52 protein-coding genes and 1 pseudogene (2 of these 53 running past the window's edge) are annotated in these 55,690 nt (G+C 67.1%); 21 read left to right on the top strand and 32 right to left on the bottom strand.

What is annotated here, in order from left to right:
• The 4 genes from rfbD to WDC82_RS22585 all read right to left on the bottom strand — a co-directional run.
• Nucleotides 1–869 carry the 5' portion of a dTDP-4-dehydrorhamnose reductase gene (rfbD, locus tag WDC82_RS22600; protein ID WP_340119683.1) on the bottom strand. 16 nt of this gene lie to the left of the window's left edge, so 869 of the gene's 885 nt are visible here — the first part of the coding sequence; its start codon is at nucleotides 867–869; its stop codon lies beyond the left edge, outside the window.
• Nucleotides 870–1,940 carry a dTDP-glucose 4,6-dehydratase gene (rfbB, locus tag WDC82_RS22595; protein ID WP_340119682.1) on the bottom strand — a complete coding sequence of 357 codons (1,071 nt, stop codon included), beginning with the start codon at nucleotides 1,938–1,940 and terminating at the stop codon, nucleotides 870–872.
• 30 nt (nucleotides 1,941–1,970) lie between these two features.
• A complete protein-coding gene (gene rfbC, locus WDC82_RS22590) occupies nucleotides 1,971–2,537 on the bottom strand; it encodes a dTDP-4-dehydrorhamnose 3,5-epimerase (protein ID WP_340119681.1) in 567 nt (188 codons plus the stop codon).
• Nucleotides 2,538–2,615: 78 nt separating this feature from the next.
• Nucleotides 2,616–2,912 carry a hypothetical protein gene (locus WDC82_RS22585; RefSeq protein WP_340119680.1) on the bottom strand — a complete coding sequence of 99 codons (297 nt, stop codon included), beginning with the start codon at nucleotides 2,910–2,912 and terminating at the stop codon, nucleotides 2,616–2,618.
• A gap of 286 nt (nucleotides 2,913–3,198) precedes the next feature.
• Here WDC82_RS22585 and ggt point away from each other — a divergent pair, with 286 nt between their 5' ends.
• A complete protein-coding gene (gene ggt, locus WDC82_RS22580) occupies nucleotides 3,199–4,806 on the top strand; it encodes a gamma-glutamyltransferase (protein WP_340119679.1) in 1,608 nt (535 codons plus the stop codon).
• A gap of 56 nt (nucleotides 4,807–4,862) precedes the next feature.
• Entirely contained in the window at nucleotides 4,863–5,567 is a 705-nt protein-coding gene (locus WDC82_RS22575; RefSeq protein WP_340119678.1) for a ribonuclease activity regulator RraA, read from the top strand.
• A gap of 13 nt (nucleotides 5,568–5,580) precedes the next feature.
• On the opposite strand, the gene WDC82_RS22570 is transcribed toward WDC82_RS22575, so the two are convergent.
• Nucleotides 5,581–6,945, bottom strand: a complete 1,365-nt coding sequence (locus tag WDC82_RS22570) for a HAMP domain-containing sensor histidine kinase (RefSeq protein ID WP_340119677.1) — start codon at nucleotides 6,943–6,945, stop codon at nucleotides 5,581–5,583.
• A 327-nt stretch (nucleotides 6,946–7,272) separates the two neighbouring features.
• On the opposite strand from WDC82_RS22570, the gene WDC82_RS22565 reads away from it, so the two are divergent.
• On the top strand, nucleotides 7,273–8,586 hold the full coding sequence (locus WDC82_RS22565; protein ID WP_340119676.1) for a cyclopropane-fatty-acyl-phospholipid synthase family protein: 1,314 nt from the start codon (nucleotides 7,273–7,275) through the stop codon (nucleotides 8,584–8,586).
• A 248-nt stretch (nucleotides 8,587–8,834) separates the two neighbouring features.
• A complete protein-coding gene (locus WDC82_RS22560; protein WP_340119675.1) occupies nucleotides 8,835–9,926 on the top strand; it encodes a putative zinc-binding peptidase in 1,092 nt (363 codons plus the stop codon).
• Nucleotides 9,927–9,940: 14 nt separating this feature from the next.
• On the opposite strand, the gene WDC82_RS22555 is transcribed toward WDC82_RS22560, so the two are convergent.
• From WDC82_RS22555 to WDC82_RS22535, 5 genes are all read right to left on the bottom strand, one after another.
• Entirely contained in the window at nucleotides 9,941–10,291 is a 351-nt protein-coding gene (locus WDC82_RS22555; protein WP_340119674.1) for a hypothetical protein, read from the bottom strand.
• Nucleotides 10,292–10,459: 168 nt separating this feature from the next.
• Nucleotides 10,460–10,642, bottom strand: a complete 183-nt coding sequence (locus WDC82_RS22550) for an FYDLN acid domain-containing protein (RefSeq protein ID WP_340119673.1) — start codon at nucleotides 10,640–10,642, stop codon at nucleotides 10,460–10,462.
• 100 nt (nucleotides 10,643–10,742) lie between these two features.
• Nucleotides 10,743–10,955 (bottom strand): hypothetical protein, encoded by a 213-nt coding sequence (locus tag WDC82_RS22545; protein ID WP_340119672.1) that lies wholly within the window; start codon nucleotides 10,953–10,955, stop codon nucleotides 10,743–10,745.
• Entirely contained in the window at nucleotides 10,952–11,260 is a 309-nt protein-coding gene (locus tag WDC82_RS22540; protein ID WP_340119671.1) for a hypothetical protein, read from the bottom strand. The genes WDC82_RS22545 and WDC82_RS22540 overlap by 4 nt, the downstream gene beginning before the upstream one ends.
• A gap of 22 nt (nucleotides 11,261–11,282) precedes the next feature.
• A complete protein-coding gene (locus WDC82_RS22535; protein ID WP_340119670.1) occupies nucleotides 11,283–11,882 on the bottom strand; it encodes a hypothetical protein in 600 nt (199 codons plus the stop codon).
• A 622-nt stretch (nucleotides 11,883–12,504) separates the two neighbouring features.
• Between WDC82_RS22535 and WDC82_RS22530 the strand changes: the two genes are divergently transcribed.
• Both WDC82_RS22530 and WDC82_RS22525 read left to right on the top strand, forming a co-directional pair.
• Nucleotides 12,505–12,714: a cold-shock protein gene (locus tag WDC82_RS22530; RefSeq protein WP_340119669.1), complete on the top strand. Its 210-nt coding sequence runs from the start codon at nucleotides 12,505–12,507 to the stop codon at nucleotides 12,712–12,714.
• Nucleotides 12,715–12,935: 221 nt separating this feature from the next.
• Entirely contained in the window at nucleotides 12,936–13,262 is a 327-nt protein-coding gene (locus tag WDC82_RS22525; RefSeq protein ID WP_340119668.1) for a hypothetical protein, read from the top strand.
• A gap of 12 nt (nucleotides 13,263–13,274) precedes the next feature.
• On the opposite strand, the pseudogene WDC82_RS25215 reads toward WDC82_RS22525, so the two are convergent.
• Nucleotides 13,275–13,427 (bottom strand): annotated as a pseudogene (locus tag WDC82_RS25215) (pentapeptide repeat-containing protein); the annotation flags it as partial.
• Nucleotides 13,428–13,553: 126 nt separating this feature from the next.
• Between WDC82_RS25215 and WDC82_RS22520 the strand changes: the two are divergent.
• Complete coding sequence (locus tag WDC82_RS22520) at nucleotides 13,554–14,099, top strand: GNAT family N-acetyltransferase (protein WP_340119667.1); 546 nt, start codon at nucleotides 13,554–13,556, stop codon at nucleotides 14,097–14,099.
• A gap of 15 nt (nucleotides 14,100–14,114) precedes the next feature.
• On the opposite strand, the gene WDC82_RS22515 is transcribed toward WDC82_RS22520, so the two are convergent.
• Genes WDC82_RS22515 through WDC82_RS22500 form a run of 4 tightly spaced genes read right to left on the bottom strand, consistent with a single transcriptional unit; the run spans nucleotide 14,115 to nucleotide 19,950 of the window.
• The gene (locus WDC82_RS22515; protein WP_340119666.1) at nucleotides 14,115–14,504 is read right to left on the bottom strand and encodes a hypothetical protein; all 390 of its coding nucleotides are present in this window, start codon (nucleotides 14,502–14,504) and stop codon (nucleotides 14,115–14,117) included.
• A 27-nt stretch (nucleotides 14,505–14,531) separates the two neighbouring features.
• Entirely contained in the window at nucleotides 14,532–17,975 is a 3,444-nt protein-coding gene (metH, locus tag WDC82_RS22510) for a methionine synthase (protein ID WP_370661574.1), read from the bottom strand.
• 50 nt (nucleotides 17,976–18,025) lie between these two features.
• Nucleotides 18,026–18,979 carry a methylenetetrahydrofolate reductase [NAD(P)H] gene (metF, locus tag WDC82_RS22505; RefSeq protein ID WP_340119664.1) on the bottom strand — a complete coding sequence of 318 codons (954 nt, stop codon included), beginning with the start codon at nucleotides 18,977–18,979 and terminating at the stop codon, nucleotides 18,026–18,028.
• Nucleotides 18,980–18,996: 17 nt separating this feature from the next.
• Nucleotides 18,997–19,950, bottom strand: coding sequence for a metalloregulator ArsR/SmtB family transcription factor (locus tag WDC82_RS22500; protein WP_340119663.1), 954 nt, complete (start codon nucleotides 19,948–19,950; stop codon nucleotides 18,997–18,999).
• 218 nt (nucleotides 19,951–20,168) lie between these two features.
• Here WDC82_RS22500 and WDC82_RS22495 point away from each other — a divergent pair, with 218 nt between their 5' ends.
• Entirely contained in the window at nucleotides 20,169–21,134 is a 966-nt protein-coding gene (locus WDC82_RS22495; RefSeq protein ID WP_340119662.1) for a patatin-like phospholipase family protein, read from the top strand.
• A 126-nt stretch (nucleotides 21,135–21,260) separates the two neighbouring features.
• Here the strand turns inward: WDC82_RS22495 and WDC82_RS22490 are convergent, their stop codons facing one another.
• Complete coding sequence (locus WDC82_RS22490) at nucleotides 21,261–21,683, bottom strand: hypothetical protein (RefSeq protein WP_340119661.1); 423 nt, start codon at nucleotides 21,681–21,683, stop codon at nucleotides 21,261–21,263.
• Between the two features lie 1,698 nt (nucleotides 21,684–23,381).
• On the opposite strand from WDC82_RS22490, the gene WDC82_RS22485 reads away from it, so the two are divergent.
• Genes WDC82_RS22485 through mdoH form a run of 3 tightly spaced genes read left to right on the top strand, consistent with a single transcriptional unit; the run spans nucleotide 23,382 to nucleotide 27,479 of the window.
• Nucleotides 23,382–24,824, top strand: a complete 1,443-nt coding sequence (locus WDC82_RS22485; RefSeq protein WP_340119660.1) for a glucan biosynthesis protein G — start codon at nucleotides 23,382–23,384, stop codon at nucleotides 24,822–24,824.
• Nucleotides 24,809–25,417 (top strand): hypothetical protein, encoded by a 609-nt coding sequence (locus WDC82_RS22480; protein ID WP_340119659.1) that lies wholly within the window; start codon nucleotides 24,809–24,811, stop codon nucleotides 25,415–25,417. The genes WDC82_RS22485 and WDC82_RS22480 overlap by 16 nt, the downstream gene beginning before the upstream one ends.
• Nucleotides 25,418–25,430: 13 nt before the next feature.
• Complete coding sequence (gene mdoH / locus WDC82_RS22475; protein WP_340119658.1) at nucleotides 25,431–27,479, top strand: glucans biosynthesis glucosyltransferase MdoH; 2,049 nt, start codon at nucleotides 25,431–25,433, stop codon at nucleotides 27,477–27,479.
• A 6-nt stretch (nucleotides 27,480–27,485) separates the two neighbouring features.
• Here the strand turns inward: mdoH and WDC82_RS22470 are convergent, their stop codons facing one another.
• From WDC82_RS22470 to WDC82_RS22425, 10 genes are all read right to left on the bottom strand, one after another.
• Nucleotides 27,486–28,229 (bottom strand): TIGR02186 family protein, encoded by a 744-nt coding sequence (locus WDC82_RS22470; protein ID WP_340119657.1) that lies wholly within the window; start codon nucleotides 28,227–28,229, stop codon nucleotides 27,486–27,488.
• 1 nt (nucleotide 28,230) lies between these two features.
• Nucleotides 28,231–29,151 carry a sulfite exporter TauE/SafE family protein gene (locus tag WDC82_RS22465; protein WP_340119656.1) on the bottom strand — a complete coding sequence of 307 codons (921 nt, stop codon included), beginning with the start codon at nucleotides 29,149–29,151 and terminating at the stop codon, nucleotides 28,231–28,233.
• Between the two features lie 132 nt (nucleotides 29,152–29,283).
• Complete coding sequence (locus tag WDC82_RS22460; protein WP_340119655.1) at nucleotides 29,284–30,285, bottom strand: DmsC/YnfH family molybdoenzyme membrane anchor subunit; 1,002 nt, start codon at nucleotides 30,283–30,285, stop codon at nucleotides 29,284–29,286.
• Between the two features lie 11 nt (nucleotides 30,286–30,296).
• Complete coding sequence (locus WDC82_RS22455; protein ID WP_340119654.1) at nucleotides 30,297–31,040, bottom strand: 4Fe-4S dicluster domain-containing protein; 744 nt, start codon at nucleotides 31,038–31,040, stop codon at nucleotides 30,297–30,299.
• Nucleotides 31,037–34,090, bottom strand: coding sequence for a molybdopterin oxidoreductase family protein (locus tag WDC82_RS22450; protein WP_340119653.1), 3,054 nt, complete (start codon nucleotides 34,088–34,090; stop codon nucleotides 31,037–31,039). Before WDC82_RS22450 ends, WDC82_RS22455 begins: the two co-directional genes overlap by 4 nt.
• Nucleotides 34,091–34,695: 605 nt before the next feature.
• Nucleotides 34,696–35,463: an SDR family oxidoreductase gene (locus tag WDC82_RS22445; protein ID WP_340119652.1), complete on the bottom strand. Its 768-nt coding sequence runs from the start codon at nucleotides 35,461–35,463 to the stop codon at nucleotides 34,696–34,698.
• Nucleotides 35,464–35,533: 70 nt separating this feature from the next.
• Nucleotides 35,534–36,319, bottom strand: coding sequence for an ATP-binding cassette domain-containing protein (locus WDC82_RS22440; RefSeq protein ID WP_340119651.1), 786 nt, complete (start codon nucleotides 36,317–36,319; stop codon nucleotides 35,534–35,536).
• Nucleotides 36,320–36,331: 12 nt separating this feature from the next.
• Nucleotides 36,332–37,606 (bottom strand): sugar ABC transporter permease, encoded by a 1,275-nt coding sequence (locus WDC82_RS22435; RefSeq protein WP_340119650.1) that lies wholly within the window; start codon nucleotides 37,604–37,606, stop codon nucleotides 36,332–36,334.
• A 136-nt stretch (nucleotides 37,607–37,742) separates the two neighbouring features.
• On the bottom strand, nucleotides 37,743–38,792 hold the full coding sequence (xylF, locus tag WDC82_RS22430; RefSeq protein WP_340119649.1) for a D-xylose ABC transporter substrate-binding protein: 1,050 nt from the start codon (nucleotides 38,790–38,792) through the stop codon (nucleotides 37,743–37,745).
• Between the two features lie 169 nt (nucleotides 38,793–38,961).
• Entirely contained in the window at nucleotides 38,962–39,660 is a 699-nt protein-coding gene (locus tag WDC82_RS22425) for a pentapeptide repeat-containing protein (protein WP_340119648.1), read from the bottom strand.
• 359 nt (nucleotides 39,661–40,019) lie between these two features.
• Here WDC82_RS22425 and WDC82_RS22420 point away from each other — a divergent pair, with 359 nt between their 5' ends.
• From WDC82_RS22420 to WDC82_RS22405, 4 genes are all read left to right on the top strand, one after another.
• Entirely contained in the window at nucleotides 40,020–41,147 is a 1,128-nt protein-coding gene (locus WDC82_RS22420) for a sugar ABC transporter substrate-binding protein (protein WP_340119647.1), read from the top strand.
• Nucleotides 41,148–41,256: 109 nt separating this feature from the next.
• The gene (locus WDC82_RS22415) at nucleotides 41,257–42,852 is read left to right on the top strand and encodes a sugar ABC transporter ATP-binding protein (protein ID WP_340119646.1); all 1,596 of its coding nucleotides are present in this window, start codon (nucleotides 41,257–41,259) and stop codon (nucleotides 42,850–42,852) included.
• Entirely contained in the window at nucleotides 42,849–43,850 is a 1,002-nt protein-coding gene (locus tag WDC82_RS22410) for an ABC transporter permease (RefSeq protein ID WP_340119645.1), read from the top strand. Before WDC82_RS22415 ends, WDC82_RS22410 begins: the two co-directional genes overlap by 4 nt.
• A complete protein-coding gene (locus tag WDC82_RS22405; RefSeq protein WP_340119644.1) occupies nucleotides 43,850–44,797 on the top strand; it encodes an ABC transporter permease in 948 nt (315 codons plus the stop codon). The genes WDC82_RS22410 and WDC82_RS22405 overlap by 1 nt, the downstream gene beginning before the upstream one ends.
• Nucleotides 44,798–44,979: 182 nt before the next feature.
• Here WDC82_RS22405 and WDC82_RS22400 read toward each other — a convergent pair whose 3' ends face one another.
• The 3 genes from WDC82_RS22400 to WDC82_RS22390 form a co-directional block, all read right to left on the bottom strand.
• Nucleotides 44,980–45,888 carry an SMP-30/gluconolactonase/LRE family protein gene (locus tag WDC82_RS22400; protein ID WP_340119643.1) on the bottom strand — a complete coding sequence of 303 codons (909 nt, stop codon included), beginning with the start codon at nucleotides 45,886–45,888 and terminating at the stop codon, nucleotides 44,980–44,982.
• Nucleotides 45,889–46,264: 376 nt separating this feature from the next.
• Complete coding sequence (locus WDC82_RS22395) at nucleotides 46,265–47,272, bottom strand: glycosyltransferase family 1 protein (RefSeq protein ID WP_340119642.1); 1,008 nt, start codon at nucleotides 47,270–47,272, stop codon at nucleotides 46,265–46,267.
• A 16-nt stretch (nucleotides 47,273–47,288) separates the two neighbouring features.
• Entirely contained in the window at nucleotides 47,289–48,089 is an 801-nt protein-coding gene (locus WDC82_RS22390) for a UDP-2,3-diacylglucosamine diphosphatase (protein ID WP_340119641.1), read from the bottom strand.
• 338 nt (nucleotides 48,090–48,427) lie between these two features.
• Here WDC82_RS22390 and WDC82_RS22385 point away from each other — a divergent pair, with 338 nt between their 5' ends.
• From WDC82_RS22385 to WDC82_RS22365, 5 genes are all read left to right on the top strand, one after another.
• Nucleotides 48,428–49,195 carry a DUF1045 domain-containing protein gene (locus WDC82_RS22385; protein WP_340119640.1) on the top strand — a complete coding sequence of 256 codons (768 nt, stop codon included), beginning with the start codon at nucleotides 48,428–48,430 and terminating at the stop codon, nucleotides 49,193–49,195.
• Nucleotides 49,192–49,776, top strand: a complete 585-nt coding sequence (locus WDC82_RS22380; RefSeq protein ID WP_340119639.1) for a phosphonate degradation HD-domain oxygenase — start codon at nucleotides 49,192–49,194, stop codon at nucleotides 49,774–49,776. The genes WDC82_RS22385 and WDC82_RS22380 overlap by 4 nt, the downstream gene beginning before the upstream one ends.
• A 14-nt stretch (nucleotides 49,777–49,790) precedes the next feature.
• Nucleotides 49,791–50,366: a phosphonate metabolism protein/1,5-bisphosphokinase (PRPP-forming) PhnN gene (gene phnN / locus WDC82_RS22375; RefSeq protein WP_340119638.1), complete on the top strand. Its 576-nt coding sequence runs from the start codon at nucleotides 49,791–49,793 to the stop codon at nucleotides 50,364–50,366.
• Nucleotides 50,367–50,519: 153 nt separating this feature from the next.
• Nucleotides 50,520–50,822: a hypothetical protein gene (locus WDC82_RS22370; protein WP_340119637.1), complete on the top strand. Its 303-nt coding sequence runs from the start codon at nucleotides 50,520–50,522 to the stop codon at nucleotides 50,820–50,822.
• Between the two features lie 109 nt (nucleotides 50,823–50,931).
• The gene (locus WDC82_RS22365; protein WP_340119636.1) at nucleotides 50,932–51,750 is read left to right on the top strand and encodes a DUF1194 domain-containing protein; all 819 of its coding nucleotides are present in this window, start codon (nucleotides 50,932–50,934) and stop codon (nucleotides 51,748–51,750) included.
• Between the two features lie 96 nt (nucleotides 51,751–51,846).
• Here the strand turns inward: WDC82_RS22365 and WDC82_RS22360 are convergent, their stop codons facing one another.
• Nucleotides 51,847–52,686 (bottom strand): DUF547 domain-containing protein, encoded by an 840-nt coding sequence (locus tag WDC82_RS22360; protein ID WP_340119635.1) that lies wholly within the window; start codon nucleotides 52,684–52,686, stop codon nucleotides 51,847–51,849.
• A gap of 176 nt (nucleotides 52,687–52,862) precedes the next feature.
• Between WDC82_RS22360 and WDC82_RS22355 the strand changes: the two genes are divergently transcribed.
• Entirely contained in the window at nucleotides 52,863–53,975 is a 1,113-nt protein-coding gene (locus tag WDC82_RS22355; protein WP_340119634.1) for a 4-oxalomesaconate tautomerase, read from the top strand.
• A gap of 18 nt (nucleotides 53,976–53,993) precedes the next feature.
• Here WDC82_RS22355 and WDC82_RS22350 read toward each other — a convergent pair whose 3' ends face one another.
• Together WDC82_RS22350 and WDC82_RS22345 are read right to left on the bottom strand one after the other, a co-directional pair.
• Nucleotides 53,994–55,145, bottom strand: coding sequence for a VanZ family protein (locus WDC82_RS22350; RefSeq protein ID WP_340119633.1), 1,152 nt, complete (start codon nucleotides 55,143–55,145; stop codon nucleotides 53,994–53,996).
• Nucleotides 55,146–55,227: 82 nt separating this feature from the next.
• Nucleotides 55,228–55,690, bottom strand: the final stretch of a protein-coding gene (locus WDC82_RS22345) for a D-2-hydroxyacid dehydrogenase family protein (protein WP_340119632.1). 488 nt of this gene lie beyond the right edge of the window; only the last 463 of its 951 coding nucleotides appear in the window; the start codon falls outside the window, past its right edge; the stop codon is at nucleotides 55,228–55,230.

Here is a 55,690-nt window from a genome sequence, read left to right as displayed (position 1 = left end):
TCGTCCGGCAAAGCCGCCAGCGTCTCCAGCACCGCCGTCAGACCCGCGCGCCAGTCGATCGCCGCCTCGCCGAAGGTGGCCTGGAACAGCCCTGAATCCAATGTTGAGTCGGCCGGGCGGCGCGCCGGCGTCGGATAGTCGGCGGTCGCGATCGCCGCCAGCTTGGGCCGCGGCCGCCCGGTGATCTCGCGCTGCGCGGCGAAGATCGCCTGCGCGAAACCGTGCCACGACGTCGGCTCCTCTCCGGCGCAGTGGTAGGTGCCGCGTGCCTCGTCGCCCGCCGCCGCGATGGCGCGGGCGGCCAGGGCCGCGGCCGGCGTCGGGCAGCCGAACTGGTCGGCGACAATGGACAGGCCGTCGCGCTCGCCGCTGAGGCGCAGCATGGTTTTCACGAAGTTGCTGCCCGCAGCGCCGAATACCCAAGCGGTGCGCAGGATGACATGATCCGCACAGGCCGCGCGCACCACCGCCTCGCCGGCCTCCTTGCTGGCGCCGTAGACGTTCAGCGGCCGCACCGCATCGTCCTCTACGTAGGGCGCGCCCTTTGCGCCGTCGAAGACGTAGTCGGTGGAAATATGGATGAGGCGCACCCCGGCGGCGGCACAGGCCTCCGCGACGTGGTTTGCGCCGTCGCGATTCACCGCGAAGGCCGCCGCCGCGTCGCGCTCGGCCTTATCCACGGCGGTATAGGCGGCGGCGTTGATCACGGCGGCGAAGCGGCCGGTGATCGCCGCGCGGACTTCCGATGCGGCGGTGATGTCGAGCTGGCGCCGGTTCAGGGCAACGAGATCCAGCGCGCGCGCCGCGGCCAGCACCCTGACCTCATGGCCGAGCTGACCGTCGGCGCCGAGCAGCAGCAGCGGCCCCATCTAGCCGGCTTTCGTCGATTTCGAGAGCCCGAGGCGTTCGCCCTGGTAGCGCCGCTCCAGGATGCCCTGCCACCAGTCGCGGCGGTCGAGGTACCAGGCGACGGTCTTTTCAAGGCCCGAGGCGAAGGTCTCCTGCGGGCGCCAGTCCAGCTCGCGCGCGATCTTGGCGGCATCGACCGCGTAGCGCAGGTCGTGGCCCGGACGGTCGGTGACGAAGGTGATGAGGTCGCGGCGCGAGCCCTTGCCGCTTCCGCGCGGGCTCAGCGCGTCGACCAGATCGCAGATCATGCCGACGACGTCGATGTTGCGCATCTCGCTGTCGCCGCCGACGTTGTAGGTCTCGCCGACGCGGCCGCGGGTCAGCACGGCGACCAGCGCGCGGGCGTGGTCCTCGACATGCAGCCAGTCGCGCACGTTCTCGCCCTTGCCGTAGACCGGCAGCGGCTTTTCGGTCAGCGCGTTGATGATCATCAGCGGGATCAGCTTCTCGGGAAACTGGTAGAGCCCGTAGTTGTTGGAGCAGTTGCTGGTGACGACAGGAAGCCCATAGGTCTTGTGCCAGGCGCGCACGAAGTGGTCGGAGGCCGCCTTGCTGGCAGAATAGGGCGAGTTGGGGCGGTAGGGCGTCTCCTCGGTAAAAAGGCCCTCGGCGCCCAGCGCGCCGAACACCTCGTCGGTCGAGATGTGGTGGAAGCGGAAGGCGTCCTTCGCCGCGCCCTCCAGCGCGCGCCAGTACGCCGTCGCGACCTCCAGCAGCCGGTAGGTGCCGACCACGTTGGTCTGGATGAAGTCGGCCGCGTCGTCGATCGAGCGGTCTACATGGGACTCCGCGGCCAGGTGCATCACCGCGTCGGGGCGATGCTCGGCAAAGACCGCGCGCACCGCCGGGCCGTCGCAGATGTCGACCTTGGCGAAGGCGTAGCGCGGGCTCTCCGCCGCGTCCTCCAGCGCCTCCGGCGTGGCCGCGTAGGTCAGCTTGTCGAGGTTCACCACCGCATCGCCGGCAGCGATCAGGTGGCGGATGACCGCCGAGCCGATGAAGCCGGCGCCGCCGGTCACCAGGATTTTCATGGGGTTCCCCCTCTACCGCAACAACGCCCTCTAGGCCTCTGGTTCATATTGAAAAACTCTTGATAAATCCCTTAGCACCGGCCAGCCGCGATCGCGCTCCGAGAGCACCGCGCCGGCGCCTTCGGGCCAGTCGATGGCGAGAGTCGGGTCGTTCCACAGCAGGCCCTGCTCGGCTTGCGGGGCGTAGAATTCGTTCACCTTGTAAAGGACTTCGGTGCCCGGTTCGAGGGTGCAGAAGCCGTGCGCAAAGCCGGCGGGAATGAAGATCTGGTTCCACGCCGCGGCGGAGATCACCGCGCTGACGTGCCGCCCATAGGTCGGCGAGCCCCAGCGCAGGTCGACGGCGACGTCGAAGACGGCACCGCGCACCACCCGCAACAGCTTGGCCTGGGCCTTGGGCGGCACCTGGAAGTGCAGCCCGCGGACCGTGCCCGCCTCGCCCGACAGTGAGTGGTTGTCCTGCACAAAGTCGGCGTCGATGCCAGCTTCGGCGAAGACCCGCTTGCTATAGGTCTCGGAGAAGAAGCCGCGGTGATCGCCGTGCTTCGCCGGCTTGAGGATCACCACGTCCGGAATCGCCAGGCGGGTCACGTCCATCGAACAAACTCTTTCATCGCACAACAGAAAGGCCTCGCGCCCGCACGGCCCGAGTCCCGGTGGCGATGATACCGTAATTCAGGTGCGCTGGCTGGCCTGTCTCAGCGGCAGGACGACGGCCCCGGCGGAGATCTCCGCCGGCGCAGGCGGCGCCGGCCGGCTGAGCGACATGATCTCGATGCCCTGCTTGATGAGATAGGCTTCGGCGGCGGCGCGCGCGGCGGCGTGCGAATCCTCGAAGCCCTCGGCGTAGAATTCGCCCTGCAGCTTCCAGTTCACGCGCCAGCGATAGCCCGTGCGGCCGCGCGGGCCGTTCGGACCCGGGTTTCCCGGCCAGGGTTCGACGATGAGGTTATAGTTCTTGAGACCGTGCATCCCGACGCCGACTCGTGAGCGCTTGCGCGTGCAAGGGGTGTCGCGGGGCCAAAGCCCCATCAATTCACTATAATCGAAATGCCGAGCCGAGTTGATGAAAAATTTCGGGCTAGCCCCGGGAAAAGGTGTCGGTCGCCCCGGCCCCGGACCGGCAGCCCAGCGCCGGATCGGGCCAAGAACTCTTCCCAAGCGCGGCCGCGCCCGCTACATCAGGTCACTTGCGGGGATAAAGCGCTGTTCCGCTCAAGAAACCGGCCGCCCCAGTACAAGGAACTAATTGGAAAGCATGCGAAATCTGGATCTGCCCGGCCGTTCGGTCGCCCGCTCGCTGAACGGCATGGCGGCGACCTCCCACGGCCTGGCGACACTCACCGCGCTGGATGTGCTGCGCGACGGCGGCAACGCCATGGATGCGGCGGTGGCCGCCTGCGCCGTGCAGGGCGTGGTGGAACCGCAGTCGACCGGCATCGGCGGCGACTGTTTCGCACTCTACGCGCCCCAGAGAGGAACTGGGGGCAGCAGCGAGATCGTCGCCTTCAACGGTTCCGGCCGCGCGCCGGAGGCGGCGACGCCCGAGTGGTTCGCCGCCCAGGGCATCGACAAGATCGAGCGCCTGACGCCGCATTCGGTCACCGTGCCCGGCGCGGTGGATGCCTGGGCGCAGTTACTGCGCGACCACGGCACCCGCAGCCTGGGCGACATGCTGCAGCCGGCGATCCGCTGCGCGCGCGACGGTTTCGTGGTGACCGAACGGGTCTTTGCCGACTGGGAAGACGAAGTCGAGGTACTGTCACACGACCCCAACACCAGTGCCCTCTACCTGCCCGGCGGCAAGACCCCGGCGCTCGGCAGCGTGCAGCGCCAGCCGCTGCTGGCGGCGAGCCTGGAGCTGATCGCCATGGAAGGCCGCGACGCCTTCTACAAGGGCGGCATCGCCGCCGACCTGGTGGCGCACCTGCGCGGCCTCGGCGGGCTGCACAGCCTGGAAGACTTCGCCGCCGCCGGCGGCCAGTACGTCGATCCGATCAGCAGCCGCTACAAGGGCATCGACATCTACCAATGTCCGCCCAACGGGCAGGGCGTCATCGCGCTGTTGCTGCTGAACATTCTCGCCGGCTTCGACCTGCCATCGCTGGGGGCGATGAGCGCCGGGCGCCTGCACCTGGAGATCGAGGCGACCCGCCTCGCCTATCGGGCGCGCGACGCCCACCTAGCCGATCCGGCCCAGGCGGAGGTGCCGCTGGAGCAGCTGCTGTCGGCCGACTACGCGGCGGAACTGCGCCGGCAGATCCGCACCGACCGCGCCACGGTGGCCCCGGCCCCGGCGCCGGTCGCCGCCCATGCCGACACGGTCTACATCAGCGTCGTGGACAAGGACCGCAACGCGGTCAGCTTCATCAACTCGCTGTTCGGATCCTTCGGCAGCGGCATCACCGGACCGAAGAGCGGCGTCGTGCTGCACAACCGCGGCATGTCCTTCTCCGTCGATCCCGCGCATCCGAACTGCATCGCCCCGGGCAAGCGCCCGATGCACACGATCATTCCCGGCATGGCGGTGAAGGACGGCCGAGCCGTGATGCCGTTCGGCGTCATGGGCGGCCACTACCAGGCCGCCGGCCACGCCCGCTTCATCACCAACCTCATCGACTACGGGCTGGACGTGCAGCAGTCGATGGACCTCGCGCGCCTCTTTCCGCACCCGGCCAAGGACGCGATCGAGGTCGAGAGCGGCGTGCCCGCCGAGGTGCTGGCGGAACTGGAGGCGATGGGTCACCGTTTCCAGGCGGCGGAGGGGCCGATCGGCGGCAGTCAGGCGATCCAGATCGACTGGGAGGCCGGCACGCTCGCCGGCGGCTCCGACCCGCGCAAGGACGGCTGCGCCCTGGGTTATTGATCGGGACCAATAATCCGGAGGCCTGACCCAGATTTCCAACCAGGGAGTTTCTACTCGTGTTCCTCGATTCAGCGCTGCGCGAAGCCTATGAGAGCATCACCACCGCCACCATCACCACCATCCTGCTGAAAAAGGGGCTCCGGAACGTCGCCCTGCGCGGCCCCAAGCCGCTGCGGACCTGGGGGCGCCTGGTCGGCCCGGCCTTCACTCTGCGTTTCGTGCCGGCGCGCGAGGACCTGGCGACGCCGGCCTCCTGGTCCTCGCCGACCTCCACACGCGGCGCCATCGAGGACATGCCCGAAGGCGTCATTGCCGTGGTCGACGCCATGGGCGTGCAGGATGCCGGCATCTTCGGCGACATCCTCTGTGCCCGCATGGCCAAGCGCGGCGTCACCGCCCTGGTGACCGACGGCGCGCTGCGCGATATCGAGGGTGTCGAGGGCACCAACCTGCCGGTGTGGTGCAGCGGCGTGGCCGCGCCGCCTTCGGTTGCCGGGCTGACTTTCGTCGGCTGGCAGCAGCCGGTCGCCTGCGGCGGCGTCGCCGTGTTCCCCGACGACCTGATGATCTGCGACCGCGACGGCGCCGTGGTGGTGCCGCAGGCGCTGATCGAGGAAGTCGCCGAACTGGGCCTGGAGCAGGAGCGCCTGGAAGGCTGGATCATGAAGGAGGTCCAAAACGGCGCCAAGCTGCCCGGCCTCTACCCGATCAACGACGAGAACCGCGCGCGCTACGAGGCGGAGACGAAGAAGGGCGGCTGAGCCGCGGCGGCGGTCACCGGTCGGGAGCGGAAGCGTACAGCGTGAAGCTGCCGGTCATGCCGCCGCCCGGATTTTCGGACAGCCAGACTCTTTGACCGTCATGGCGGCAGAGCTCCCGGCACAGGATGAGCCCCAGGCCGGCCCCCCCCTCGCCAGCCGTTCCCCTGCGGCTGCCCGTGTCGCCGCCGCTCGCCTCCGCACCGGCAGGCACAAGGCCGATGCCTTCGTCGATGACCGAGACGACCACCTGGCCGCTCTGACGGCTTGAGGTGATCGTGATCTGCGAACCCGGCCGGGAGAACTTCAAGGCGTTCGAAATGAGGTTCCGCAGAATCATTTCCGCATGCCGGCGAACGCCGTAGGCCGAGGTGACGGCCAGCGCGTTGCGGATCGTGATGTCCTTCTCGCTCGCCTTGGCGGATTGAGACGCCACCGCTGAATCGACCACGGTCGCCAGGTCGAGAAGCTCCGCGAGCGGCATGCCTTCTTTGATTTCCGCGTGTCCCCACACCAAAAGATCATCCAGGAGAGCCAGCACAACGCGCGCCTCCTCGCTCAGCTTGGCGGCGAGATCCTGAACTTCGTCCTTGCAGTCCTTGGTGAAGGCGACCTGGATGAGATCCGTCAGATTGACCAGGCCGCCGAACGGTGCCCTCAGGTCGTGGGCCAGGATGGAGAACAGGCGCTTCCTGGCGGCAAGCTCCCTTTCCAAGGAACGGTGCAGCCCGGAGATCGTCATGACGGCGAAGCCGATGCCGGATGCAAACGAAAGTGCAACGATATCAATGAACGCGAGCGCGTGGATGCTGGACGCCGCCATGAAATCCCCAATGTCGCGTTCCAAGAGCAGCGTGTAGCCTCCCCTGAAAAAATGGAAGGCCGCATGCGCCGTGAACATCAGCGCCATCAGGCGGTCGATGGGACTGCGGACCTCCTGGTCGCGATGCCACAGCCACCAGCCCGATGCGCCTGCGAACAGCGACAGCGCCAGAGAGATAGCAACAACGCGCAGCGCCGTATCGGGCGCGACAAGGCCGAAGACGACGAAGGCAGTCAGCGACGCCGCAAGCACGACCGCGACGCAGGTGAAGGAATAGGAGCGACCGCAATAACGCTCAATTCCGAGCAGAAACAAGCCGTGCGAGCCGGCAATCGCCACATTCGCCAGGACAATCGTGACCGCGTCGGGCAGCACGTACCGGAAGGCCAGGCACACGAGACCGAGCGCCAGCAGGATTCCGCCGCCGGCCCAGAGCAGCGTTGCGGCGGAGCGCGGTGCCGTCCGCCAAAGAATGGCGAGCAACACCCCCTGCATGACCGCCGACAGCGTCGCGATGAAAGCCAGGGTGCGAATATCGAGGCTGAGATCAGTCGGCATCGCGTTCTCGATGCAGCAATGAGCCCTGCGCTATCCTCGCTTAATTCGCAAGGAAATGAACAGACCATTCAACATTCCCGCTACGGCCAGTTTCAGCCGGATGCCTGGCTCTACTCTGGGGTGCACTGCAGGGGGGTGAACGGCCGGTCCGGGGGTTATGGTGCCCCATCGCCGGATCGACGGGGGAACAAGCGCCCGCCGTGAAGCGGCGAGGAAAAAAGGCGGCAGAGGAGCCATTCGTCCCCGCCGGACAAGCTGTGCTATGGTGGCGGCCGCCATTGAGAAGGAACCCTGAGCGGCCGATATGGTGCCTGGACGGAGATAGCGATGACCGGTCCCGAGACCATCGGCAGGCGCAGCACCGTAGACTTCGGTCTCAGGCTGGGCAGCCCGCTGCGAATGGCCTTGCGAAGCACCTTCAGCCGCTACAAGGACACGCCCCTCACCTATGAGGTCGTGTTCGCCGACGGCGGCATCTACCGGAACCGCCCCGGAGAGCCCGAGCTCTCGATCCGGTTCAAGTCCGTCGGGGCGGAGATCCGCACCGCCTTGTTCACCGACATGGGCCTGCTGGACGGCTACTTCGACCAGACCATCGACATCCACGGCGACATTGCGGCACTGGTGAAGCTGGATGCCCATGCGGCCGAGGACCTGACCACCAAGAACTCCGGCGGGCCGCATGCCAATCCCCTGAACCGGCTGCGGAACTGGTGGCACAAGGTGCGTCACGACGCGCGCACGGCGGCGCAGTCCAAGGCGAATGCCGAAGCGCATTACGACCTGCCGAACGAGTTCTTCGAAATCGTGCTGGGCCCGACCTTCGGCTACACCTGCGCGTATTGGGGCGAGCACACCAGGACCCTGGATCAGGCGCAGCACGACAAGTACGACCACATCTGCAAGAAGCTGGCGCTCGTGCCTGGCTGCAGCCTGGTCGAGGTCGGTTCCGGCTGGGGCTACCTGTCCCTGCTTGCGGCCAGGGCCTACGGCGCCATCGTGGACAACTATGGCCTCGTCAAGGAGCAGAACGACCACATGCAGCGCCAGATCGCCGCGCAGGACCTCGGCGAGCGCGTCCGTATCCTGGAGCGCGAGCACCGCGCGCTGGGCGCCGACGGCCGCCAGTATGACCGCTATGTCTCGGTCGGCGTCTACGAGCATGCCCAGGAGAAGTACCTGGAAGACTGGATCGCGAGCATCGCGCGCGGCCTGAAGGAGGGTGGCATCGGCGTCCTTCACTTCATCGGTCATCAGGAAAAGCGGGAAACCAACTACTTCATCCGGCAGCACGTGTTCCCCGGCTGCTACGTGCCCGAGTTCGATGAAACCGTCCGCCTGATGTCCAAGCACGGCCTGGAGGTGCTTCACGTCGAGAACCTGCGGCGCCACTACGCCCTGACGCTGGATTGCTGGGCGGAGAACTTCCGCGCCAACTGGCAGAAGATCCAGGCGCTCGATCCGAAGCGCTTCGACGAGGGCTTCAGGCGCCGGTGGGACGCCTACTTCAGGCTCTGCGCCGAGGGCTTCCGCACCCCGAACAACCTGCAGCGCCTCTATCAGATAACCTTCAGCAAGGGGAACACGCCGGACTACCCGATGACGAACGCGTTCATCTACCGGCAAGGCGCCGAGGACTGAGACGCCGGCCCGGAACGCTGCCCCCCCGGCGCCCGTTTTTCCGGAGCCTATCGCGATTCGACGGAACCGCTGGCGGTTTCGGCCGTTTCCGTGACTCCGCTCAACAACAAAAAGGCAGAGCAGAATGACACCGGTCACGGTGCGTTGGAGGTCGCCGAAGGCGATATCATCCGACCATTATCTGCTCTAGGCTTCGTCATGCCCTCTCTAAAGCACAGTCCCGCTACCGCTGTCGGCGGAGAAGCCCGGTGAAACTGTTCGAGTGCCAACATTGCGGCCAGCTCGTCTATTTCGAGAACACGCACTGCGAACGCTGCGGCCATCTGCTGGGCTATCTGCCCGAACAGGCCGAGCTCAGCGCCGTCGAAGCGACCGGTCAGGATACCTGGCGGGCCCTGGCGGCGCCCGGCCCCCTCTTCCGCTTCTGCGCCAATTCGAACCACGATGCCTGCAACTGGCTGGTGGCGGACGACAGCGGCGATGCCTTCTGCCGCGCTTGCCGCCTCAACCGGACGATCCCGGACCTGGACAGCGGCAACAATCGGCTGCTGTGGCAGCGCATGGAAGCCGGCAAGCACCGGTTGGTCTACGCGCTGCTGCGCCTCGGCCTACCGGTGGTCAGCAAGCATGACGATGCGAAGGGACTGGCGTTCGATTTCCTGTCGGACGCCGGCTCGGCGTTTCAGGAAGGCCCACAGGTGATGACCGGCCACGCCGAAGGCCTCATCACCATCAACCTCGCCGAGGCCGACGACGTCGAGCGCGAGCGCCACCGCCGCGACATGGCGGAGACCTATCGCACCATCCTCGGCCACTTCCGCCACGAGAGCGGGCATCACTACTGGGAACGCCTGGTGCGCGACGGCGTGTGGCTCGACGCTTACCGCGAGCTGTTCGGCGACGAGCGGCGGGACTATGGCGAAGCCCTGAAGGCACACTACGCCGGTGGGCCGCCGGCCGGCTGGCAGGAGCGCTTCGTCAGCACCTACGCCAGTTCACACCCCTGGGAGGACTTCGCCGAGACCTGGGCCCACTACCTGCATATCGTGGACACCCTGGAGACCGCCGAGGTTTATGGCCTGCGCATCGAGGCCAAAACCGGGCGCACCGCGCCGCTGGCCATGGCCATCGACTACGACCCCTACCGGCAAGACGATTTCGACGCGCTGATGGCGGCCTGGCTGCCGCTCACCCAGGCCGTCAACAGCCTGAACCACAGCATGGGCCAGCCCGATCTCTATCCCTTCGTGCTGGCCCCGGCGGTGGTCGGAAAGCTACGCTTCGTGCACGGGCTGGTTCACCAGCCCGTGCAGCAGTCTTGGAAAAGCATGACGGACTAGAGAGCCCTGCCGCTCTAGAACTGCTCGGCGAGCTTTTCCATGCAGGCGCTCGCAACCGCGCGGTTGGGGTCGCTCGACCCGGGCATGGTGGCCCAGCCGGCTTCCATCAGCATGTCGCTGCGCTTGTAGCGGTTGGCCGCTTCGAGTTGCGCGAGCGTCGAGGTCAAGCGTGGGTCCTGCTTGGACTGTTCGACGCAGATCGGCACCAGGGCCGCGACGACTTCGTTGCGGGCCTGGTCGGAAGCCATCTTGCCGGCGGTGCCGCCGGTCACCCAGCCACCCCACGAGAAACCGACGATGGCCAACGCGACGGCGCCGGCCGCGGCACCAAGCAGAGCGGGTTTCAGCCATTCGGGAGCATTCATTATAAGGTCCTCCACTCAGGGAAAAACCATTTCTCCCCCAGAACCAATCATCATACAGAAAAGCTCAAATATAGCACGGCCCAATATAATAAAATATCTGGCTGCTGATTATAAGAAGCCGATGTATTTGAATCGGATCATTATAATTATCCTGATTTTTATTTTCCGTCAGGGATAGCTGCGAAACGATGGCGTCTTGCCGGTGCGCACTGGCCGGTTCGACCGCAGCAGTTTCGCCGGCGCAGGCTTGGCGCCGCATTTCGGGCAGGCGACGACCGCCTTCAGCATGTCGTAGTACTTGCACTCGCACTCCGGGCAGAGGTGCTTTAGCCCGCGTTCGTTCCGTTCCATCTGTTCACTTTCCTTCGGGTTACGGGGCAGCGTCTCGCCGGGCGATCGCCCGCGAGCCGGCCGCCGCCGGGTTGTCGTCGAAATCGAGGCGAAACGCGCCTTAGCGTCTGCTGCTGGAGGTGGAGGCCCGCACCGGGATGCCGCTGCGCCAGGTGGACGAACCCTTGCAGCGCAGGCAGACCCGCTCACCCGCCCACTGGCTGGGGAAGTCGGTCTGGCAGCGCAGACATTGGCGCACCTGCGGCTCGCCCCTGTGGATCTGGCTGCTCGATTCCTCGGTGTCCAAGCGCCTCTTGATGGCGGTATCGGTCATAGCGTTCCTTTCGCGCTCTCGCATAGTCGGGTCAGATCGTCGAGCGTCCGCGCGATCAGTTCCTTGCGACGGGGATCCTGAGCCTCTGGAGTGGCGGCGAAGAGCTTGATGAGGTACTCGGCCTTGGCCGCTGCCTCGGGCCAGCTGCCCGCCGGCGTCACCAGGATTCTTTCCAGTTCCTCCTGGCGCGCCCGCAGCGCCTCCCGGTCGGCCTGGAACTCGTAAAGGCGCTGACGCCGCATTTCCGTCGCTTTCAGGCTGGCGATGCCGCGGCGGGCATCGAGATCAACGGGCTCATCCGTCATCGCAGGAGTATCCACCACCGGTTCAAGGCAGCACGCAGGCGTCCTGCCGCCTGTTGAACGGCCGGTTGCATTCCCAGTCGTTGCCCGAATAGTCCAGGTGGGCGTTTTCCGGCACCTCCACGCGCACGCAGGCCTCTTCGGTGGCACGGTAGCCGCGTTCGCACTCCCAGCCGGAGCCGTAGCCCGAATCCGACAGGAAGGCGTTCTGCGGCACCCGGATGACGATGCATTCGCCGGACAACTCGCGATAGCCGCGCTCGCACTCCCAGCGCACGCCCGAGGCATTCAGGTAGGCGTTGGCGGGCACGGCGATGACCGTGCAGACTCCGTTCCTCTCCGAAAAGCCGCGGCGGCACTCCCAGCCACGTCCATAGGACGACGCGGTGGCGATGGCGTTCGCAGGTACCGTAACGCCGACGCAGCGGTCGCCGACCTGGCGGTAACCGGTGTCGCACTGCCAGCCGCTGCCGTAACTCTTCGCGCTGGAATTCGCTGGGACCGCGCCGGTGTCGCCAGCGGCCCGCGCGGATCCCATCGGAACTGCCGTCAGCGCTAGGGCCGTCAGCATACACAGCAGCAGCGCGGTGAAGCCGCGCGCCCTGCTCGCTCGCATCCGGTTCATAGGCGATACTCCTGGCTGATCCGGGACGGCGGCTGAATGCCATCGCGCCCTGCGACGGCGGCGATCGCCAGATCGATTAATTTCTGCTGTAACCAGATAATATATAGTATTATTTTGCTTCTTTTCTAGTTCTATTAATACAATATAGAAAATTTTTTGAGCGTCACTGACAAATATATTAATGCCTTATCATTAGAATAATGCCGGCATTTACGAAGCACGATCAAGAAAACATAGCCGCGATTTACTACGCTGCAGGCATCCCAACCGGGCACTGCGGGCGCTGAACGCCGCTTCGACTGTAATTCCTCTTGAAGCGTCGACGCACCATCGCCCGCTCTGGCAGCCAAGGCGTTGTTCCCCCTCATAGTTCCTGGATCGTAGACAGCAAGTCGAAGTCCGCAGCACGAACGGGGGGCGGAGCGGGTCCGCGCTGGCGCATTGACTTCGCCGAAATTCCAGCTACATATGCGATACACGCGACGCATATGTTGGATGCTACCTAATACACCGGTACGCCGACTGCCTTAGTTACCCACTGACATTGTGAGCGTTTCACTCGCCGCGCGTGCGCTAGCCGCGGCGTGCGGCAATTCAGACTCCTGTTAGAGGATATCGAGCTATGGCTACTGGTACCGTTAAATGGTTCAACGCCACCAAGGGTTTCGGCTTCATTGAGCCTTCGGATGGTTCCAAGGACGCGTTCGTCCACATCTCCAGCGTCGAGCGCGCGGGTCTCAGCACCCTGCGCGAAGGCCAGAAGGTCTCCTACGACCTGCAGCCGGGCCAGAACGGCAAGGCTTCGGCGGAAAATCTCTCCGTCATCGACTGACGCCCTTCGACACCGCCTCCAACATCACGTTGGGGGCGGTCGTCGTTTTATCACCGGCGACACGGGCCTCTGACGGTCGCCGGGAGATTTGGGCAGCGGTACGGCCGCCGAGCTTGCACACGACGCAGTTTGCGGAATTACCTGCCTGAACTGCGACAAGAGGTCTCCCCCCAGCTTGCGTCCGGATTGTCCATGTCCGGATGAAACAGAGGAGTACCGCCATGTGGAAGTCGAACAGGTCGCGGGCCGAGCAGCAGTTCGCCTCGGGCCAGAAAAAAGATCAGACGGTCATCAAGCAGAAGGAAAAGACCCAGCGGGAGCGCGATGAGCGCATGGCCCGGCTGAGGGACCTTCGCCTTGCCAAGGAAGCGGCCGACGCCAAGGAAGCCGTTGACGCCGTCGGTGCCAAGGAAGCCGGCGGCAAGGCCGCGGCCGAGCAGCCCGCCGACGCGACGCAGGCCGCCGACACGTCAGAACACGCCGAGGCGCCCGAGAGCGCCGAGGAAATCTCCGCCCGCCTGCCCCGCGTCCACCCGCACCGCTCCTAACTCGGATCACGGTCACACGGAACCGCACGGCGGTTCCGTATGACCGTGCGATTCCGACATTCCTGAAAAGCGCGGCCCTGAAAAGCGCGGCCCTGAAAAGCGCGGCCCTGAAAAGCGCGGCCCTGAAAAGCGCGGCCCTGAAAAGCGCGGCCCTGAAAAGCGCGGCCCTGAAAAGCGCGGCCCTGAAAGGCGTCGGGGCGCCGGCTACGCCGCTGCAAGCCGTAGAGGGTCGCCCGCTCACCGCCCTTCGTCGTTCTTGCCTGCCTAGGCTTTCCTGCCTAGGCTCTTTGCATGTCCTTGGGAAAGCTGCTTCCCCGCTACCGCATCCGCCGCGGCAGGCCTGCCGACGCCGCGGGACTCTCTGCCGTCCATGAGCGCGCCGTGCGGGTGCTGGGGCGCCGCGTCTACAGCGATACGCAGATCGAGAGCTGGGTCCACGGCAACGGCCCCGCGCGCTATGTCGAGGCCATGCGCGACGAGGGCGAGATCTTTGAGGTGGCGGTGGCGCGGCTGCGCGGCATCGTCGGTTTCTGCTCCCTGAAGGGCGAAGAGGTGCGCAGCCTCTACGTCGATCCCGACTGGACGCGCCTGCGCGTCGGCAGTGCGCTGCTGGCGCGCGCCGAGGCGCTGATCGCTGAGCAGGGTCACGGCAAGGTCGTCGTCGGCGCCAGCCTCGCCGGGCTGCCGTTCTACGAGCAGCACGGCTATCGCGTGCTCAAGCACCGCCACTGGCGCAGCCACGGCGGGCTGATGATCCCCGCCGCCGACATGGAAAAGCCCATCGACGAGATGCTGCCGGGCGAGCGGCTGCCGCGCCGCGCCGGCCGGCGCGGCTGACGGCGATGGCATCCCTCACACGGCCTGCAGCGGCGGCTGGCTGAGGCAGAGAGTCTCCTCGATCGCGGTCAGGAAGCCCTGCCCGACCGTCGATTCCGGGTCCATCTCGCGCAGGATCCGGCGCAGCACCGTGCTGCCCTCGGGGAAACGGCGCATCTGAGCGACGGTCTCGCGGGCGAGACGCTCCCCCAGCGGCCAGTCGTCCTGAAACACGCCGCTATCCGCCGGCACGTTCCAATAGCGCCACGATCCGTCGGCTTGCTTGGTGACGGTGGGGAACGTCAGCCACTCACCCTCCCACCAGGCCGAGGCGCGCGCCGCCTCGCGCACGGCCTCGTCGAGCTCGCGGCGGTAGGTCTCGAGATCGGAGACGGACTTGTCGGCGACCATGGCTTTGCTCCCCAAGATATGTGCTCCCGGTAAGGGTGACGCCTAAACGGAAAAGTATTTGGCCTGCGGATGGTGCAGCACGATCGCGGAGGTCGATTGCTCCGGATGCAGCTGATACTCGTCCGACAGCTCAACCCCGATCTCCGAGGCCTTCAAGAGGCGCAGCAGCTGCTCCTGGTCCTCCAGCTTCGGGCAGGCCGGATAGCCGAAGGAGTAGCGCGAGCCACGGTAGCCCTGCTGCAGCATGACGTCGAGGTCGCGCGCGTCCTCGTGGCTGAAGCCAAGCTCGCCCCTGATGCGCTTGTGGACGTACTCGGCCAGCGCCTCGGCCATCTCGACGCCGAGGCCGTGCAGGTAGAGATAGTCCTGGTAGCGGTCGTCCTTGAACCACTCCCGCGCGACGTCGGAGGCGCGCTGGCCCATGGTGACGATCTGCAGGCCGAGCACGTCGCGCTCGCCCGAAGAAACGTCGCGCAGGAAGTCGGCGATGCAAAGGCCGCCGGCGCGCGCCTGGCGCGGCAGGGTGAAACGCCCGACCTCGCGGCCGTGATCCTCGGGATCGAACAGGATGACGTCGTTGCCCTCGGCGTTGGCCGGCCAGTAGCCGTAGACCGCCTGGGGAATGAGAATGTCCTGCTGCTTGCAGACGTCGAGCATGCGCTTCAGGGTCGGACGCAACTCCTTGCGCGCCCAGACCATGTAGTCCCCCAGCGAGCGCCCGGCCTTCCGGAAGCCCCACTGGAACTGGTAGAGCATGCGCTCGTTGAGGAAGGGTACCAGCGCGTCGAGCGGCACCCGTGCCAGCACGCGCGGGCCCCAGAACGGCGGCTCGGGAACCGCAACGCCGGCGGCGAGTTCGTCGCGGCGCAGGCGGGTCTCCTCCATGTCGACCGGCCGCTGGTCGGCGCGGTTCGGCTGGCCCAGCGTCCGATTGGCGGTGTTCGGGCGCGCCTGGCGCTTTTCCTGCTGGGCGCCGACGTGGGCGACGAAGTCGCCGTTCACCACCTTGTCCATCAGCGAGAGGCCGTCGAAAGCGTCACGCGCGTAAGCCACCTGCCCGGTGCCGTAGGCCGCGGCACAGTCGGTCTCCACGTAGTTGCGGGTCAGCGCCGCGCCGCCCAGCATGACCGGTACCGTGATCTTGTCTCTGGTCATGCGCTCCAGGTTCTCGCGCATGACGACGGTCGACTTCACCAGCAGACCCGACATGCCGACGGCATCGGCCTGGTGCTCGATCACCGCAGCGAGGATGTTGTCGATCGGCTGCTTGATGCCGAGGTTGACGACCCGGTAGCCGTTGTTGGTGAGAATGATGTCGACGAGGTTCTTGCCGATGTCGTGCACGTCGCCCTTCACCGTGGCCAGCACGATGGTGCCCTTGTTCTGGCCGGCGATCTTCTCCATGAAGGGCTCGAGGAAGCGCACCGCCGCCTTCATGGTCTCGGCCGACTGCAGCACGAAGGGCAGCTGCATCTTGCCGGCGCCGAACAGCTCACCGACAACCTTCATGCCGGCCAGGAGGTGGATGTTGATGATGTCGAGCGGCGGATGCTTTTCCATCGCCTCCTTGAGGTCGTCTTCCAGGCCCTGCCGGTCGCCATCCACGATGCGGTCCTGGAGGCGCGTCTCGACGTCCTCGGCACGCGCGCGCTTTTCGGTCGTCGCCGCCGTGCGCCCCTCGAACAGCTTCATGAAGGCATGCAGCGGATCGTAGCCCTGCTCACGCCGGTCGAAGATGAGGTCCTCGGCGACCTTCACCTCTTCCTCGGGGATCTTGTGCAGCGGCATGATCTTGCTGACGTGCACGATGGCGCCGGTCAGCCCGCGCTTGATGGCGTGGTCCAGGTAGACCGAGTTCAACACATGGCGCGCCGCCGCATTCAACCCGAAGGAGATGTTGGAGAGACCCAGCAAGATCTGGCATTCCGGCAGCGCCCGCGCGATGCCTTCGATGGCCTCCAGCGTCCACAGGCCGAGCTTGCGGTCGTCCTCATTGCCGGTGCAGATGGTGAAGGTCAGCGGGTCGATCATAAGGTCGCTGGCCGGCAGGCCGTGCTGCACGCAGGCGAAGTCGTGCAGCCGCTTGGCGATCTCGACCTTGCGCTCGGCACTCTTGGCCATGCCCTCCTCATCGATGGTGAGGGCGATGACGGCAGAGCCGAACTTGCGCGCCATTGCCAGGCGCTGGTGGGCCGCCTCCTCACCGTCCTCGAAGTTGATGGAGTTCAGGATCGGCTTGCCGCCGTAGAGCTTCATCGCCGCTTCCAGCACCGGCAGCTCGGTGGAATCGAACACCAGCGGCGCGCTGACCGAGCCCCTCATGCGGGTCACCACCTCGGTCATCTCGGCGATCTCGTCGCGGCCGACGAAAGCGGTGCAGACGTCGATGGCGTGGGAGCCTTCCTTGGTCTGGTCGACCGCCATGGCAACGCAGCCGTCCCAGTCGCCGGTCTCCTGCAACTCGCGGAATTTCTTGGAGCCGTTGGCGTTGCAGCGCTCGCCGATGGAGAGGTAGGCGTTCTCCTGGCGCAGGCTCACCGGGCTGTAGAGCGAGGCAACCGAGGGGACCCAGAAGGACTGGCGCTGCTTGGGCGCCGGGCGCAGGCGGCCCGCCTCCCCGGCGCGCCGGCGCAGCATGGCATCCAGCGCGGCGATATGGTCCGGCGTGGTGCCGCAGCAGCCACCGATGATGTTGAGGCCGTCCTCGGTGAGGAAGCGGTCGAGCCAGCCGGCCAGTTCCTTCGGCTCCAGCGGATAGCGGGTCTGGCCGTCGACCAGCTCCGGCAGGCCGGCGTTGGGCTGCACCGACAGAAAGCCCGGCCAGTTCTCCGCCAGCCACTCCAGGTGCGGCGCCATCTCCTGCGGCCCGGTGGCGCAGTTGAGGCCCATGACGGGGATGTCGAGCGCCTGCAGCACCGTCGCCGCGGCGGCGATATCGGCGCCAACCAGCAGGGTACCGGTGGTCTCCACCGTCACCTGTACCATGATCGGCAGGTCGGATCCGGCGGCGGCACGAGCCAGCTTGGCGCCGTTCACCGCGGCCTTCACCTGCAGCGGGTCCTGGCAAGTCTCGATCAGCACGGCATCGATGCCGCCGGCGATAAGACCGCCGCACTGGGTCGCGAAAGCGGCCTCCAGGGTGTCGTAGTCGATGTGGCCGAGCGACGGCAGCCGGGTGCCCGGGCCGACCGAGCCGACCACGAAGCGTTCGCGCCCGTCGCTGGAGAACAGCTCGGCCGCCTCGCGGGCGATCTCCGCCGCGCGTTGGTTGATCTCCGCCGCGCGCTCGCTCAGGCCGAACTCGCCGAGCGTCACCGGCGAGCCGCCGAAGGTGTTGGTCTCCACCATGTCGGCGCCGGCCTCGAAGTAGCCGCGGTGAATCTCCCGCACGATGTCCGGGCGCGAGAGGTTCAGCACCTCGGTGCAGTTCTCCTGCTGCCAGTAATCGTCGAGGGTCAGGTCCATGGCCTGCACGCGGCTGCCCATGCCGCCGTCGCACAGCAGGACCTCTTCGGAAAGCTTATCCAGGAAACGACTCACGAAAGGCCTCCGGCCAGCAGCTTGGGCTGCGTTGCTTGAACATGCCGGGCCGCCGCATCGTTGCGCAGCAGGCGGCAGAGCGCCGCCGTCATGTCGGCCCGGTTCAGGGTGTAGATGTGGAAGTCCTCGATCCCGCGCGCCGTGAGATAGCGGCACAGCTCGACGGCGACGGAGACCGCGACCGGGAAACGCACCTCGGCGTCCTCTTCCAGGTCGCGGTAGAGATCGATCAGCCAGCGCGGCATGGCCGCCTTGCAGCTCTCGGCCATCTGGCGGGTGCGCTCGAAGTTCACGATCGGCAGGATTCCCGGGATGATCGGCGCCGTGATGCCGGCGGCGTGGGCCCGGTCGACGAAGCGCAGGAAGTCGTCGGGGTCGAAGAAGAACTGGGTGATCGCGCGGCTGGCGCCGGCGTCGATCTTACGCTTCAGATTGTCGAGATCGGCGGCCGCGTCGCGCGCCTCCGGATGCACCTCGGGATAGGCCGAGACGGAGATGTCGAAATCGGCCACCCGCTTCAGCCCGGCAACCAGGTCGGCGGCGTAGGCGTAGCCCTCGGGGTGCGGGACGTATCCCTGGCTGCCCTTGGGCGCGTCGCCGCGCAGCGCCACGATGCGGCGCACGCCGGCATCCCAATACTGCCGGGCAATAGTGTCGATCTCGTCCCGGCTGGCGCCGACACAGGTCAGGTGCGCGGCAGGCTCCAGCTCGGTCTCCCGGCGCACCCAGTCGATCGCCTTGAAGGTGCGCTCCTGGGTCGTGCCGCCGGCACCGTAGGTGACGGAGACGAAGTCGGGCTGCAGGGCTGCGAGCTTCTGCGCCGATTCACGCAAGCGCGCCTCGGCGGCCGGCGTCGCCGGCGGAAAGAACTCGAAGGAAAAACGCGGCACAGCGGAAGCTCCCTTGGACGGGTTGGCGGCAGTGGCGGATTTACGGATGATGTCGGCCATGGGTGGCTCCCCTGTTCTTACGCCGCGACCGAACGGCCGCCGGCCAGGGGCTGGCGCGCCGTCCAGATGCAGATGGTCAGCGCCTTGCCCTTGAGGCAGCGGCAGCCTTGCGGATCGAGGCCCGCGGCGTTCAGCCAGTCGGCCATCTTGTCTTCCTCGAAACCGAGCCAGCGGTGCTCGTGCTCGCTGCGCAGGTAGTCGAGGTCGTGGGCCTGGAAATCGACGATGAACAGGCGGCCGCCGGGGCGCAGCACGCGCGCGGCCTCCTGGATCGCCTTGGCTGGACGCTCGGCGTAGTGCAGCACCTGGTGAATGGTGACCGCGTCGAAACTGGCATCGCCCAGCGGCAGGTGATTCATGTCGCCCTTGCGCACAGCGCAGTTGCGCAGCCGCGCGCGCTCCAGCTTGGAGCGCGCCATCAGCAGCATGTCCGGCGAGAGGTCGACGCCGACGGCGCGGCCGACCTTGTCGGCGAGGATCTCGAGGATGCGCCCGGTGCCGGTGCCGATGTCGAGCAGGTCGCCCACGGCCTCCTCGGCGATCAACGCGGCGAGCTGGCGCTCGACCTCGTCGTCGTGGACGTAAAGCGCGCGCAGCTCGTCCCACTGGTCGGCGACCTTGCGGAAGTAGTCTTCGGCGCGCTGGGCCCGTTCGCCCATCAACTCGTCGAGGCGCTGCAGATCGCGCTGCACCGTCGGATCGTCTTCCGGCAGGGCATCGACCAGGGTCTGCGCCAGCGCCGCGGGGGCGCCCTCGTGCGCCAGGCGGAAGAACACCCAGCTGCCTTCGCGGTTACGCTCCAGCAGGCCGGCCTCGGCCAGGAGCTTCAGGTGGCGCGATAGCCGGGGCTGGCTCTGCCCGAGGATCTGGACCAGGTCGGACACCGTGAGCTCGGCATGGGCGCAGAGCACCAGCAGCCGAAGCCGGGTCGGCTCGGCGGCTGCCTTCATGGCGGACAACAGGGTATCCATGGGCTCCTCCCGGGGGCGCTTCATCGGATCGAGATGCTATAATAAGGATATAAAGATATCGTTATGTCAAGGACGGAGGCAGGCCGAATCCCGGCCCGAGGCCGCCGGCAGACCGGGGCGTTAACGCTGGAGCGCCGCCCGATACCACGGATCCCTCACATCGCCGGGGTGCGCTCTTAATTATGATTCGATTAAGTCAACCGGCGGTATGATTCGGCATGGTCCAGGCCCTCTATCCGCAATCGCGCCCGCGCATCGGTCTCGCTCTCGGCAGCGGCGTCGCCCGCGGCTGGGCGCACCTCGGCGTCATCCGCGCCCTGGCCCGCCACGGCATCGAGCCCGACGTGATCGCCGGCACCTCGATCGGCGCGGTGGTCGGCGGCGTTCACCTGGCCGGCAAGGCCGACGTGCTGGAAGGCTGGGCGCGCTCGCTCACCCGGCTGCGCATGATCTCCTACATGGACTTCCGCGTGCGCAACGGCGGCATGATCGGCGGCCGTCACCTGGTCGAGGCGCTGCGCCAGAACATCGGCGACATTAAGATCGAGCAACTCGGCATCCCCTTCGTCGCGGTGGCGACCGACCTGGTCACCGGCCACGAAGTCTGGTTGCGTGAAGGCGACCTGGTCGACGCCATGCGCACCTCCTTCTCGCTGCCCGGTGTGTTCGAACCGATGCAGCACCATGACCGCTGGCTGGTCGACGGTGCCCTGGTCAACCCGGTGCCGGTCTCGGTGTGCCGGGCGCTCGGCGTGCAGATGGTGATCGCCGTGAACCTCAACGCCGACATCCTGGGCAAGGAACGGCGCGCCGGCGCGACGGTGCCGACGGTTGCCGGCTTCGACCTGCTGAACGAGTTGAAGGAGCACGAGGCGGAGACCAAGAGCACCATGATCGGCACCCTCGCCCGGCGCATCTTCCGACGGGAGCCGACTCATCCCTCCATGTTCGGGGTGATGATCTCTTCCCTCGGCATCGTCCAGGACCGCATCTCGCGCTCGCGTCTGGCCGGCGAACCGCCGGACGTTCACATCACCCCGCGCCTGGGGAGCATCGGCCTGTTCGAATTCGAGCGCGCCGAAGAGATCATCGCCGAAGGCGAAGCCGCCGTCGAAAGGGTGCTGCCGGACCTCCACGACGCCATCTCGATCTTCGCGCGCGAGAATCGCCCGTCGGAAGGCTGAAGCGGTTCGCGTCACCCCATAAGAAAGCGGCGACCCCCGGGTAGGAGGCCGCCGTTCTCAGACTGCGGTGCTGCCGCATTGCGGCAGCCGGAGGCGGCTTTCAGCCGCCTCCAGATGTCACGTCATTCAGGAAGCCGTCGGCGTCGCAGCCGGAGCAGCGGCCTTCTTCGGCGCCCGCTTCTTGGCTACCTTCTTCTTTTTGGCAGCCTTCTTTTTCGCGGGCTTGCGGGCTGCCTTCTTCTTAGCAACCTTCTTTTTCGCGGCCTTCTTTTTCGTGGCCTTCTTCTTCACGGCCTTCTTTTTTGCCGGCTTACGGGCTGCCTTCTTTTTCGCGCCCTTCTTGACGGCCTTCTTCTTGGCTGTCTTCTTCACAGCCTTCTTTTTGGTCGCCTTCTTGGCCGTCTTCCTCACGGCCTTCTTCTTCGCGGTGGACTTGCGCGCCTTCTTGGCCGCGCTCCTCTTCGCAGGCGCCTTCTTCTTGACGGCTGCGCGTTTCTTAGCCGCCGCTTTCTTCTTCGCGGCAGGCTTCTTTCTGGTCGTGGTTGCCAATTGTCTAATCCCCTAACGGTAAGAACGAATCCGGTGATGCCACCCTGCGGCGCGAATTGTGCATCTTTGATGAAGCAGTGACAAGAAAAGAGAGAGCATAGGGAAGCAATGCTCAAAAGTTTTTCGGGCGCGTCGGAGGGCATTGCAGAGACGTTAGCTGCTCCTCCGGCGGAGCCGACTCAGTGTAGCGACGCAAGACTCCCTCCCTCGTCTTGAATCGAAACCGGCAACGCGAAGGCAGTTCGAAGATCGTCGGTGAATTGCTTTGCCTGATCTCTAGCTGGGGGAAGACAGCGGGGTTCAGAACTACAGCGGCGGCGGCGGCGAACGGTGCGGGCGCGGAAAAGGCGTCAAGCCTCAACCTGCGACCTGCAGGTATCGAGGCCTGCATCCTTCGGTGTGACGGGACACCGCTTGCAGACTGCAAAGACGAGGCCTTTGCGCATCGATGCTCGGACCTGGTCATGGGGACGACGACGGGTAGACGGAGGCGCCGAGCATCGGGCTCATCACCTTTGCCGGCCACCCAAAGACCGTCGGCATCATGACGTCAACACCCCCTGTTCATTGTCGCCGCTATCGCCGTCCGGCCCGCCGCCGCTCTCTTGGCAAAGGTATCCATGGCCATGGCCGTCGAGGGCGCGGCCACCCCGACAACGGCATCGTCAGCGCGCCGTCACGCGAGCGCGCCCGCAGCGTCGACAGCGCCGCGCACGATATCGCCTTGCTCGACATCCCCGGCACCCGCACGAGCAAGCGTGTCGGCAGATTGCTCTTCGAATGGCCCTCCGGCCTCCCGGGCAGCACCGAGTCGGTGTGTCGGATGCTCCGGCTGCGAACAGTCGAGTCCATCGGGAACAACTCCCCACGGTTCGGGTGAACCGCCCGATCGACTTCCCAGCCGGGTCGACTTCGTCCCCCAGGACGCCCGCAACGTGATTGCTCAACGATACGCCGACGCAGCGGCGGGTGATCTCGCCAAGCGCCGGTTCGCGGACGCGCCTTGCTTCGACGGTATCCGGACCGGCGGCCCCCAACCGGACCGCCGGCCATGGCCAGACTGCTCGCCGCCAGCCGCCTGGTTCTTGAGCCGCTCGAGCAGCCCGCCCCCGCAGTCCGCCTACTGTCCGCCCACTGCCCGCCCACTGCCCGCCCACTGCCCGCCCACCGCCCCCAAGGGGGCCGGACCAGACCGCCGCGCCGCAGGGGGCAAGAATCGTCGGGTTCCTAACTAGAAAAACGCATGGCTGACCCGCCGCCATTGCGTAGAGGCAAGTATTGACGGAAGGCATGCCACTTCATTGACTCTTCCGCCGCAAGGAAGCGGCGGCTTATATCGGGACAGTCGATGCAAATATGGCTAACAAGGCCGCAATTTCAAACGCCTAGCAATGATTGGCCGCGGGGTTGGGTTCAACCTCTGGAACATTTCCGGAGGCTGGGAGTCTTTATTTTACGAAACCTTCCAGCGCCGCTTGAAAGCGGCTCGGCGCTTCGCCATATCGGCGAGTTGGCGGGCTGGAGGGCATTTCACCAGCCGTATGGCCTGGCGGCCAGCCCCCAATAAAAGAGGCAAGAGTGTCATCTCGTTACTTTGACCGACGAACTTTTCTGGCAGGTGCCGGCGTCGGGAGTCTTGTTTCGGCCACCTCCTGGCCGCTGCAGGCCGCTTTTGCCCAAAATAACTGGACCCTTGCCATGCCCGGCGCGACCTTCGGTTTCGACCAGGTCAGTGCCATGGCGGAGAGCCTCGCCGCCGAAACTTTCCAGCCCAATGCCAAGCCGGTGCCCGAAAGGATGGCCGAGCTGACACCGGCGCGCTACCACCGCATCCAGTTCCGGACGGAGGCCAGCCTGTGGCGCGACGACCCCGTTCCTTACGAGGTTCAGTTGCTGCCCCGCGGCTCCTACTTCCGCAACCAGGTGGCCATCAACGTCATCGACGGTGGCTCAATACAACCGGTGCCCTACGACGGCGGCCTGTTTGACTTCGCCGGCGCCGAGCTGAACGAGCCGCCGCCCGACGACCTCGGCTTTGCCGGCTTCCGCCTGATGTATCCGCTGAACCAGGGCGATCGCCTGGACGAAGTGGCGGTCTTTCTGGGCGCGAGCTACTTCCGCGTCGTGGCGACGGGCCAGCACTACGGCCTTTCCGCGCGCGGCCTGGCGATCGACACCGGCCTCGCGAAGAAGGAAGAGTTCCCCTACTTCCGCGAGTTCTGGCTGAAGAAGCCGCAGGCCGGGGCGCGCAGCCTGGAAATCTTCGCCCTGCTAGACAGCGAAAGCCTGGCCGGCGCCTATCATTTCCGCCTGACGCCCGGCCACGAGTCGGTGATGGAGGTGCGCGCCAGCCTCTATACCCGCAGCGCCGTCGAGAAGCTGGGGATTGCGCCACTCACCTCCATGTTCCTCTATGGTGAGAACACCGGGCAGCCGGCCAACAACCTGCACCCCGAAGTGCACGACTCAGACGGCATGCTGCTGGCGACCGGCCGCGGTGAATGGATCTGGCGGCCGCTGCTCAACCGGCAGGCCCTGCAGATATCGTCCTTCGGCGACGAGAACCCGCGCGGCTTCGGGTTGATGCAGCGCGACCGCGACAGCCGCCACTATCTCGATCTCGACCTTAACTACGACCACCGACCGAGCGCCTGGGTCGAGCCGCTCGACCGCTGGGGCAAGGGCGCCGCCCAGCTGATCGAGATCCCCAGCGATTCCGAGCGCTACGACAACATCGGGCTGCTCTGGGTGCCCGAGCGGGCGGTCGAAGCGGGCCAAGTCTGGCCGTTTGCCTACCGAATCCGCTTCGGCAACGAGTATCCCGACTTTCCGGCGATCGGCCGCACCGTGGCGACCCGGGAGGCCGGCGTCGCCGATCAGGACTACCGGCGCTTTGCCATCGAGTTCGGCGGCGGCCCGCTGAGGGAACTCCAAGACGAGAACGCCGTTGAACTGGTGGTAACGTCCTCACTCGGTACCATCCGGGAGGCAGCGAGCCGGCGAAATCCAGCCACCGATACTTGGCTGGCCTTTTTCACCCTGGATCCGGAAGGCGAGGACGCCGTCGAGTTGCGCGCTTTCCTGAAGGATCGAGACCACGCCTTGACCGAAACCTGGAGCTATCTGTGGAAGCGCGCCTGACCGACATCCCGACCGATCCCCGGATGCACATCGCGCCGGAGAGCCTGGACACTTTAACTTGCGGCCCCGTCCCCGCCGAGGCGCTGGGCGGCAGCCCTGCTGCTACGCCGTCCAAAGACCAGCCACACAGCGCGGTTGCGCTGCGCATCGACCGTTACCTGCAGGCGGCCGGCGCCATGGACAAGGCACGGCGCAGCCGCATCACGGCCGCCGCCGCCCGCGATCTGCTGGCGCGCGGTGCCAGCGCTGAGCCGGGCTGGGCGGAGGTGATCGCCGCGGTCGACCGCAGCCTGGCGGCCGAGTTCACCAATGCCGAGGCGCCCGCCGCGCAGGGCAGCGCCCGCGGCCGCGTCGCCCTCGTCCTGGCCGAGCGGGCGATGTCGTCCGGCGACGCCGCTCGGATGGGCCGCGATTGGGGAACGCCCGCACGCCGCCGCCTGGTGATGCCGGCGCAGGATCTGACTTCCTGGCAGCCCACCCTGCGCCCCGAGATGGAGCGTCACGCCGCGCGCCTGCGCGGGCTGCAGGTGAGCCGCTCCGTTCAGGGACTGGCGGCCTGTCTCAGCTTGATCGCTGTGCTGATCATTCCCTGACCGACCGACCGTCATGACCGTCCGCAACCGATTTCGGCGCCGGCGCCTGCTGCTGCTGTTCCTCGTGCTGGCCTCGACCAGCGCGGCGGCCCTGGTGCTGGGCACCATCCTTTCCGCCGACGGTTTCTCGCTGCTGGAACTGGCAATCGTCGTCATCTTCTCGGCGCTCTTCGCCTGGATCACGACCGCCTGCTGGATCTCGGTCTTCGGTTTCATCGTTCGCCTCATCGGCCTGCGCCGGCGCGCACAGAGCGCTGTCGACAGCGGCGCCGGCGCACCTTCCAGAACGGCACTGGTCATGCCGATCTACAACGAAGATCCCGAGCGCGTCATCGCCGGGTTGAAGGCGACCCTCGACTCGCTGTGCGAGAACGACACCTCCGGGCGCTTCGATCTCTTCGTCCTCAGCGACAGCACCGATCCGGATGTCTGGCTCGCCGAAGAGCTCGCGTGGAGCCGGCTGAACCGCGAGTTCGCCGGACGCATCGAGATCTTCTACCGCCACCGCCCGCGCAACCTGGCGCGCAAGAGCGGCAACATCGCCGACTTCTGCGAATCCTGGGGCTATCGCTACGAGTACATGGTCGTGCTGGACGCCGACAGCGTGATGTCAGGCGACTGCCTGACCCGCCTGGTCGCCCGCATGGACCGCCACCCGCGGGTCGGCCTCATCCAGGTCCCGCCGGTGCCGGTGATGCGCGAGACGCTTTTCGCCCGCAGCCAGCAGTTCGCCAGCAGCGTCTACGGACCGACCTTCATCGCCGGTCTCAGCTACTGGGTGGAGGGCGATTCAAACTACTGGGGCCACAATGCGATCATCCGCGTGCGCCCCTTCGTCGACCACTGCGGCCTGCCGGTGCTGCCGGGGCGCGAGCCCTTCGGCGGCGAGATCCTGAGCCACGATTTCGTCGAGGCGGCGCTGCTGCGCCGGGCAGGCTGGGAGGTCTGGCTGGCCGACGACCTGGGCGGCAGCTTCGAGGAGCCGCCGCCGACCCTGATCGACCATGCCAAGCGTGACCGACGCTGGTGCCAGGGCAACCTGCAGCACATGGGCGTGCTGGCCGCCCGCGGCCTTCGCCCGCTCAGCCGCCTGCACCTCGGCATGGGCGTGATGTCATACCTGTCGTCGCTCATGTGGCTGCTGCTGCTGGCACTGTCGGGCCTGGAAGCCTGGCTGCAATCGCGGACCGAGCACAGCTACTTCATCGAGGGCGACCTCTTCCCCAACTGGCCGGTGTCCTACGAGTTCGAAGCCACCACACTGCTGGCCATCACGCTGGTCATTCTCTACCTGCCCAAGCTGCTCGGCTATTTCGCCCTGTTCGGCGAGCGCCGCCGCCTGCTGGCCCATGGCGGCGCGTTCAGAGCCGCCGTGAGTGTGGTGCTGGAAAGCCTGATGTCGATCCTGCTGGCGCCGATCCTGATGCTGTTTCAGAGCAGCTTCATCGTCTCCATCCTGGCCGGGCGCAGCGTGCGCTGGGCACCGCAGAAGCGCGACGACGACGAGACCTCCTGGCACGAGGCCATCGCGGCGCACTGGGCCCATACGCTGATCGCGATCGTGGTCGGCACGATCAGCTACCTCTATATACCCGGCTTCTTCATCTGGCTAACCCCGGTGCTGGCCGGCCCGCTGCTCTCCATCCCGCTGTCGCGCTTCACCAGCCGCATCGACGTCGGGCTGAAGCTGAAGGCCTGGGGCCTGTTCCTGACGCCCGCCGAAACCGACCCGCCGCGCGTCCTGCAGCTGCTGGCGCGCAACCTCTCCGCCCGCAGCGAAACGCCGGCGCCATCGCCGGCCCTCTTCGAGCAGGTCATCACCGACCCCTTCATGAATGCCCTGCACCGCACCCTGCTGGAGCGCCAGCCGCGCAGCAAGAGCGAGCGGCTGCGCCTCGACGGCCTCATCGCGCGGGTGCAGGAGAACGGCGCCGGCAGTCTCAGCCGGGACGAGAAGCGCGACCTCTTGGGCGATCCCACTTCGATGGCCACGCTGCACGCCCTGGCCTGGCAGGCCCGCGAGGATATGCCCCCCACGCCGCAGGGCGCCGTGCCGGCCTGAGGCGCCTCAGCTCTTGCGGAAGACGAAGGCGGCGAGCACGCCGGCGGCCACCGCCAGCAGCACCGCGATGATGCCGTAGAGCGCCGAATAGTTATGCGCAAAGAAGAAGACGTCGGCGCCGAGACCGGCCTTGCGCACGATCAACGGCGTGGTCTGGGCATGGATCACGTGCCCGTCCTTCAGCATGAAGACTTCGACGTCATAGAACCCGGTCGGCACGTTGGCCGGGAAATGCAGCCGGGTGCGGAACAGCTGGCCGCCTAGGAAGGTGATGTTGTCGCCGCCCGAGGCGAACAGCCCCTCCCGCTGCTTGTTGCGGATCAGCGCATTGCGGAAGACGCTGACGTCCTGCGCGCTGATCGTCTCGTCCTCCGGGCGCAGGCGCAGGAACTCGGCCCCCATGCCGTGGCGCGCGCGGGTCACGTTGCTGGCGATCGCGTCCAGCGGGGCATTGCTGCGCACCGCGTAGAAGCTCGGCACCCGTTCGAACACCACCCGCCGGTCGTTCACCCAGATGCCGGCGAAGCGGGCCTTGCGCCATACCGTGGTCTGCTCCTCCGGCCCGCGCACCACCACCACGACGTTGCTGTCGGGCTCCACCGTGCCAAACAGCAGCACGTCGGTGCCGACGAAGCCGGTGGTGATCTGGATCTGGTGTTCCGAGAGGTCGGCGATCAACGGGGTCTGCCCGAAACCGGGCAGCGCCAGCAGCATGACGGCGATCGACAGCAGGACGGCACGCAGGTGCATATCAGTGCGCTCCCGCCACGCCGAGGACAAAGAGGTCATCGGGAGTCACTACGAGATCGAAGCACAGCTTGCCGCAAACCGCCAGCACCATGAGGGCGAGCAGCACGCGCAGCTGTTCGCCGCGCAGCCGGGTGCCGAAGCGGGTGCCGATCTGGGCACCGATGACCCCGCCGGTCAGCAGGATGAGCGCCAGGATCACGTCGACCGTCTGGTTGTGGGCCGACTGCAGGAAGGTCACCGTGGAGGTGACGAAGATGATCTGGAACAGCGAGGTACCGACCACCACCGAGGTCGGCATGCCGAGCAGGTAGATCATCGCCGGCACCATGATGAAGCCGCCGCTGACACCCATGATGGCGGCCAGAATGCCGACCACGAAGCCGATCATGATCGGCAGCAGGGCCGAAATGTAGAGCTTCGACTTGCGGAAGCGCATCTTGAACGGCAGGCCGTGCATCCAATGATGCTGGTGCAGCTTGCGCCGGGTATCGATCTGGCGCCGGCGGCGGAACAGCGCCCGGCTGCTCTCCAGGAACATCAGGCTGCCGACCACGCCCAGAAAGACGACGTAGCAGAGCGAAATCGCGAGGTCGAGCTGGCCGAGGCCGCGCAGGAAGCCGAACAGCCAGACGCCGAAGACCGACCCCAGCGTGCCGCCCACCAGCAGGACGATGCCCATGCGGAAGTCGACGTTGCCGCGCCGCCAATGCGCCAGCACGCCGGAAACCGAGGACGCGACGATCTGGTTGGCCTCGGTCGCCACCGCGACCGCCGGCGTGACGCCGATGAAGATGAGCAGCGGCGTCATCAGAAAGCCGCCGCCAACGCCGAACAGTCCGGAAAGAAAGCCGACGGCTCCACCCATGCCCAACAGCAAAAACACATTCACAGAGATCTCTGCGATGGGCAGGTAGATGTTCATCAAAATCGGCTTTCACGCAGCCCCGCCGCGCGGGACCTTACCTGAGTGGCTGAAGCTTACCGTCCGGGATACAGCATCGCTATAAAAGCATTCTTAATCAGGCGATTGAAGTACGATTATTGTCATCGGAGGTCAGGCACGGCTTTCCCCGTAGTAAAGCGTGACCACATGCTTGGCCTCGGCAAAGAACAGCCAGCGCTCGACTGCCAGGCCGAGTGCCATCGCCGCCACGGCGGCCAGCGCCGCCAGGACGGCCGGCACCGCGCCACCCAGGGCGAGCCCCAGGATGACGCAGACGATGGGCAGCAGGAAGCCGGCGACCAGCGCGATGCGGCGCAGCTTGGCGGCATGCTTGCGCGCGATGCGGAAACCCATCTCCTGCAGCAGGTAATTCGATTCGCTGTGCGGCGCTTCCAGCAGCCGCACCCGCCCCTGGCCTCCCCCGGAGCCGCCCCCGGGACTGCCGCCTCGACCGCCCGGGGCGCCGCCGAGACCGGTCGCCGACTCCGCCGTACTGGCGCCTTCTTGCGAGGCGAGGCTGCGCCAGTAGCCCAGCTTGATCGCGCCGGAGAGGACCGCCAGGACCAGCACCGCCCAGCCGAAGGCGCGCGCCAGCGGCAAGCCCCAGAGCTGCAGCAGCAGGTTCATCAGCAGCGCGCCGGAGAACGCCGAGAGCGCGAGATAGGCCGGCAGCGTCCAGGCATTGGACCACGCGCGGATGGTCCTGAGCGAGGCATAGATCATCGCCGTGCAGGCCACCGTCACGGCGCAGCAGACGCTGGCGAGCAGGCCGACAGCCGCGGCCGCGCCGCTGTTGGTCTGGGCGACGACCCACAGCAGCGCGAAGATGCCGACCGGCAGAAAGGTCACCACCGCGGCGACGCCCTCGCGCGACAGCCAGGAAGAGCGCCACTGGGACAGCGCCCGCCAGGCACGCTCCGGATGGCCGAGGTGGAAGGTCGAAGACAAGAGGCCCAGAACCACCAGGCCGAGGCCGATCCCGAAACCGGCGACGCCGAGCCAGCGCTCCGCCGGCAGGAGGCCGAGCGCCGCCAGCACGCCGAGCCAGGCGAGAAGGCCATAGCCGGCGCCCGAGGCGGTGGTGAAGAGAATGACGGACTTCGCCGGATGCACGGCCTCTCCCCCTAGTGGCTCAGCATGCGGTCGACCCAGCGGGCCAGGAGCCCGGCGGGCGCGACCTCGGCCGCCGGCGCTTCGCCGGCCGGCGGCGGCTCAGGCGCCTGCTTCGGCCGCGGCGGCAGGTAGCGGTTGACCGGCTTGCAGCCCTGCTCGGGCATCAGCTCGTAGCCGCCGCGCTCGGCGACCAGGCGGGAGACCTCGGAGTCCGCATCGCCAAGGTCGCCGAAGTGGCGCGCGCCCGCCGGGCAGGTCGATACGCAGGCCGGCACCCGGCTGCGCGGCTCGAGGTTCTCGTTGTAGATCTTGTCGACGCAGAGCGTGCACTTCTTCATCACCCCGGCATCGGCGTCGTACTCGCGCGCGCCATAGGGACAGGCCCAGGAGCACAGCTTGCAGCCGATGCAGGCCTCCGCGTTGACCAGCACGATGCCGTCCTCGGCGCGCTTGTAGGACGCGCCGGTCGGACAGACGGTGACGCAGGGCGCCTCTTCGCAATGCAGGCAGGACTTGGGGAAATGCACCGTGCGGCTGTTGCCGTCGTCCTGCACCACCTCGAAGGTGTGGATGCGGTTGAACCAGACGCCGGAAGGATCGGCGCCATAGGGATCGCTGTCGGTCAGCGGTGCGGAATGGCCCGAGGCATTCCACTCCTTGCAATTTACCGCGCAGGCATGGCAGCCCACGCAGATGTCGAGGTCGATCACCAGGCCGAGCTTCACCGGCCCGGGATTGCGCGGCAGGCTGGTCATGCCTCACCGTCCCCACTGCCGCCGCCGGCGGCCGGCTTCTTCACGTTGCCCTTCTTCACATTGCCTTTGCCGTCGGCGACGCCGCTGACGGTCAACGCCACTTCGTGGCGGTTGCCGATCCATTCCTGGAAGCGGCTGCCCTCGCCGTCGACGGCGTCCTTGCGGCATTTCAGTTCCTCGCCGTAGCGCAGGTGCAGGCCGTCGTCGTCAAGGCCTCGGGGGCCGCGGCGCGGTGGCGCCTTCACCGGGGCCATCATGGGCTCGGTCGCCCCGCAGTGCTCGGGCAGGCATTTCTCGATGCGCACGCGCAGATCGTACCAGGCCGCCTGCCCGGTCACCGGGTCCGAGTTGGAGTAGCGGTGACCGCCTTCGCGCAGCGGCAGCAGCTCCGAGATGATGTGGTTCAGCAGGAAGCCGCTGTTGCTCTCGGGCGCGTCGGCATCCAGGCCCCAGGCGCCGCGCCGCTTGCCGATGGCGTTCCAGGTCCACACGGTGTTCGGGTTCACCCCGTGCATGAGGCGCACCTGGCCCTTTACCCGGCCGTGGTGGCTGACGACCCAGACCCAGTCATCGTCGGCGACGCCGAAACGGGCCGCCGTCTCGGGATGCACGAAGAGACGGTTGCGCGCGGTGATCTGGCGCAGCCAGGCGTTCTGCGAGCCCCAGGAGTGGTACATGTGCATCGGCCGCTGGGTGATGGCATGGAGGGTGTATTCGTCCAGGTCGACCGCCGCCTCCTCGAAGGGCGGATACCAGATCGGCAGCGGGTCGAAGTAGGCCTCGATGCGCCCCCGCTCGCTGTCGGGCGGCTGAACGGGCCCATGGCCACGCGCGGCGAGGCGGAACTTCTGCAGGATCTCGCTGTAGAGCTGCAGCGTGATCTGAGCCTCGCTGGGCAGCCAGCCCATCGACTTGGCGTAGCTCAGGTAGCCCTTGTTGGCGTGCTTGAAGTAGAGCTGATCCGGCGCCAGCTTGTGGGTCCAGAAGCAGCCGTTCTCAATGTAGCGCTGCAGCTGATCCGGGTTCGGCTTGCCGGTGCCCTGCCCGCTGCCGTCGGGATTGCGCCAGCCTGCAAGGGGTCCGATGCCCGGCGCGCGCTCGTGGTTCACCATGTAGTCTGGGTAGCCGCCGGGATACTTCGCGCTGCCATCGTCATTGGTGAAGCCCGGCAGGCCGAGCCGCCCGCCGAGGTCGACCAGGACGTCTTGGAACGGCCGCACGTCGCGGTCGGGCTGCACCACCGGCTGGCGGATCGCGTCGCCGGGCCCGTGCGCGCTGCTGATCGGGCGGTCGAGCAGCGAGATGCAGTCCCAGCGCTCCAGGTAGGTGGTGTCCGGCAGGATGAGATCGGCATAGGGCACCATCTCCGAATAGTAGGCATCGGAGTAGATGATCTTGGGGATCTTGTAGTCGCCGGTCTCGGGGTCCTTGTCGGTCAGGTAGTGCAGCGTGCCCTGGACGTTCATGGCGGAGTTCCACCCCATGTTCGCCATGTACATCATCAGCACGTCGACCGAGTAGGGATCGCCCGCCCAGGCGTTGTGAATGACCATGTGCATCAGGCCGTGGGCGGCCAGCGGATGCTCCCAGCTGTAGGCCTTGTCGAGTCGTGTCGGCTTGCCGTCTTCGTCGACCAGCAGGTCTTCGGGCCCCGTCGGAAAGCCGAGCGGCATGCCGCCCAGCGGCTGGCCCGGCGTCACCGTCTTGCCGGCCGGCTTCGGACCGGGCGGGATCGGCTTCGGAAAGGGCGCCTTGTAGCCGAAGCCGCCGGGACAGTCGATCGACCCCAGCAGCATCTGCAGCAGGTGGATGGCGCGGCAGCTGTGGAAGCCGTTGGAGTGCGCCGAGATGCCGCGCATGGCATGCATCGAGACCGGGCGGCCGATCATCTTGTCGTGCTTGCGCCCCGCCCAGTCGGTCCAGGGAACGTCGAGCACGACCTCTTTCTCGAAAGCCGCTTCGGCCAGTTCGGCGGCGATGCGCCGGATGGTCGCCGCCGCGACGCCGGTCTGCGCCGCCACCGCCTCGGGCGCGTAGGCCGGATCGAGGTAGCGCTTGGCCAGCAGCTCGAAGGCGGGTACCGCCGCGCGGCCGTCGGGGAGTTGGCGGCGGCCGACCGCGGCGGCCTTCACCGTCGCATCTTCGGCCGGCGCCAGGACCTGGCGCTCGGCATCCCAGCACAGCACCCGCCCCTCGGCGTCGCGCGCGAAGAGGCCGTCCTCGGCACCGCCCGGATCGTCGATCACCAGCCAGGTGGCATTGGTGTAGCGGCCGAGGAAATCCCAGTCGATCTTCTCGGCTCTCAGCAGTTCGTGGATCAGCGCCAGCACGAACAGCCCGTCGGTGCCGGGGCGGATGCCGACCCATTCGTCGGCGATGGCGGAGTAGCCGGTCTTCACCGGATTGATCGAGACGAACTTCGCCTGGCCGCGCGTCTTCATGCGCCCGAGGCCGGCCTTGATAGGATTGGAATCGTGGTCCTCGGCAACGCCGAACAGCATGAAGTAGCGCGTCAGGTCCCAATCGGGCTCGCCGAACTCCCAAAACGCGCCGCCGATGCTGTAGAGACCGGCCGCGGCCATATTGACCGAACAGAAGCCGCCGTGGGCGGCGAAATTCGGCGTGCCGAACTGCGCCGCCCACCAGCCGGTAAGAGACTGGCTCTGGTCGCGACCGGTAAAGAAGGCGAAACGCCTGGGGTCACGACGGCGCACATCGCCCAGCCAGTCGACGGCCAGAGCCAGCGCCTCTTCCCACTCGATTTCCTTGAACTCGCCGCTGCCGCGCTCGCCCACCCGCAGCAGCGGCTTGGTCAGCCGCGCCGGCGAGTAGTGCTGCATGATGCCCGCCGAGCCCTTGGCGCAGAGCACGCCCTTGTTCACCGGGTGATCGGGATTGCCCTCCAGGTAGCGGATCTTGCCGTCCTTCAGGTAGACGTTGATCCCGCAACGGCAGGCGCACATGTAGCAGGTTGTGTTCTTGATCTCGTCGGCAACTTCCGGGCAGGTATTGACGCGTTCACGCGGGGTATCCAGTGGGCCTGTGACCATCAATCCTCCCTGTCCTGCCCGTCAGCGGTGCCGTTGCCGGCGTTCTCATTGTGCATTTCGTCTTGCGCGCTCATCGTCTGCCCGCTGCCGGACGCCCGCAAGGGACGTCCCGCCGCCGGTCCGGACAACCCGGCCGGGATGCGCTGCGATGACTGCGTGAGATGCTTAGGCACCGCTTCTAAAGCATTGTCCGGGCGAAGATAACAGGATTCCCGGGCGTTTACGCCCCTGGCCCCATCGATTGTTGACAGTTGGATGCAGAACTGGCCTCACGCCGGCGGGTTTGTCTCAGCGAGTGAAACCGGCGCCAGCCGCCGTCTCAGGGAGTGGAAAAATTCGCATTCTTCGTGAAACCCCGCGCCCCCAGCCCTCGTAGATGGGAACAGGAGCGCGCTTCGGTCGGCTGAGTCGCCGGCCGGAGCGTTGCCCACAATACGGGGGAGCCGCGCAGCGGCCTCCGCAAAAGGCTGGAAGCAAGGGGCTCCCCTTTGCGTTCAGGCGAGGTGGCCACCGCCCGCGGCAGAGCGGCGCTAACGGCGGTGGTCACTTCCTGCCTGCCTGGGCAGCCGGAGCGGAGATCGATTCCGCACGGCCACCTTCCAAGGCTACACCCAGCCGCCGTCGACGATATAGCTCTGATTGGTGCAGGCGCCGGCATCGTCGGAGGCGAAGAACAGCACCGCGCGGGCGATATCGGCGGGCACCAGCTTCCGCTTAAGGCATTGGCGCTCCAGCAACTCGGCCTCGCCTTCGGGGGTCAGCCAGAGATCGATCTGGCGCTGGGTCATGATCCAGCCCGGCACCACGCAGTTCACCCGGATGTTCTTCGGGCCGAGGTCGCGGGCCAGCGAGCGCGTGAGGCCGGCCACCGCCGACTTGGCGGTGGTGTAGCAGGGCATGCCCCCCTGCCCGATCATCCAGGACACCGAGCCGAGGTTCACGATGGCGCCGCCACCGGCCTTTTCCATGTCGGGATAGACCGCCTGGGCGGCGAAGAACTGGTGCTTCAGGTTGACCGCGATGCGGTCGTCCCAGTACTCCGGCGTCACCTCGTCGATGGCGTGGCGCTGGTCGTGCGCGGCGTTGTTCACCAGCACGGTGATCGGCCCCAGCTTTTCGCGCACCTGGCCGACGGCGACCCGCAAGGCCTCGATGTCGGTGAGGTCGCAGTTCACGAAGAACGGCTTGCCGTGGCCCGCCGCCTCCACGTCGCGCACCAGCTTCTCGGATGCTTCCTGGTTGATGTCGACGAAGCCGACCTTGGCGCCCTGCCGGCAGAAATGCTCGACGATAGAGGCGCCGATGCCGCTGCCGCCGCCGGTGACGAAGACGACGCGGTCCTTGAGGCTGGGATAGATGGCAGTGGCAGTCATCGCAAAGGAAACCTCTTAAACGCTTTGGGGGGAACAGAGTCGGATCGAAGAGAAAGAGAATAGCAGAGAGTCAGTGCAGCTCGGCGAGCTCCTCCGGCGTCTCCTCCTCGGGCAGCTTGCCGAGGATGATCATGCCGAGAACCTCGTCCTTGGTCACCTTCGCGGTGTCGCGGGTGCCGACGAGGCGGCCGTTCTTCATCACCGAGACCCGGTCGGAGAGATCGAAGACGTCGTGCAGGTCGTGACTGATGAGGAAGATGCCGATGCCTTCCTTCTTAAGCTGCAGGATGAGATCGGCGACCATCGCCGTCTCCTGCGGGCCGAGTGCCGCCGTCGGCTCGTCCATGATGAGGATCTTGGCGTTGAACAGGATGGCGCGGGCGATGGCGACCGACTGACGCTGGCCGCCCGAGAGGTTCTTCACCGGGTCCTTGATGTTTTTGAAGTTCGGGTTGAGGCGGTGCAGCACGGCGCGCGCCTGGTGCTCCATGGCGTCGTCGTCCAGCAGGCCGAAGCGCGTCATCAGCTCGCGGCCGAGGAAGAGGTTCGCCGGGGCGTCCAGGTTGTCGGCCAGCGCGAGGGTCTGGTAGATCGTCTCGATGCCGTGGCGGCGGGCGTCGCGCGGCGTCTCGATGGCGACCTTCTCGCCATTGATCAGGATGTCGCCGCTGTCGCAGGGATAGGCGCCGGCCAGCATCTTGATGAGCGTCGACTTGCCGGCGCCGTTGTGGCCCAGCAGGCCGACCACTTCGCCGGGATAGAGATCGACGGAGACGTCCTCGACCGCCTGCACGCCGCCGAAGCGCTTGCAGATGCCGCGCATCTCGACCAGGGGCACGGATGAAGATGGGGGCATGCGGCTTCTCCCTCAGCGCCGGCCGCGGTTGTAGACCACGTCGAACCACACCGCCGCGATCAGCACCAGGCCGATGACGATGCTGCGCAGCGAGGTGGAGACGTCGAGCAGCAGCATGCCGTTGTCGAGGCTCTGCATGACCACGGCGCCCAGGATGGCGCCGGGAATGGTGCCGAGCCCGCCGGCGAGCGAGGTGCCGCCGATGACCGCCGCGGCGATCACGTTGAGCTCCGCCAGAGTGCCCATGGAGTTGGTCCCGGCGTTGAGCCGCGCCGTGGTGACCACTGCGGCGATGGCGCAGAGCACGCCCATCACCATGAAGATCATCACCGTGGTGCGCTTCACGTTGATGCCCGAGAGCGCCGCCGCCTCCGGGTTGCCGCCCATGGCGAAGACGTAGCGCCCGAACTTGGTGAAGCGGGCGGCAAAGGTCATGAAGACGACCACCGCCAGCAGGATGAGCACCGGCACCGGAATGCCGCGCGGCTCGAAGGTGCGCGGCCGGGGATAGGCGTTCATCACCATGACGAAGCCGATGATGAGGGCCGACCAGGCGACGATCATCATGATCTCCGCCCACAGCGGCTTCACAGGAAAGTTGTAGCGCTGGCGCTTGGCACGGACCTTCATGGTGATGAAGGCCAGCAGGCCGACGGCGACGAGGCCGAGCGCCCAGCTCGCCGTCGCGCCGATCGATCCGTCGATGCCGCCGCCGAGCAGTTGGTAGACCGGGTCGAGCGGCGCCACCGTGCGCCCGTCGGTGATCTCGAAGGCGGCGCCGCGGAAGATCAGCAGGCCGCCGAGGGTGACCACGAAGGCGGGCACGCCGCCGTAGGCGATCCAGAGCCCCTGCCACAGACCCACCAGCAGGCCCAGGCCGATGCCGAAGACGATGGTCAGCGGCCAGTTCCAGGCGGCGCCCAGCGGCAGCACCTCGACCTGCAGGAAAGCGATCGACATGCCGATGAAGCCGAGCACCGAGCCGACCGAAAGGTCGATGTGGCGGGCCACGATGACCAGCACCATGCCGGTCGCCATGATGCCGACGGCCGAGCCCTGGACCGCCAGATTGAAGAGATTGCGCGGCGTCAGGAAGATGCCGCCGGTGAGGAAATCGAACACCAGCCAGATCACGACCAGCGCGCCCAGCATGGCGAGCAGCCGCGTGTCCAGGCCGGTCAGGCGCGCGACCTCCTCGAGCGGGCGCAGGCGCAGCGCCGGCCGCCGCGCGCCGCCCGCTTGGGCGCCTTTGCGGTCAAGCTCGCCGACTTCCGCCTCGCTCGTCATACCCTAACCGTCCCACTCGATCCGTGAATGCCCGCTTTGAAAGGCCCGGGCCCCGGGGCGCGGACGGCCGGGCCGCTCCCGCAGGAGGGAGAAGCCCGGCCGCAACGCGTCCCGCGGAACCTGGTGCCGACGACAGCTATTGGCAGGCGCCGGGCGCCATGCCGCTGTCGACGCCCTGGCAAACCACGTCCTTGCCAACCCAGCCGGCATCGATCACCACGCCGAGGTTCTCCTTGGTGATGGGCACCGGCTTCAGGAAGATGGCATCCATGGCGACGCCCTTGGGGCCGTCGTCCCACTTCTCGGCGCCGGCGATCTCGGTCGCCGCGGTGCCCTTGGCCAGCTGCACGGCGATCTCAGCCGCCGCCTTGCCGAGCTCGCGGGCGTCCTTCCAGACGCTGACGGTCTGCAGCCCCTTGGCGACACGGTTGAGCGCGGCATGATCGCCGTCCTGGCCGGAGACCGGCAGACCTTCCAGGCCCTGGGCGCTGAGCGCGGCCACCACGCCGCCGGCGGTGCCGTCGTTGGAGGCGACCACCGCGTCGATCTTGTTGTTATTGGCCGTCAGGATCTGCTCCATGTTCTTCTGCGCATTCTCCGGCAGCCAGCCGTCGGTGTACTGCTCGCCGACCACGTTGATCTTGCCGGCCTTGATGGCTTCGTCGAGCACCTCGAGCTGTCCTTCATGCAGGAAGTCGGCGTTGGGATCGGCCGAAGATCCCTTGATGAAGACGTAGTTGCCTTCCGGCTTCATCTTCAGCACCTCGCGCGCCTGGATGCGCCCGACTTCCTTGTTATCGAAGGTGAGGTAGAAGACTTCCGGCACCTCGATGAGGCGGTCGTAGCCGACCACGGGGATGCCCTCGGCCTTGGCCTTCTCGACCGCCGGCACGATGGCCGAGGCGTCCTGCGCCAGCACGATGAGGGCATTGGCTCCGCGCGCGATGAGACCCTCGATATCGGCGATCTGCTTCTCGCTGGACGACTGCGCATCGGCGCTGATGTACTTGGCGCCGAGCTCTTCGAGACGCGACTTGATGGCGGCCTCGTCGGTCTTCCAGCGTTCCTCCTGGAAGTTCGACCAGCTGACGCCGACGACGAGATCCTGCGCCTGAGCGGCGAGCGCCGAGAACGCGACACCCGCGGCCACCAAGGCAGCGGAAATTCCACGCATAATGCGAGTCATCAATTCCTCCCCGTTATACCGTGACGGGCTGCCCGCCACAGTTGTTCGTTAAAGCGATGCTATCGCCGTTAGACGCATCTTTGTCGTCCAGGACAGCGCTGTCAACCGGATCGTTTTGGAGACCGGAGCGGGAACGGCAATGTCTAGAGCGACGGCAGGCCGGCCCGCGCTACTCCTGACCGCAGGGCCAGGCGGCGGGTGCCGTGAGCCCTTCCGGCAGCACCGTTTTGGCGTCGCCGCAGGCGGCGTCCAGCTGCATCTGGGTGAGGCCCTTGGCCGCAGAGAGGTCGGTCGCCTCGAAGTGGGTCAGGTAGGTGTAGGCGCCCGTCAGGTCGGCGCCCTTCAGGCTGGCGCCGGCGAAGACCGCGCGGGCGATCTCCGCCTTGGTCAGGTCAGCGCCGTCGAGCACCGCGTCGTTCAGCAGCGCGCGGCCCAACTCGGCCTTCTGCATCGTCGCGCCGGTGAAGTCGGCGCCGGTGAAATCGGCGCGCGCCATCTCCGCCTTGCTGAGATCGGCCCCTTTCAGCACGGCCTCGACGAAGTTGGCGCGCGAGCCGCTGGCTTTGGCGAGGTTGGCACCGCTGAGGTCGGCGCCGGCCAGGCGAGCGTGCTCGAAGTCCGCCTCGGTGAGATCGGCGCCAGCCAGCTTGGCACCAGCCAGGTCGGAGCGGCTGAAATCGGTGCGCACGAAGCTGCCCTTGCTGAGATTCTGGCTGCCCAGCATCAGGCGCCGCTTCTCGCACTTCGACCAGTCCACGCCGGCGGCGGGGCGGTCGCCGCAGCCCGCGCTGGCGGGCGCCGCCGGCAACAGGAAGAACACCGGCGCCGCCGCCAGGCAAAAACACAACATCCCGATCGCACGTTTCATTCTGACGCCGCACTCCTGATTTCGTGGAAACTCCGGTCGCGATGGTATCGGAGCGCCCCGGCCTTGAACAGCGGCGCTCGCCGTCTCGTGATCGCCCAAAAGGGGGACGGCGGCAAAGCGCCGCCTCGCTCCCTTTGGGGGCGCTATTGGAGCCCTATTGGGCACCTATTGGCCCCATATTGGCCCAAGGTGTGGATTGACTGAATGCGAAAGCTGGGTCACGGTAGCGCTATCAAGAATGAAAGCCCGGGCCCTTTCCAGTGCCGGTCCCACCGGCCGGCAAGGCTCCCGAGGCATAAAGAAACGCTGCCGGCGGCACCCTTTAACGGCGTGCCGGACGGCATTTGGGAGGAACGCACATGCTCACGAAATCCATGCTCGGGATGACTCTGGCCGCCGCCATGGCGACCGGGATCGTCTCGCAGTCTCTTGCCGCCGGCCCGGAAGTGGTCAGCGGCCCGGGCGTCAATCCGTCCTGCTTCGCCCCCTTCAGCGCCGACACCAAGTTTTTGAAGTTCCCCAAGAAAGAGCCGCCCTACCGCATCGCCATGGCCAACGGCTTCGTCGGCAACACCTGGCGCATCCAGATGATCAAGACGCTGAAGGCCTACGCCGAACAGGACGACGTCGCGCCGATGATCGAGGAACTGAAAGTGGTCTCCACCGGCACCGACGTGGCCGCGCAGATCGCCGCCATCGACAACTTCATCAACGCCGGCTACGACGCCATCCTGACCATCGCGGTGAACCCGACCGCCTTCGAGCCGGTCATCCGCCGCGCCAACCGCGCCGGTGTCGTGCTGGTACCCTTCGACAACGTGCTGGACAGTGAGGACATTCTGCAGGTCAACGAGGACCAGTCCGAGATCGGTCGCATCATGGGCCGCTGGCTGGTCAAGAACGTCGGTGACTCCGGCAAGATCCTGGAAGTGCGCGGCCTGCCCGGCAACTCGGTCGACCGCGACCGCCACAATGGCTTCCGCGAAGTGATGGAAGGCGGCGGCAAATACGACATCGTCGAGGTCGTGGGCAACTGGGACGACGGCACCGCCCAGAAGGTCACCGCCGACGCCATCGCCGTGCACGGCCAGTTCGACGGCGTCTTCGTGCAGGGAGGCTCGACCGGCGCGGTGCGCGCCATGATCGATGCCGGCCATCCCTTCGTGCCGGTCGCCGGCGAGGCCGAGAACGGTTTCCGCAAGCTCTGCGCCCAGCACGCCAGCGAGGGCCTCATCTGCTCCTCCGCCGGGCAGTCGCCGGGCCTGGTGGCCATCGCCGCCAAGACCGCGATCACCGCGCTGCAGGGCGAGGTGCTGCCGCAGTACGTCTCGGTGCCGATCCCGCTGGTCGAGCACCCGGACTTCAAGGCCGGCGAGAACTACTACCCGGACCTCACCGACAACTTCTTCACCCCGAACGAGTTTCCGCCCTGCGACGTGAACATCACGGCGAAGGAAATCATGTCGAAGTCCGAGGGCGACCAGTAGGCCGCCTCCCACAGCGTGCCTCGGGTCAGACGGTGCCGTGCCCCTTGCGCGGGGCGCGGCATCGCCTGCCCTTTCCGTTTGTCTTGAGACTCTTGCGCCGGGCCCACGCATGACCGACCCACTCCCTTCTTCCGACCGTTCTCCCTCGGGCCCGACCGCCGCGCCGTTCTGGCAGATGCACGGCATCACCAAGCGCTACGGCGGCATCCTGGCGCTGGACGATGTCGACTTCGCCTGCGAGCGCGGCGCCATCCACGCGGTGCTGGGGGAGAACGGCGCCGGCAAGTCGACCCTCATCAAGATCGCCGCCGGCGTGGTGGCGCCGACCGCCGGACGGCTGATGCTGGAGGGCCGCGAGGTCGCCTTTACCGGGCCGCAGGACGCCAACGCCGCCGGCATCGTCTGCATCTTCCAGGAACTCTCCCTCATGCCGGACCTCTCGGTCGCCGACAACATCTGCATGACGGCGCCGCCGGGACGCTTCGGCTTCATCAACCATCGCGCCCAGCGGCGCCGCGCCGAGGCCCTGCTGGCGCGCGTCGGCTGCGCCGACGTGAACCCGCTGGAGCTGGTGAAGAACCTCTCGCTTTCGCGCCGCCAGATGGTGGAGATCGCCAAGGCGCTGGGCCGCGACCCGCGCCTGCTGATCCTCGACGAGGCAACCTCGGCGCTGACCGCCGGCGATGTCGAGAAAGTCTACGGCATCCTGCGCGACCTGCGCCGCGACGGCCTCGCCATCCTCTACATCTCCCACCGCATGCACGAGATCGAACAGCTGGCCGACAGCTGTTCGGTGTTCCGCAACGGCCGCCACATCGAGACCTTCCGCAAAGGCGCGCGGAGCGACAACGAGGTCGTGCGCCTGATGATCGGGCGCGACTACACCCAGGTCTACCCAGCCAAGCCGGTCCGTGCCGCGCCCCCCGCCCCGGCGCTAAGCGTGAAGAATCTCGCCTGGGCCGGGCGCCTGAAGGACGTCTCCCTCACCGTCGGCCAGGGCGAGATCGTCGGCCTCGGTGGCCTCGACGGCCAGGGCCAGCGCGAGCTGCTGCTCGCCCTCTTCGGCGTGCTGCGCGGCGTCACCGGCGCGGTCGAGGTGGACGCCAAACCGGCGCGCCTTTCCAGCCCCGGCCAGGCGAAATCGCAGAAGATCCGCATGGCCCTCATTCCCGAGGACCGCAAATCGGAGGGCCTGCTGCTGCCGATGTCGGTGCGCGACAACATCTCCATGGCCTCGATCGGCAAGTTTACGAAAGGCATCTTCATCGACCGCGCACGCCAGAACGCGAAGGTGGACGAGATGGTCAAGCGCCTCGCCATCAAGGTGGGCGACGTCGACAGCCCGGCGGCCACGCTGTCCGGCGGCAACCAGCAGAAGGTGGTGATCGCCAAGTGGCTGATGACCGAGGCGCGCGTCATCCTGCTGAACGACCCGACGCGCGGCATCGACGTCGGCACCAAGCAGGAGATCTACCAGCTGCTGCGCGAGCTGGCCGACGCCGGCACGGCGATCCTGTTCTACACCACCGACTACGACGAACTGATCGGCTGCTGCGACCGCGTCTCCATCATGTACGGCGGCGGCATCATCCGCGAGCTGACCGGCGAGGCGATCAACGAGGAGAACATCATCGCCAGCGCCCTCAACATCGACCTGGAGCGCCCCACCCCGCCCGCGCAACCCCGCAAGGAGGCCCGGGCATGAGTGCCGCGACCGGAACCCTGGGCGACTGGAAGCTGCGGGCCGGGCAGAACCAGGGCCTGCTGATCGCCATCGCCGTCTTCGTCGCGATGTTCACCCTCTACGTCTCGAACCATCCGGCCGGCCTCACGGTGCCGGTGGTGACCACCGCCGCGAACAAGGCGGTGCTGCTGGCCCTGGTCGCCATGGCGCAGACCCTGCCGGTGCTGACCGGCGGCCTCGACCTCTCGGTCGGGATGGTCTTCGTGATGACCAACTGCCTCGCCTCCTCGATCGTCAGCGGGGAGCCCTGGCAGGTGGCCCTCGGCATCGTGGCCGTGCTGCTGGCGGGCGCGCTGGCCGGCTTCGTGAACGGCGCCATCGTGGTCTACGGCCGCCTGCAGCCGATCATCACCACGCTGGCGACCGGCGCCGTCTACTACGGCATCGCCCTGCTGCTGCGGCCGGTGCCCGGCGGTGCCGTCGATCCCGACCTCGCCGACTTCATGACCTACACGGTGTTCGAGACCGTGCCGACCTCGCTGGTGCTGCTGCTGGCGGTGGCGGTGCTCATCTGGCTGCCGTTCCGCAACTCGGTGATCGGGCGCGGCTGCTACGCCATCGGCTCGGCCGAGGGCGCCGCCTACATGTCCGGCCTCGACATCGGGCGTTCCAAGCTGGCGGCCTATACCCTGGCCGGGTTGCTGGCGGGCGTCGCCGGCCTCATGCTCACCTTCGTCACCTTCTCCGGCGAGGCCTCGGCGCCAATCGGCGGCACCTACACCCTCAACTCCATCGCCGCGGTGGTGATCGGCGGCACCGCGCTGTACGGCGGCGCCGGCGGCGCCATCGGCTCCATCTTCGGCGCCTTCATCCTGCGCACCATCGACGACCTGCTGTTCGTCTTCGACCTGCCGCCGCTGTGGCAGCCGCTGTTCCAGGGCGTGGTGCTGCTGGGCGCGGTCAGCCTGGGCGCCGCCCGGGTGTTCCGCGTGAAGAACAGGCTGGAGCTGTTCAACTGATGCAAGCGGTCCTCAAACGCATCGACAGACCGGTCGCCATCGCCTTCGGCTTCATCGTCGTGCTGCTGCTGGCCGGCAGCCTCTATTCCTCCAGCTTCCTCTCGGCCAACTACCTGCTGCAGCAGCTGCAGGTCGCCGCCTTCCTGGGCCTCATCGCCTCCGGCGTCATGCTGGTGATCCTGCTGGGCCACATCGATCTTTCCATCCCTTGGCTGGTCACCGTCGGCGGCATGATGTCGACGGCCGCGGCCGGCTGGTGGGGGCCGGAGTGGGCGATCCCCTTCGGCGTCTTCTGCGGCCTCGTCTTCGGCATCATCAACGGCCTGGGCGTCGCCATCCTGCGCGTGCCCTCGATGATCTTCACCCTCGGCATCAACGCGGTGGCTCAGGGCGTCATGGTGCTGCACACCGGCGGCTTCGCGCCGCAGGACCACGCCACCGAGCTCATGCACTGGCTGGCGGTGGAGCGCGTCGTGCTGGGCATTCCCAACGCGGTGTTCATCTGGGCGCTGCTCGGCATCGCCATCGTCGTCATGCTGAAGAAGACGCCGCTGGGGCGCTACATCTACGCCATCGGCAACCGCGAGACGGCGACCTACCTCTCCGGCGTGAACACGCGCCTCGTCATCGTCACCTGCTTTGCCATCTCCGGCATGTGCTCTGCATTGGCCGGCGTGCTGCTGGCCGGCTATTCCTCCAAGGGCTACCAGGCGATGGGCGACCCCTACCTGCTGCCGGCCATCGCCGCCGTGGTGCTGGGCGGCACCCACATCCTGGGCGGCCGCGGCAGCTACCTCGGCACCATCGCCGGTGTCATCCTGATCTCGCTGCTGGCCTCGATCCTGTCGGTCATGCAGATGCCCGAGGCCGGCCGCCAGATCATCTACGGCTGCGTCATCATCGGCATGCTGCTGGTGTATGGACGGGGGCAGAAGGTGGTGGGGTGACGGTGGTGCCCGCTCTCCCCTTGCGGGAGAGGAATGTGCGGCGTTGGTGAGTGCCTGCGCGAACCTACGCGAAGCTGGGTGAGGGGCAGAGCGGCGGCGCCCCCTCACCCAGCTTCGCCTAAGCTCGCTACGCTCGCTAAGGCTCAGCAACCCTCTCCCACAAGGGGAGAGGGTAAAAATTCTTACGGCCACTGCACCCCGCGGCGGTTCAGCGTGATGGCGTAGAGCGAGGTCGTGGCGGTGATGAAGAGGCGGTTCTTCTTGGGGCCGCCGAAGGTGACGTTGGAGACCACCTCCGGCACCCGGATCTTGCCCAGCAGTTCGCCCTTGGGGGAGAAACAGTGCACGCCGTCGCCGGCGCTGGACCAGATGTTGCCGTCCTCGTCCAGTCTGAATCCGTCGAACAGCCCGGCATCGCAGACCGCGAAGACCTTGCCGCCGGAGAGGGTGCCGTCCTTGGCGACCTTGAAGGCGCGGATGTGGCGCGGCCCTTCCGGATCGTGCGAGGCGCCGGTGTCGGCGATGTAGAGGATCTTCTCGTCCGGCGAAAAGGCGAGACCGTTGGGCTTCACGAAATCGTCGGCGGCGATGGTCAGCTTGCCGGTCTTGGGATCGAGGCGGTAGACATGGCAGGCGCCGATCTCGCTCTCGCCCTTGTGGCCCTCGTAGTCGGAGAGGATGCCGTAGGGCGGGTCGGTGAACCACACCGTGCCGTCGGACTTCACCACCACGTCGTTGGGCGAGTTCAGGCGCTTGCCCTTGTAGCTGTCGGCCAGCACGGTGATCGAGCCGTCCCACTCCGTGCGGGTGACCCGCCGGGCGCCGTGCTCACAGGAGACCAGGCGACCTTCCCGGTCGCGGGTGTGGCCGTTGGCGTAGTTCGACGGCTTGCGGAATTCGGTGACGCCGCCACCGGGCGTCCACTTGAGCATTCTAGTGTTGGGGATATCGCTCCACAGCAGGAAGTCGCCGTCGCAGAAGTACACCGGTCCCTCGGCCCAGAGCGTGCCGGTATAGAGCTTCTCGAGCTGGCAGTTGCCGTTGATGTAGTCGTTGAAGCGCCGGTCGCGCGGGTCGTACTCCGGGAACATGCATCTCCTCCCCATAGCGAGCCTTGGCGGCTCTTGTTGGATAAGGAGTTTAGCGCTGTCATGCGGCGACGCCAATTCTCGTTCACTCACCCGGATTGTCATCCCGGCCAAGCGAGCTTGCGAGCGCGAGCCGGGGTCCATGGCAGAGCCCAGGCGCCAGGCCCAACCGTAGACCCCGGATCAAGCCCGGGGTGACAATCGAGAGGGGCCTCTTACCGTGCAATCAAAACTCCGCTGTCGTGCCGGGGCTTGTCCCCGGGACCCATTGGCGTCAGCGATCGTCGATACTCCCACCATCCCCGCGCGGATAGGGCAATGGGTCCCGGCAACAAGTGCCGGGACGACAGCGGAGAAAAGAGGCGCTACCCGAAATACGTCACCGCAGCGGGTGGAGGTTCTCCAGGAACATTTCGGCGCAGGCGGTCCAGGAGTACTTGAGGGCGTGTTCGCGACATTGGGCACGCGGCACCTTGATGGCCTCGCCGACGGCGAAGCCGAGATCCTCGCTGAGGGCGCCGACGCCGACGCCGTCGACGATGTCGAGCGGACCCGGCACCGGATAGGCGGCGACCGGCAGGCCACTGGCCATGGCCTCCAGCATCACCAGGCCGAAGGTGTCGGTCCTGCTGGGGAAGACGAAGACGTCGCCGGAGGCATAGTAGGACGCCAGTTCCTCGCCCTGCTTGGCGCCGGCGAAGTAGACCTCCGGGAACTGGGCCTGCAGTTCGGCGCGCTGGGGACCGTCGCCGACCACCACCTTGGAGCCCTCGAGCTTCAGTTCGAGGAAGGCCTTGATGTTCTTTTCCACCGCGACCCGCCCGACGTAGAGGTGGATCGGCCGCGGCAGGTCGAGGCCGTCCAGCGCCTGGGGCGCCTCGGGCCGGAACAGCGTGGTGTCGACTCCGCGGGTCCAGTCGACCAGGTTGTGGAAGCCGTGGGCTTCCAGTTCGCGCTTCATCGACTGGGTCGCGACCATGATGGCCTGGGAGGGCTTGTGGAACCAGCGCATGAAACGGTAGCCCCACTCGACGGAAACGGGCAGACGGGCGCTGAGGTACTCGGGAAAGCGCGTGTGGTAGGAGGTGGTGAAGGGCAGCCCGCGCTTCACGCAGTAGTTCCTGACGGCCAGGCCGATCGGCCCTTCGGTGGCGATGTGGATGGCATCGGCCCCGACCGCCTCGATGCGCCTGGCCATGCCGAGGCCCGGCAGGATCGCCAGCGGGATCTCGGGATACGAAGGACAGGGAAAGGTGCGGAACTGCTCCGGGCAGATCACCTCGAAGACGTGCCCTTGCGGCGCGAGTTCTTCGCGCACGCGGTTGAGGGTGCGTACCACGCCGTTGATCTGCGGGTACCAGGCGTCGCTCGCCAGCAGGATTTTCATTCTCTTGGGTGGCCTCTCAGGCGGCGGCCGAGACGGGTTGCAGCATGGGAAAGGCCCTCAGCTCCGCCCAGGGCAGGATCTCCAGCCGGCCGTCCATGTGCTCGACCAGGGCGGTGCAGCTCTCCACCCAGTCGCCGTCGTTGATGTAGAGGATGCCGTCGATCAGGCGCATCTCGGCCAGGTGGATGTGGCCGCAAACGACGCCGTCGACGCCGTGGCGCTTGGCCTCGTCGACCACCGCCTGCTCGAAGTTGCTGATGAACTGCACGGCGTTCTTCACCCGGTGCTTGAGGTAGGCCGACAGCGACCAGTAGCCGAAGCCCAGCTTGCGGCGCAGGTAGTTGAACCAGGTATTCACGTGCAGCATGGTGACGTAGGCCCAGTCGCCGAGCAGCGCCAGCCAGCGCGCATACTTCACCACGCCGTCGAACTCGTCGCCGTGGATCACCAGCAGGCGCTTGCCGTCGGCGGTCTCGTGGATCGCCTGCCGGGTCACCTCGACGCCGCCGAAGTGGCTGCCGAGATAGTCGCGCAGGAACTCGTCGTGATTGCCGGGCACGTAGACGAGGCGCATGCCCTTGCGCACCTTGCGCAGCAGCTTCTGCACCACGTCGTTGTGCGCCTGCGGCCAGTACCAGGTGCGCTTCAGGCGCCAGCCGTCGACGATGTCGCCGACCAGGTACAGCGTCTCGCAGTCGGTGTGCTTGATGAAGTCCAGCAGGTAGTCCGCCTTGCAGCCCCGCGTCCCGAGATGGATGTCGGAGATGAAGATCGTGCGATAGCGCGCGGGGCGCGAATGAGAGGCCAGGCTGTCCATGAATCGACTCCGCAGATGTCGAGTAGACCGCAAAAAGAAGCGATCTTTCTGCGGCTTATAGCAACATGTTGTTGCAGTACAAGGACGCGTGGAAAAGTTGCCGCTAATATAATGGCAGCGTCACGACAGTGTCATCGAAAGTACATACTGGTGCTGTTCTTGGTTAAATTTCCTCGTTAAGCGCGTGTCCGGAACGCCTTAGCGGCGACGACTCCGGTGGCGGCGCGGCCATGCCACCGTGGCGTCACAAAACCGTCGCCGCTTGCGGTCTGTACGGCGGGCGTGCCGCTGGCTAAAAGACTGCGGAACGTTCGAACAGCGAGAGTCCCGAGCCGGCCGTGACCGACCATCCCGAAGCGCGCTATGCCGTCTACTACGCCCCGCCGGCCGCCGGCGGACTCTGGCGCCTCGCCCAGCAGTGGCTTGGCCGCGACTGCGAGACCGGGACGCTGCTGGAACCGCCGCCGCTCGACGGCTGGACGGCGGCGGAAATCGCCGCGGCGACCGAGAGCCCGCGCCACTACGGCTTCCATGCGACGCTGAAGGCGCCCTTTCACTTGGCGCCCGGCCGTTCGCCAGGCCAGCTGCGCGACGCCCTCGCTGACTTCGCCGCCGGCCGGCGCGCCTTCCTCGCGCCCGCCCTGAAGGTCTCGGCCATCGGGCCGTTCATCGCCCTCACCCTCTCCGCCCCTTCAGCGGAAATGCAGGCCCTGGCCGACGCGGCGGTGCGGGACCTCGACGGCTTGCGCGCGCCGCTGGCCGAGCGCGACCTCCAGCGTCGCCTGGATAAGGGGCTCAGCGCGCGCCAGGAAGCGCTGCTGCGCGCATGGGGCTATCCCTACGTGCTGGAGGAGTTCCGCTTCCACATGACGCTGACCGGGTCGCTGGTCCCCCCTGCTTTCGAGATCGAGCGGCGCGAGCGCCTGCAGACCCAGCTCGCCGCCCTCTTCCGCCCGGCGCTCAGCGAAGCCGTTCCGGTCGGCGAGATCTGCCTTTATAGTCAGGCGACAAGAGACCAGCCGTTCCGGCTCGCCGAGCGCTTCCGCCTGGGGGCGGCGCAGACGGCGTCGGCAAGCGGCCAAGCAGCAGGACAGATTCTCTCATGACCACGGCCACCGAGCGCGCACAGATCGCCGATCCCATCGACCACATCCTGGGCCTGCTGGCCGAGCTGGGCTCGGACCGCTACGGCGGCGAGGAGGTCACTCAGCTGACCCACGCCCTGCAGTGCGCCACCTTCGCCCAGCAGAACGGCGCCAGCGACGACCTGGTGGCGGCGGCCCTGCTGCACGACATCGGCCATCTGGTGAACCCCAAGGATGAAGGCGCCACGCTGCGCGGCATCGACGCGGCGCACGAGACCGTCGGGGCCGGCTACCTCGCGCGCTGGTTCGGCCCGGCGGTGACCGCGCCGATCGCCCAGCACGTCGCCGCCAAGCGCTACCTCTGCCAGGCCGAGGACGGCTACTTCGGACGCCTCTCGGAAGAGTCGGTGCGCAGTCTCGCAGTGCAGGGCGGCCCCTTCACCGCCGCCCAGGCCGAGGCCTTCCTCGCCCGCCCCTACGCCGAGGAGGCCGTGGCCCTGCGCCGCTGGGACGAGCTGGCCAAGGATCCGGAGATGGTGACGCCCAGCCTGGAGGATTTCCGCCCGGTGCTGCAACGCGCCCAGCGCAGCGGCCAAGGCTGAGCCGGACGCCTGAGATGAGCGAAGCGGCGAAACAGGCGAAGACAGGCCGTCTGATCCTGGTGGTCGGCCCCTCGGGCGCCGGCAAGGACAGCCTGATCGAGGGCGCCCGGACGGCGCTGGCCGGCCATCCGCGCTTCGTCTTTCCCCGCCGCATCATCACCCGCCCCAGCGATCCCGGCAGCGAGGACCACGCCACCCTCTCCGAGGCCGAGTTCGAGCGCCAGCGTGCCGCCGGCGCCTTCTTCCTCGACTGGGATGCGCACGGCCTGCGCTATGCCCTGCCCGGCTCCATCGCCGATGAGCTCGCCGCAGGGCGCACGGTGATCGCCAACGTCTCGCGCGCGGTGATTGCCGCGGCGCGCGCAAAGCATGCGGCCACCACCGTGGTGGTGGTCACCGCCCCGCCGGCGGTGCTGGCCAGGCGCCTTGCCGCCCGGGGCCGCGAGGACGCCGCCGACGTCGAGGCCCGCCTCGCCCGCGCCGCCGACCAGCCGAGCGGCCCCGGCGTCGTCACGGTGATGAACGATGCCTCGCTCGAGAGCGCCGTCGCCCGCTTCCTCGAGGCCCTGAAGGCCCCCGCCGAGGCCTGAGCCGGTCACTTTCTCCCGCCGATTTTTTCCCGCACCGCCTGAAACCCATCGCAGCCCGCCTGCGTAGCTTCAGACAGAAGCCGCTTATGCCCCGCGTTCCTACCTCTTGGGAGGTAGTGTCCAAAACGGGTCGCTCTGTTAAGGAAGCGTTAGATGTTCAGCGTCGAAATTCCCGTCATCGCATTCTACGCCCGGTTTCCCGGGCTGAGCAGCCGGATCAACCGTACCATGGACCAGAAGCCCTCCATCGCGGACGCCCAGAGCGCCATTCTCGACGCCCTCGGCCAGATGCTGCCCTCGACCGCCGCGGAAATCGCCGAGGCGGCCGGGCTCGATCCCCTTGTGGCCGCCGCCCGCCTGGACGACCTGGCGCAGCGCTACCGAGTCATGTTCAACCCGCTGACCAAGCGCTACAGCCTGCCCAAGGGCACGCCGGTTACCGGCATCGCCGCCTGATCTGATCCCCTCCCGCCGCCCGGCGCAGCCGGGCGGCGGGCATGGTTAGCTCCCCATTAACCGCATCTTTGCGCTTCTCTGCTGTAGTTGCCGGCGAGGAGCAGAATGCATGCGGTTCAATTTCCTGATCTTTGGCCTGGCCCTTGCCGCCGCGCTGCTGCTGTCGGCGCCGCTGGATGCCCGGCCCCTTGACCGGCCCTTTGACCTTCTGCCCGGCCTGCCGCAGCTCGCCTCCGAAGACCACCCGATGCCGTTGGACACCGACTTCAACCTGGTGACCGCGATCGACGTGTCGGACTCGATCACCAAGCAGGACGAGTGGCTGCAGTACAGCGGCCTCACACGCGGCGTGCTGGACCCGGAGTTCCTCGCCCGCATCGCCGGCGGCCTGCAGCGGCGCATCGGGTTCATCGCCTTCACCTGGTCGAGCGGCGGCCAGGTCGCCGTGGTGGTGCCCTGGACGGTGATCGAGACCCGCGCCGATGCCGAGGCGGTGGTCGCGCATCTGGACGCCGCGCCACGCATCGACCGGCGCGGCTTCGGCATGTACCGCTCGCTCAGTTCCAGCGTCGACGTACCGCGCGGCGGTCTGACCGATATCGCCGAGGCCGTCGAGTCCGCGGTGCGGCTGAGCCTTACCGCGCCCTTTGCGACACGCCGCTCGGTCATCAACGTCCTTTCCAACGGCGTCGACAACAACGGCCGCGACCCCAGCGAGGTGCGCGACCGCGCCATCCGCCTGGGCATGACCATCAACGGCGTCGTCTTCGGCGGCAACGAGGGCCTGCCCGACTATTTCCGCCGGCACGTGGTCGGCGGACCCGGCGCCTTCCTGATGACGGTGCAGCAGCCCACCGACCTGCCGCGCGCGCTGGAAAAGAAATTCTGGCTGGATCTCATCGCCGGCCTCGCGGCGTCCCCTTCCTAACGCGGCCGCGCCGTCCCGTCATAGCGCGGCTGCACCGCCCAGCGGACCGCCTGCTGCCGAGAGCGCCGGTTCAGCGGACAATTCGGCTTGCGCTCGTCAGCGAGCACCCGCGGCGTCGTTCAGGGCCCAGTCGTAGGCGGTGCCATCGATGGACTCCACTTCGGCCAGGCGGCCGGCAAGCGGCGCACGGGCATAGCGCCGCAGGTGCGCCAGCAGGCCTTCGGTGGAGCCGCCGAAGTCCTCCAGGAACCAATCATAGATCTTGGAGACGACGGTCCGACGGCCGTCCAGACTGACCCCGCGCGGATGGTTGACGTAGGCCCGCGCCGCCTGTTCCAGCTGCCTGTCGATATCCGCGCCCGCGTAGGCCGCGGCGGCCAGGTTGGGACAGCCGAGCGAGGCGCAATTCACCGCGTAGTGAATACGCGGGTCCCGCCACAGCGGCCGCAGGATGCGGTGCTCGATGTCGTTCAAGGTGAGCGCCTCGCCTTCGACCGTCACCAGCCTGGCGTCCCAGGGGCCGTCGGCGAACCAGCCCGGCGAGATGTCGATGTCGCGGATCGAGGCGACCGGATAGTGCGCCGCCACCACCTGCAGGGTCGCGGCGTTATAGAGGTTGATCCAGTAGGCAAGCTGTTCGTCACGATTGTAGCGGCTGACCGGAACGGCTGCGAAACCGGCGACGATGCGCGCGAGCCGATCTTTCTCCGGCCCGGCCAGGGCCTGATAGTCGACCCGGTTGATGCCGTCGGCGCCTGCTACGACCACTTGCCGCAGCAGGCCGTCCCAGGCCGCGGCGTCGATAACCTCATGGCTTTGAGGATCGTGCGCCTCCCAGCGCGGCCACGGGTCCGCCGAGGGTGCGAAGAGACGCTCGGCCGAGGTGAAGGCGGCCAGCGGCAGGATCAGGACCATGAAGAGGACGGTGCGGCGCATCTGGAAATCCAGCAGGGGAAAGAAGGTGACTGCCGCAGTCTGCCCCGGCAGCCGCTGCCGGCAAACTCAAAGCCACGCGAGCGCCGCGTGATCGTCCCGGCCCCGAAGCAGGGGGCTGGCAGAGCCGGCGCCCGCTGACTATAGTGCGCGCGAACAACACTTTACGGATCACCGCCATGCCCGCCTCGCAAGTCGCCATCCCCTGCATCCTCATGCGCGGGGGCACCTCCAAGGGCCCCTACTTCATGGCCAAGGACCTGCCGTCCGACCCGGCCCAGCGCGACCGGGTGCTGCTCGCGGCCCTGGGCTCGCCGGACGCGCGGCAGATCGACGGTGTCGGCGGCGCCACCACGCTGACCAGCAAGGTCGCAATCGTCAGCCCCTCGCAGCGCCCGGACGTCGACGTCGACTACCTCTTCGCCCAGGTCGAGGTCGAGGCCGCGCGGGTCGACACCAACCCGCCCTGCGGCAACATCATGGCCGGCGTCGGCCCCTTCGCCCTGGAGACCGGCATGGTGAAGCCGCAGGGCGACGTCAGCCGCGTGCGCATCTATCACGTGAACATCGACGCCAAGATCGAGGCGATCGTCGAGACGCCGGGCGGCAAGGTGAACTACGAGGGCGATACCGCCATCGACGGCGTGCCCGGCACCGCCGCGCCGATCAAGCTGAACTTCATGGACGTCGCCGGTTCCACCTGCGGCAAGCTGCTGCCCACCGGCAACGCCATCGACGTCATCGACGGCATCGAGGTGACCTGCATGGACGCGGCCATGCCGGTGATGATCCTGGCGGCGGAGTCCGTCGGCAAGACCGGCTACGAGACGGCGGCCGAACTGGACGCCGACAAGGAGATGTTCGCGCGCATCGAGAAGATCCGTCGCAAGGCCGGCGAGATGATGGGCCTGGGCGACGTGTCCGAGAAAGTGGTGCCCAAGGTGATTCTGCTGGCCAAGCCGCGCTTCGGCGGCACCATCACGTCGCGCTACTTCGTGCCGCACAAAACCCACGCCGCGCACGCGGTGACCGGCGCCATCTGCCTGTCCTGCTGCTGCCTGCTGGAAGACGGTGTCGCCGCACCCTATGTCGCGCTGCCGAAGGAAAAGCCCTACCCGATCAGGATCGAGCATCCCTCCGGCGAGATCGAGCTGCTGGTCGACGCCGACCCCGGCAAGGGCAACATCACCCTGCGCTCGGCGGGCACCCTGCGGACCGCGCGCAAGCTGATGCGCGGCGAGATCTACGTCCCCGCCGCCGCCTGGCCGCAGATGGCCGAGGCAGCGGAATAGGCTCCGCAGCTTCCGCAGCTAGGCGTTGGCGACTCTCGCCGGCGCCGGTGGCGAGGTAAAGGCGGCCCCCACCACGCAGGCGAAGAGAACCACCAGCGGATCGGTGATGTCCGGCACATGCCAGGGCTGGAAGCACTGCGCCACCTCGACGGCCAGCACGAAGGCCGCGGCGCCGGCGGCGGTCACGCGCCAGCGGCGAACCAGCGCATGCAACGCAATGCAGGCGGCGGCATAGAGGTAGAACTTGTAGGTCAGCGCCAGCAGGTTGCCGGGCATGCCGCCGTCCATCAGGGCGGCGAAGGGAATCCAATTGAAGGGTGAGATTAGCCGCGGCGCGAAGGCGAAGGGCCAGAGCCCGTTGACCAGGACGGCGCAAGCCAGCAGCGGCAGGACCAGCAGCGCGGGGCGCACCAGCCGGCGCCCGACGCCGAACCACAGCACCAGGGCGAGCAGGCCTCCTGCGAGGTTATCGGCCGTGAGCCCGCCACCGACGACGATGACCACCTCCAGCGCCATGACCAGGACCATCAGCAGCGGCAGCAGCAGGTCCAGGCGACCCCGCCCATCGCCGGCCTGCATGAGAAATCCGGCCGCGAGCCAGGCCGCAGTATTGACCACGAGCAGGGGCGGTACGATCTCCGGCTCGAACGCCAGGTACAGCAGGTTCTCGCGCATCAGCTCCCACTCGGAGGTCGGCACGAAGGGCACCAGCCGGTAGGTGATCCAGACGGCCAGAATCAGCCAGGGCAGCACCCGCAGCCGCGCGCGCAATGCCGAGGCCTGCGGCCATAGCGACCAGGGCAGCAGCCCGAGGGCAAGGGCCGGCAGCAGGCCGACCATGTTCCAGAAAACGTCGACCAGCGTTGCCGTACGGACCGGGATGATGACCTGCGCCGCCTGCGCCGCGACAGCGACGGCAAAGGCGAGCCCGATGACGGCGGCGGCCCGCCACGGCTTGGCAAGCCGCCTCAGCGCCAGCATGCCGAGCACGCCGACCGGAACGAACAAAGCGATGTTGCCTGCCGCGTCGAGCGTATCCGTGCGCCATCCCCAACTCGCCGCCAGTTCCAGCCAGGCGCTGTGCGTCGCCAACGCCGGCCGGAAGCGGAAGGGCCAAAGGGACAGGAAGACCACGACGGCGAGGCTCGCCAGCCAGAGCCAAATGCGCATCCCTGAACCATAAGCCTGGACAGGCGGCGCCGTCATTGCGGAACTGTGAGGGGATTTTTCCGGATCTGCGTCAACCAGCGAGTCAGGGCTCGATGACGTTCTGCGGGGTGCCGGCCAGGAAGGCGAGGATGTTCTCCGCCGTCACGCGGTACATGGTGGCGTAGTTCTCCCGCGTCACGTAACCGACGTGGGGCGTCGCCACCACGTTGTCGAGGCGGCGCAGGGCGTCATCGCCCGGCAGAGGCTCGTCGTCGAAAACGTCCAGCGCCGCGCCGCCGATGCGCCTGTCCTTCAGGGCCGCCAGCAGGGCCGCGCGGTCGATGATCGGTCCGCGCGCCGTGTTCACGATCCACGCATCCGGCTTCATCAGCGCGAGATCCGCCGCGCCGACCAGTCCCCGCGAGCGATCGCTGAGCTTCAGGTGGACCGAGATGAAATCGGCCTCGCGGAACAGCGTCTCCTTGCTCACCGCCTCGGCGCCGGCTTCGGCCGCGCGCTCGGCCGTCAGGTTCTGGCTCCAGGCGATCACGCGCATGCCGAAGGTG

Origin of the sequence: Pelagibius sp. 7325 (genome assembly GCF_037652055.1) — a bacterium.
In the GTDB taxonomy this organism is placed as follows: domain Bacteria; phylum Pseudomonadota; class Alphaproteobacteria; order Kiloniellales; family Kiloniellaceae; genus Pelagibius.
The sequence above is the reverse complement of the archived record's forward strand: the minus strand, read 5'-3'. Positions and strand labels throughout refer to the sequence as shown.

What these genes read in the sequence shown, in the direction of transcription:
- rfbB (WP_340119682.1), bottom strand. Translation starts at nt 1,940, where the DNA reads ATGAAAATCCTGGTGACCGGCGGCGCCGGCTTCATCGGCTCGGCGGTC.
- rfbC (WP_340119681.1), bottom strand. Translation starts at nt 2,537, where the DNA reads ATGGACGTGACCCGCCTGGCGATTCCGGACGTGGTGATCCTCAAGCCG.
- WDC82_RS22585 (WP_340119680.1), bottom strand. Translation starts at nt 2,912, where the DNA reads ATGCACGGTCTCAAGAACTATAACCTCATCGTCGAACCCTGGCCGGGA.
- ggt (WP_340119679.1), top strand. Translation starts at nt 3,199, where the DNA reads ATGCGAAATCTGGATCTGCCCGGCCGTTCGGTCGCCCGCTCGCTGAAC.
- WDC82_RS22570 (WP_340119677.1), bottom strand. Translation starts at nt 6,945, where the DNA reads ATGCCGACTGATCTCAGCCTCGATATTCGCACCCTGGCTTTCATCGCG.
- WDC82_RS22565 (WP_340119676.1), top strand. Translation starts at nt 7,273, where the DNA reads ATGACCGGTCCCGAGACCATCGGCAGGCGCAGCACCGTAGACTTCGGT.
- WDC82_RS22555 (WP_340119674.1), bottom strand. Translation starts at nt 10,291, where the DNA reads ATGAATGCTCCCGAATGGCTGAAACCCGCTCTGCTTGGTGCCGCGGCC.
- WDC82_RS22550 (WP_340119673.1), bottom strand. Translation starts at nt 10,642, where the DNA reads ATGGAACGGAACGAACGCGGGCTAAAGCACCTCTGCCCGGAGTGCGAG.
- WDC82_RS22545 (WP_340119672.1), bottom strand. Translation starts at nt 10,955, where the DNA reads ATGACCGATACCGCCATCAAGAGGCGCTTGGACACCGAGGAATCGAGC.
- WDC82_RS22540 (WP_340119671.1), bottom strand. Translation starts at nt 11,260, where the DNA reads ATGACGGATGAGCCCGTTGATCTCGATGCCCGCCGCGGCATCGCCAGC.
- WDC82_RS22535 (WP_340119670.1), bottom strand. Translation starts at nt 11,882, where the DNA reads ATGAACCGGATGCGAGCGAGCAGGGCGCGCGGCTTCACCGCGCTGCTG.
- WDC82_RS22530 (WP_340119669.1), top strand. Translation starts at nt 12,505, where the DNA reads ATGGCTACTGGTACCGTTAAATGGTTCAACGCCACCAAGGGTTTCGGC.
- WDC82_RS22525 (WP_340119668.1), top strand. Translation starts at nt 12,936, where the DNA reads ATGTGGAAGTCGAACAGGTCGCGGGCCGAGCAGCAGTTCGCCTCGGGC.
- WDC82_RS22520 (WP_340119667.1), top strand. Translation starts at nt 13,554, where the DNA reads ATGTCCTTGGGAAAGCTGCTTCCCCGCTACCGCATCCGCCGCGGCAGG.
- metH (WP_370661574.1), bottom strand. Translation starts at nt 17,975, where the DNA reads ATGGGCAGCCGCGTGCAGGCCATGGACCTGACCCTCGACGATTACTGG.
- metF (WP_340119664.1), bottom strand. Translation starts at nt 18,979, where the DNA reads ATGGCCGACATCATCCGTAAATCCGCCACTGCCGCCAACCCGTCCAAG.
- WDC82_RS22500 (WP_340119663.1), bottom strand. Translation starts at nt 19,950, where the DNA reads ATGGATACCCTGTTGTCCGCCATGAAGGCAGCCGCCGAGCCGACCCGG.
- WDC82_RS22495 (WP_340119662.1), top strand. Translation starts at nt 20,169, where the DNA reads ATGGTCCAGGCCCTCTATCCGCAATCGCGCCCGCGCATCGGTCTCGCT.
- WDC82_RS22485 (WP_340119660.1), top strand. Translation starts at nt 23,382, where the DNA reads ATGCCCGGCGCGACCTTCGGTTTCGACCAGGTCAGTGCCATGGCGGAG.
- mdoH (WP_340119658.1), top strand. Translation starts at nt 25,431, where the DNA reads ATGACCGTCCGCAACCGATTTCGGCGCCGGCGCCTGCTGCTGCTGTTC.
- WDC82_RS22470 (WP_340119657.1), bottom strand. Translation starts at nt 28,229, where the DNA reads ATGCACCTGCGTGCCGTCCTGCTGTCGATCGCCGTCATGCTGCTGGCG.
- WDC82_RS22465 (WP_340119656.1), bottom strand. Translation starts at nt 29,151, where the DNA reads ATGAACATCTACCTGCCCATCGCAGAGATCTCTGTGAATGTGTTTTTG.
- WDC82_RS22455 (WP_340119654.1), bottom strand. Translation starts at nt 31,040, where the DNA reads ATGACCAGCCTGCCGCGCAATCCCGGGCCGGTGAAGCTCGGCCTGGTG.
- WDC82_RS22450 (WP_340119653.1), bottom strand. Translation starts at nt 34,090, where the DNA reads ATGGTCACAGGCCCACTGGATACCCCGCGTGAACGCGTCAATACCTGC.
- WDC82_RS22445 (WP_340119652.1), bottom strand. Translation starts at nt 35,463, where the DNA reads ATGACTGCCACTGCCATCTATCCCAGCCTCAAGGACCGCGTCGTCTTC.
- WDC82_RS22440 (WP_340119651.1), bottom strand. Translation starts at nt 36,319, where the DNA reads ATGCCCCCATCTTCATCCGTGCCCCTGGTCGAGATGCGCGGCATCTGC.
- WDC82_RS22435 (WP_340119650.1), bottom strand. Translation starts at nt 37,606, where the DNA reads ATGACGAGCGAGGCGGAAGTCGGCGAGCTTGACCGCAAAGGCGCCCAA.
- xylF (WP_340119649.1), bottom strand. Translation starts at nt 38,792, where the DNA reads ATGACTCGCATTATGCGTGGAATTTCCGCTGCCTTGGTGGCCGCGGGT.
- WDC82_RS22425 (WP_340119648.1), bottom strand. Translation starts at nt 39,660, where the DNA reads ATGAAACGTGCGATCGGGATGTTGTGTTTTTGCCTGGCGGCGGCGCCG.
- WDC82_RS22420 (WP_340119647.1), top strand. Translation starts at nt 40,020, where the DNA reads ATGCTCACGAAATCCATGCTCGGGATGACTCTGGCCGCCGCCATGGCG.
- WDC82_RS22415 (WP_340119646.1), top strand. Translation starts at nt 41,257, where the DNA reads ATGACCGACCCACTCCCTTCTTCCGACCGTTCTCCCTCGGGCCCGACC.
- WDC82_RS22410 (WP_340119645.1), top strand. Translation starts at nt 42,849, where the DNA reads ATGAGTGCCGCGACCGGAACCCTGGGCGACTGGAAGCTGCGGGCCGGG.
- WDC82_RS22405 (WP_340119644.1), top strand. Translation starts at nt 43,850, where the DNA reads ATGCAAGCGGTCCTCAAACGCATCGACAGACCGGTCGCCATCGCCTTC.
- WDC82_RS22400 (WP_340119643.1), bottom strand. Translation starts at nt 45,888, where the DNA reads ATGTTCCCGGAGTACGACCCGCGCGACCGGCGCTTCAACGACTACATC.
- WDC82_RS22395 (WP_340119642.1), bottom strand. Translation starts at nt 47,272, where the DNA reads ATGAAAATCCTGCTGGCGAGCGACGCCTGGTACCCGCAGATCAACGGC.
- WDC82_RS22390 (WP_340119641.1), bottom strand. Translation starts at nt 48,089, where the DNA reads ATGGACAGCCTGGCCTCTCATTCGCGCCCCGCGCGCTATCGCACGATC.
- WDC82_RS22380 (WP_340119639.1), top strand. Translation starts at nt 49,192, where the DNA reads ATGACCACGGCCACCGAGCGCGCACAGATCGCCGATCCCATCGACCAC.
- phnN (WP_340119638.1), top strand. Translation starts at nt 49,791, where the DNA reads ATGAGCGAAGCGGCGAAACAGGCGAAGACAGGCCGTCTGATCCTGGTG.
- WDC82_RS22370 (WP_340119637.1), top strand. Translation starts at nt 50,520, where the DNA reads ATGTTCAGCGTCGAAATTCCCGTCATCGCATTCTACGCCCGGTTTCCC.
- WDC82_RS22365 (WP_340119636.1), top strand. Translation starts at nt 50,932, where the DNA reads ATGCGGTTCAATTTCCTGATCTTTGGCCTGGCCCTTGCCGCCGCGCTG.
- WDC82_RS22360 (WP_340119635.1), bottom strand. Translation starts at nt 52,686, where the DNA reads ATGCGCCGCACCGTCCTCTTCATGGTCCTGATCCTGCCGCTGGCCGCC.
- WDC82_RS22355 (WP_340119634.1), top strand. Translation starts at nt 52,863, where the DNA reads ATGCCCGCCTCGCAAGTCGCCATCCCCTGCATCCTCATGCGCGGGGGC.
- WDC82_RS22350 (WP_340119633.1), bottom strand. Translation starts at nt 55,145, where the DNA reads ATGCGCATTTGGCTCTGGCTGGCGAGCCTCGCCGTCGTGGTCTTCCTG.